Source organism: Nocardiopsis sp. iso_238 (assembly GCF_056173325.1).
Genome location: NZ_CM149668.1, coordinates 1,259,243 through 1,316,913, shown reverse-complemented (window position 1 = coordinate 1,316,913; position 57,671 = coordinate 1,259,243). Strand labels below are relative to the sequence as shown.

43 protein-coding genes (2 of these 43 running past the window's edge) are annotated in these 57,671 nt (G+C 71.3%); 20 read left to right on the top strand and 23 right to left on the bottom strand.

Translation table 11 applies throughout. The features are described 5' to 3' along the window. A protein-coding gene (locus tag AC0VYL_RS05850) for a proline--tRNA ligase (RefSeq protein WP_475483476.1) crosses the window boundary here: on the bottom strand, positions 1–1,634 show its 5' portion. It extends 100 nt beyond the left edge of the window; the window shows 1,634 of its 1,734 coding nt (coding positions 1–1,634); it begins with the start codon at positions 1,632–1,634; its stop codon lies off the left edge, out of view. Positions 1,635–1,800: 166 nt separating this feature from the next. On the opposite strand from AC0VYL_RS05850, the gene AC0VYL_RS05845 reads away from it, so the two are divergent. The 6 genes from AC0VYL_RS05845 (at position 1,801) to AC0VYL_RS05820 (ending at position 8,029) form a co-directional block, all read left to right on the top strand. Further along, a complete protein-coding gene (locus AC0VYL_RS05845) occupies positions 1,801–2,652 on the top strand; it encodes a spermidine synthase (protein ID WP_475482526.1) in 852 nt (283 codons plus the stop codon). A 92-nt stretch (positions 2,653–2,744) separates the two neighbouring features. Continuing rightward, positions 2,745–3,959 (top strand): sensor histidine kinase, encoded by a 1,215-nt coding sequence (locus AC0VYL_RS05840; protein ID WP_475460061.1) that lies wholly within the window; start codon positions 2,745–2,747, stop codon positions 3,957–3,959. Next, entirely contained in the window at positions 3,934–4,608 is a 675-nt protein-coding gene (locus tag AC0VYL_RS05835) for a response regulator (protein WP_475460058.1), read from the top strand. Before AC0VYL_RS05840 ends, AC0VYL_RS05835 begins: the two co-directional genes overlap by 26 nt. 199 nt (positions 4,609–4,807) lie before the next feature. After that, entirely contained in the window at positions 4,808–6,145 is a 1,338-nt protein-coding gene (locus AC0VYL_RS05830) for a cytochrome ubiquinol oxidase subunit I (RefSeq protein WP_475460056.1), read from the top strand. Between the two features lie 51 nt (positions 6,146–6,196). Next, entirely contained in the window at positions 6,197–7,120 is a 924-nt protein-coding gene (locus AC0VYL_RS05825) for a cytochrome d ubiquinol oxidase subunit II (protein WP_475482525.1), read from the top strand. Positions 7,121–7,687: 567 nt separating this feature from the next. Further along, a complete protein-coding gene (locus AC0VYL_RS05820) occupies positions 7,688–8,029 on the top strand; it encodes a hypothetical protein (RefSeq protein ID WP_475482524.1) in 342 nt (113 codons plus the stop codon). A 797-nt stretch (positions 8,030–8,826) separates the two neighbouring features. Here AC0VYL_RS05820 and AC0VYL_RS05815 read toward each other — a convergent pair. The 3 genes from AC0VYL_RS05815 to AC0VYL_RS05805 all read right to left on the bottom strand — a co-directional run bounded on the left by AC0VYL_RS05815 (position 8,827) and on the right by AC0VYL_RS05805 (position 12,331). Continuing rightward, positions 8,827–9,096 carry a DUF6406 domain-containing protein gene (locus tag AC0VYL_RS05815; protein ID WP_026128913.1) on the bottom strand — a complete coding sequence of 90 codons (270 nt, stop codon included), beginning with the start codon at positions 9,094–9,096 and terminating at the stop codon, positions 8,827–8,829. Positions 9,097–9,276: 180 nt separating this feature from the next. Beyond that, entirely contained in the window at positions 9,277–11,583 is a 2,307-nt protein-coding gene (secA2, locus tag AC0VYL_RS05810) for an accessory Sec system translocase SecA2 (RefSeq protein ID WP_475460047.1), read from the bottom strand. 130 nt (positions 11,584–11,713) lie between these two features. Next, the gene (locus tag AC0VYL_RS05805; RefSeq protein WP_475460045.1) at positions 11,714–12,331 is read right to left on the bottom strand and encodes a GTP-binding protein; all 618 of its coding nucleotides are present in this window, start codon (positions 12,329–12,331) and stop codon (positions 11,714–11,716) included. A 1,147-nt stretch (positions 12,332–13,478) separates the two neighbouring features. Here AC0VYL_RS05805 and hisS point away from each other — a divergent pair. The 4 genes from hisS to AC0VYL_RS05785 all read left to right on the top strand — a co-directional run bounded on the left by hisS (position 13,479) and on the right by AC0VYL_RS05785 (position 21,339). After that, complete coding sequence (hisS, locus tag AC0VYL_RS05800; RefSeq protein ID WP_475482523.1) at positions 13,479–14,792, top strand: histidine--tRNA ligase; 1,314 nt, start codon at positions 13,479–13,481, stop codon at positions 14,790–14,792. A gap of 150 nt (positions 14,793–14,942) precedes the next feature. Next, complete coding sequence (locus tag AC0VYL_RS05795) at positions 14,943–17,393, top strand: ATP-binding protein (RefSeq protein ID WP_475460040.1); 2,451 nt, start codon at positions 14,943–14,945, stop codon at positions 17,391–17,393. Between the two features lie 167 nt (positions 17,394–17,560). Then, positions 17,561–20,077, top strand: a complete 2,517-nt coding sequence (locus tag AC0VYL_RS05790; protein ID WP_475482522.1) for a LuxR C-terminal-related transcriptional regulator — start codon at positions 17,561–17,563, stop codon at positions 20,075–20,077. A gap of 413 nt (positions 20,078–20,490) precedes the next feature. Continuing rightward, positions 20,491–21,339, top strand: a complete 849-nt coding sequence (locus tag AC0VYL_RS05785; RefSeq protein WP_475460038.1) for an AMP-binding protein — start codon at positions 20,491–20,493, stop codon at positions 21,337–21,339. Positions 21,340–21,677: 338 nt separating this feature from the next. Here AC0VYL_RS05785 and AC0VYL_RS05780 read toward each other — a convergent pair whose 3' ends face one another. Next, entirely contained in the window at positions 21,678–22,214 is a 537-nt protein-coding gene (locus AC0VYL_RS05780) for an ATP-binding protein (protein ID WP_475460035.1), read from the bottom strand. Between the two features lie 718 nt (positions 22,215–22,932). On the opposite strand from AC0VYL_RS05780, the gene AC0VYL_RS05775 reads away from it, so the two are divergent. Genes AC0VYL_RS05775 through AC0VYL_RS05760 form a run of 4 tightly spaced genes read left to right on the top strand, consistent with a single transcriptional unit; the run spans position 22,933 to position 28,073 of the window. Beyond that, positions 22,933–24,537 carry an ABC transporter substrate-binding protein gene (locus AC0VYL_RS05775; RefSeq protein WP_475482521.1) on the top strand — a complete coding sequence of 535 codons (1,605 nt, stop codon included), beginning with the start codon at positions 22,933–22,935 and terminating at the stop codon, positions 24,535–24,537. A gap of 46 nt (positions 24,538–24,583) precedes the next feature. Then, positions 24,584–25,519: an ABC transporter permease gene (locus AC0VYL_RS05770; RefSeq protein ID WP_475460031.1), complete on the top strand. Its 936-nt coding sequence runs from the start codon at positions 24,584–24,586 to the stop codon at positions 25,517–25,519. Next, the gene (locus AC0VYL_RS05765) at positions 25,516–26,400 is read left to right on the top strand and encodes an ABC transporter permease (protein WP_475460028.1); all 885 of its coding nucleotides are present in this window, start codon (positions 25,516–25,518) and stop codon (positions 26,398–26,400) included. Before AC0VYL_RS05770 ends, AC0VYL_RS05765 begins: the two co-directional genes overlap by 4 nt. Further along, the gene (locus AC0VYL_RS05760; RefSeq protein ID WP_475460026.1) at positions 26,397–28,073 is read left to right on the top strand and encodes an ABC transporter ATP-binding protein; all 1,677 of its coding nucleotides are present in this window, start codon (positions 26,397–26,399) and stop codon (positions 28,071–28,073) included. The genes AC0VYL_RS05765 and AC0VYL_RS05760 overlap by 4 nt, the downstream gene beginning before the upstream one ends. A gap of 59 nt (positions 28,074–28,132) precedes the next feature. Here AC0VYL_RS05760 and AC0VYL_RS05755 read toward each other — a convergent pair whose 3' ends face one another. The 3 genes from AC0VYL_RS05755 to AC0VYL_RS05745 form a co-directional block, all read right to left on the bottom strand. Next, positions 28,133–29,362 (bottom strand): multidrug effflux MFS transporter, encoded by a 1,230-nt coding sequence (locus tag AC0VYL_RS05755; protein WP_475482520.1) that lies wholly within the window; start codon positions 29,360–29,362, stop codon positions 28,133–28,135. A 101-nt stretch (positions 29,363–29,463) separates the two neighbouring features. Next, entirely contained in the window at positions 29,464–30,303 is an 840-nt protein-coding gene (locus AC0VYL_RS05750) for a GNAT family N-acetyltransferase (RefSeq protein ID WP_475482519.1), read from the bottom strand. A 108-nt stretch (positions 30,304–30,411) separates the two neighbouring features. After that, positions 30,412–32,079, bottom strand: coding sequence for an alpha/beta hydrolase (locus AC0VYL_RS05745; RefSeq protein ID WP_475482518.1), 1,668 nt, complete (start codon positions 32,077–32,079; stop codon positions 30,412–30,414). Positions 32,080–32,184: 105 nt separating this feature from the next. On the opposite strand from AC0VYL_RS05745, the gene AC0VYL_RS05740 reads away from it, so the two are divergent. Continuing rightward, on the top strand, positions 32,185–32,670 hold the full coding sequence (locus tag AC0VYL_RS05740; protein ID WP_475460017.1) for an Lrp/AsnC family transcriptional regulator: 486 nt from the start codon (positions 32,185–32,187) through the stop codon (positions 32,668–32,670). A 56-nt stretch (positions 32,671–32,726) separates the two neighbouring features. Here the strand turns inward: AC0VYL_RS05740 and AC0VYL_RS05735 are convergent, their stop codons facing one another. The 6 genes from AC0VYL_RS05735 to dxr all read right to left on the bottom strand — a co-directional run bounded on the left by AC0VYL_RS05735 (position 32,727) and on the right by dxr (position 41,407). Continuing rightward, positions 32,727–34,451: a flavin monoamine oxidase family protein gene (locus tag AC0VYL_RS05735; protein ID WP_475482517.1), complete on the bottom strand. Its 1,725-nt coding sequence runs from the start codon at positions 34,449–34,451 to the stop codon at positions 32,727–32,729. A 62-nt stretch (positions 34,452–34,513) separates the two neighbouring features. Then, a complete protein-coding gene (locus AC0VYL_RS05730; protein ID WP_475482516.1) occupies positions 34,514–35,311 on the bottom strand; it encodes a carbon-nitrogen hydrolase family protein in 798 nt (265 codons plus the stop codon). Positions 35,312–35,549: 238 nt separating this feature from the next. After that, complete coding sequence (locus AC0VYL_RS05725; RefSeq protein ID WP_475482515.1) at positions 35,550–37,010, bottom strand: amino acid permease; 1,461 nt, start codon at positions 37,008–37,010, stop codon at positions 35,550–35,552. A 397-nt stretch (positions 37,011–37,407) separates the two neighbouring features. Beyond that, the gene (gene ispG, locus AC0VYL_RS05720) at positions 37,408–38,562 is read right to left on the bottom strand and encodes a flavodoxin-dependent (E)-4-hydroxy-3-methylbut-2-enyl-diphosphate synthase (protein ID WP_475460006.1); all 1,155 of its coding nucleotides are present in this window, start codon (positions 38,560–38,562) and stop codon (positions 37,408–37,410) included. Between the two features lie 258 nt (positions 38,563–38,820). Then, positions 38,821–40,176 (bottom strand): M50 family metallopeptidase, encoded by a 1,356-nt coding sequence (locus AC0VYL_RS05715; protein ID WP_475460004.1) that lies wholly within the window; start codon positions 40,174–40,176, stop codon positions 38,821–38,823. A 28-nt stretch (positions 40,177–40,204) separates the two neighbouring features. Next, positions 40,205–41,407, bottom strand: coding sequence for a 1-deoxy-D-xylulose-5-phosphate reductoisomerase (dxr, locus tag AC0VYL_RS05710; protein ID WP_475462954.1), 1,203 nt, complete (start codon positions 41,405–41,407; stop codon positions 40,205–40,207). 313 nt (positions 41,408–41,720) lie between these two features. Between dxr and AC0VYL_RS05705 the strand changes: the two genes are divergently transcribed. Together AC0VYL_RS05705 and AC0VYL_RS05700 are read left to right on the top strand one after the other, a co-directional pair. After that, complete coding sequence (locus AC0VYL_RS05705; protein WP_475483475.1) at positions 41,721–43,376, top strand: CocE/NonD family hydrolase; 1,656 nt, start codon at positions 41,721–41,723, stop codon at positions 43,374–43,376. A gap of 194 nt (positions 43,377–43,570) precedes the next feature. After that, entirely contained in the window at positions 43,571–44,647 is a 1,077-nt protein-coding gene (locus tag AC0VYL_RS05700) for a trypsin-like serine peptidase (protein WP_475459998.1), read from the top strand. Between the two features lie 109 nt (positions 44,648–44,756). Here the strand turns inward: AC0VYL_RS05700 and AC0VYL_RS05695 are convergent, their stop codons facing one another. Then, positions 44,757–46,181, bottom strand: a complete 1,425-nt coding sequence (locus AC0VYL_RS05695) for an aldehyde dehydrogenase family protein (RefSeq protein WP_475459996.1) — start codon at positions 46,179–46,181, stop codon at positions 44,757–44,759. 318 nt (positions 46,182–46,499) lie between these two features. On the opposite strand from AC0VYL_RS05695, the gene AC0VYL_RS05690 reads away from it, so the two are divergent. Beyond that, positions 46,500–48,287 carry a hypothetical protein gene (locus tag AC0VYL_RS05690; RefSeq protein WP_475482514.1) on the top strand — a complete coding sequence of 596 codons (1,788 nt, stop codon included), beginning with the start codon at positions 46,500–46,502 and terminating at the stop codon, positions 48,285–48,287. Between the two features lie 2 nt (positions 48,288–48,289). Here AC0VYL_RS05690 and AC0VYL_RS05685 read toward each other — a convergent pair whose 3' ends face one another. Next, the gene (locus tag AC0VYL_RS05685) at positions 48,290–48,886 is read right to left on the bottom strand and encodes an HD domain-containing protein (protein WP_475482513.1); all 597 of its coding nucleotides are present in this window, start codon (positions 48,884–48,886) and stop codon (positions 48,290–48,292) included. A gap of 45 nt (positions 48,887–48,931) precedes the next feature. On the opposite strand from AC0VYL_RS05685, the gene AC0VYL_RS05680 reads away from it, so the two are divergent. After that, complete coding sequence (locus AC0VYL_RS05680) at positions 48,932–49,813, top strand: 3-methyladenine DNA glycosylase (RefSeq protein ID WP_475482512.1); 882 nt, start codon at positions 48,932–48,934, stop codon at positions 49,811–49,813. 67 nt (positions 49,814–49,880) lie between these two features. On the opposite strand, the gene AC0VYL_RS05675 is transcribed toward AC0VYL_RS05680, so the two are convergent. The 6 genes from AC0VYL_RS05675 to AC0VYL_RS05650 form a co-directional block, all read right to left on the bottom strand. After that, entirely contained in the window at positions 49,881–50,294 is a 414-nt protein-coding gene (locus AC0VYL_RS05675; protein WP_475482511.1) for a thiol-disulfide oxidoreductase DCC family protein, read from the bottom strand. Between the two features lie 165 nt (positions 50,295–50,459). Beyond that, on the bottom strand, positions 50,460–51,569 hold the full coding sequence (locus tag AC0VYL_RS05670; protein WP_475459983.1) for an ABC transporter ATP-binding protein: 1,110 nt from the start codon (positions 51,567–51,569) through the stop codon (positions 50,460–50,462). Then, entirely contained in the window at positions 51,566–52,654 is a 1,089-nt protein-coding gene (locus AC0VYL_RS05665) for an ABC transporter ATP-binding protein (RefSeq protein ID WP_475459981.1), read from the bottom strand. The genes AC0VYL_RS05670 and AC0VYL_RS05665 overlap by 4 nt, the downstream gene beginning before the upstream one ends. Before the next feature lie 2 nt (positions 52,655–52,656). Beyond that, the gene (locus tag AC0VYL_RS05660) at positions 52,657–53,676 is read right to left on the bottom strand and encodes an ABC transporter permease (RefSeq protein WP_475482510.1); all 1,020 of its coding nucleotides are present in this window, start codon (positions 53,674–53,676) and stop codon (positions 52,657–52,659) included. After that, positions 53,676–54,680 carry an ABC transporter permease gene (locus tag AC0VYL_RS05655; RefSeq protein WP_475459975.1) on the bottom strand — a complete coding sequence of 335 codons (1,005 nt, stop codon included), beginning with the start codon at positions 54,678–54,680 and terminating at the stop codon, positions 53,676–53,678. Before AC0VYL_RS05655 ends, AC0VYL_RS05660 begins: the two co-directional genes overlap by 1 nt. Before the next feature lie 197 nt (positions 54,681–54,877). Then, the gene (locus AC0VYL_RS05650) at positions 54,878–56,545 is read right to left on the bottom strand and encodes an ABC transporter substrate-binding protein (RefSeq protein WP_475459972.1); all 1,668 of its coding nucleotides are present in this window, start codon (positions 56,543–56,545) and stop codon (positions 54,878–54,880) included. 358 nt (positions 56,546–56,903) lie between these two features. Here AC0VYL_RS05650 and AC0VYL_RS05645 point away from each other — a divergent pair, with 358 nt between their 5' ends. Next, on the top strand, positions 56,904–57,308 hold the full coding sequence (locus tag AC0VYL_RS05645) for a hypothetical protein (protein WP_475459969.1): 405 nt from the start codon (positions 56,904–56,906) through the stop codon (positions 57,306–57,308). 229 nt (positions 57,309–57,537) lie between these two features. Here AC0VYL_RS05645 and AC0VYL_RS05640 read toward each other — a convergent pair whose 3' ends face one another. Then, on the bottom strand, positions 57,538–57,671 hold the final stretch of the coding sequence (locus AC0VYL_RS05640; protein WP_475482509.1) for a hypothetical protein. 361 nt of this gene lie beyond the right edge of the window; 134 of the gene's 495 nt are visible here — the last part of the coding sequence; its start codon lies off the right edge, out of view — the gene reads right to left on this strand; its stop codon occupies positions 57,538–57,540.

The window sequence follows — 57,671 nt, the reverse complement described above, 5'->3', positions numbered from 1 at the left end:
TTGAGGCCGCGGCCGACGATGACCACGGTGGGGATCCCCAGCAGCTCGGCGTCGTTGAACTTCACGCCGGGGGCCGCCTTGCGGTCGTCGACCAGCACGCGCAGGCCGCGCGCCTCCAGCTCCCCGCCGATCCGCAGGGCCTCCTCGACCTCGCCGCCCTTGCCCGTGCCGACCACGTGCACGTCGGCGGGGGCCACCTCACGCGGCCAGACGATGCCCTTGTCGTCGTGCGACTGCTCGACGACGGAGGCGACGGCGCGGGAGACGCCGATGCCGTAGGAGCCCATCGTGACGCGGCGGGGCTTGCCGTCCGGGCCGAGGGCGTCCAGCTTGAAGGCGTCGGCGTACTTGCGGCCGAGCTGGAAGATGTGCCCGATCTCGATGCCGCGTGCCGTGTAGAGGGTGCCCCGGCCGTCGGGCGAGGCGTCGCCGTCGCGCACCTCCGCGACGTCGATGGTGCCGTCCGGGGTGAAGTCGCGTCCGGCCACGAGGTCGAGCACGTGGTGGTCGGTCCGGTCGGCCCCGGTCACCCAGGAGGTGCCGGTGGCCACACGCGGGTCGACGAGGTAGCGGACCTTGTTGTCCAGCAGGGCGCGCGGGCCGATGTAGCCCTTGGCCAGGAACGTGTTGGCGGCGAAGTCGGCGTCGTCCAGGAGCGCCACCTCGGCGGGCTCCAGGGCGGCCTCCAGGCGCTTGAAGTCGACCTCGCGGTCGCCGGGCAGGCCGATGCCCAGGAGCTCCCACTCCTTGCTGCCCGGGGCGCGGGTCTTGACCAGGACGTTCTTGAGGGTGTCGGCCTCGGTGAAGTCGCGGTCGAGGCCGGCGCCGTTGAGGAAGTCGACCAGGGTCTGGATGGTGGCGGTGCCGGGGGTGTGGTGGACCCGGGCCTCGGGCAGCCCCTCCACGGGACGCTCGGCGGGGGCCGGGGTCCGCACGGCCTCGACGTTGGCGGCGTAGTCGGACTCCGTGCTGCGCACGAAGGTGTCCTCGCCGGTGGGCGCGACCGCCAGGAACTCCTCGGACGCCGATCCGCCCATGGCGCCGGAGGTCGCGGAGACGATGACGTAGTCCAGGCCCAGCCGGTCGAAGATCCGGATGTAGGCGGCCCGGTGCCTGTCGTAGGACTCCTGGAGGCCCACGTCGTCGATGTCGAAGGAGTAGGAGTCCTTCATGTGGAACTCGCGGCCGCGCAGCACTCCGGCGCGGGGGCGGGCCTCGTCGCGGAACTTCTCCTGGATCTGGTAGAGCACCACCGGGAAGTCCTTGTAGGACGAGTACTCGCCCTTGACGAGGAGGGTGAAGAGCTCCTCGTGCGTGGGGCCGAGGAGGTAGTCGGCGCCCTTGCGGTCCTTGAGGCGGAAGAGGGTGTCGCCGTACTCCTCCCAGCGCCCGGTGGTCTCGTAGAACTCCTTGGGGAGCAGCGCGGGCAGCAGGACCTCCTGGCCGCCCATCGCGTTCATCTCCTCGCGCACGACGCGGGCGACGTTCTCCAGGACGATCTTGCCCAGGGGCAGCCAGGTGTAGATGCCGGGGGCGGCGCGGCGGACGTACCCGGCGCGGACGAGGAGCTTGTGGCTCGGCACCTCGGCGTCCGCCGGGTCCTCACGCAGGGTGCGCAGGAACAGGTTCGACATCCGCAGTAGCACGGCCACTCCTCGGTGATCGCGCCCCGGAGGGGCGCGGGTTGGGACTTCTGGGGAACCCCAGGCTAGCGCTCCTTCGACGGGGTTCGCGCGCTGGTTTCCGATGGCTCCCGGCTGCGCCTAACGTTGGGGGATCGTGAGGACTGGGGCGGGGGACATGGGCAGACGTGTACGTGACAGGGTCGAGGCCGAGGAGGAGGTCTCGGTGGTGCCCGGGGTCGACCTGCTCGCTGACGCGGACCGCGCCAACTCGTGGTTCCTGCTGGTGGAGGGCACCCCGCAGTCGCACGTGGACCTGTCCGACCCCGGTTACCTCGACTTCTCGTACGTGCGGCGGATCGCGCACGCGGTCGACCTGCTGGCCCCGGAGGGTGAGCCGGTCGAGGCGATGCACCTGGGCGCCGGGGCCCTGACGGTGGCGCGGTACGTGGCGCACAGCCGTCCGGGGTCGCGGCAGCGCGCGGTGGACGTGGACGCGGCGCTGGTGGAGCTGGTGCGGCGGCGTCTGCCGTGGGACCGGAAGGCGCAGCTGAGGGTGGGGATCGGTGACGCCCGGGACTGGATCGCCGCCAGACACGAGGACAGCGCGGACCTGATCGTGTCCGACGTCTTCTCCGGGGCGCGGACCCCGGCCCGCCTGACCTCGGTGGAGTTCTACGCCGAGGCGGCGCGGGTGCTGCGGCCGGGCGGGTTCCTGGTGGTCAACGTCGGGGACGGCTACGCGCTGAAGCACACGCGCGCCCAGGTGGCCACCGTGCGTTCGGTGCTGCCGCACGTGGTGATGACCGCCGAGCCGGGCATCCTGCGCGGGCGCCGGTTCGGCAACCTGGTGCTGGTGGCGGGCCACCGGCCGCTGCCGACGGAGGAGCTGGGGCGGCTGGCGCACCGGGATCCGGAGATGGCACGGCTCGTCGAGGGCGAGGACCTGGACCGGTTCCTCTCCGGCCACTCCCCCGTGCACGACGCGGACGCGAAGGACTCCCCCGCGCCGCCGACCGACCTCTTCTGAGGTCCGTCTACTCCGGAGGGAGTAGGCCCGCCCCCGAAGAGTCACCCTGAGGAGGACGGCGGCGTCGGTGCGGCGGCCGTACCGTCGGGGGCGTGGCAGCACTACTCTCACGCGTCCCGCGTCCCACCCGCACCGACGTCCGCCTGACGGCCGCCCTGCTGTTCCTGTCGATGGGCAGCACCCTGGTGGTCGTGGTGGTCGACCCGGTCCCCGAGGACCTGGACCCCTGGCCGTGGGGGTGCGTCCTGATCCTCACGGCCTGCCTGCCGGTCCTGTGGCGGACCGCCCTCCCCCGCACGGTCGCCGTGGTCTCGGTCCTCTCCGCCACCGTCTACTACCCGCTGGGCTTCCCCGACGGCATGGTGATGCTGTGCACCGCCGTGATGCTCTACACCGTGGTGCGCTGGGGGTACCGGGCCTTCGGGTGGACCCTGGGCGTCGGCCAGTTCGTGGCGGTCAACGCCTACGAGTTCCTGGCCACGGGCACCTACCGGCCCGAGGCGGTCGGGATCGTGGCGTGGGTCATGCTGCTGCTGTGCGCCGCCGAGGTGGTGCGCTGGCGCCAGGAGTACCTGAACGCGGACCGCGAGCGCGGGCTGGAGGCCGCCCGCACCCGCGAGGAGGAGCTGCTGCGCCGGGCCTCCGACGAACGGCTGCGGCTGGCGCGCGACGTGCACGACACCGTGGCCCACAACATCTCGCTGATCAACGTGCAGGCCGGTACGGCGCTCTACCTGATGGAGAGCCAGCCGGAACGGGCCGTCGAGGCGCTGTCCACCATCAAGCAGACCAGCAAGGACACGCTGAGCGAGCTCAGGGCCATGCTGGGGGTGCTGCGCGCGGTGGACGAGGACGCGGCCGCGCCCCGCTCGCCGGTCCCGGGCCTGGACCGGGTCGGGGACCTGGTGGAGGGCGCCCGGGGCGCGGGGCTGCCCACCGAGGTGGAGGTGACCGGGGAGGAGCGGCGGCTGTCCGTGGGCACCGAGGGAGTGGCCTACCGGGCCGTGCAGGAGGCGCTCACCAACGTGGTCCGCCACTCCGGGGCGGACGGCGCCCGGGTGCGGATCGACTACGGGCCCGCGCTGCTGACCATCGAGGTCACGGACGACGGGCACGGGACGGTGGGCCCGCCCGCCGTGGGCAACGGCATCACCGGGATGCGGGAGCGTGCCGCCCTCGTCGGCGGCTCGGTGGACGCCGGGCCCGTGGAGGGTGGAGGATTCCGGGTGCGGGTGCGGTTGCCGATCGACGGTGACCCCCGTGACGAACGGGGGGAACGGGTTGATCCGGGTACTGCTCGCGGATGACCAGGCTCTGGTGCGGGCCGGGTTCCGCGCGCTGTTGGACAGCGCGCCCGACATCCAGGTGGTCGCGGAGGCTGCCGACGGCGCGGAGGCGGTCCGGCTCGCGCTGTCCGAACGACCCGACGTGGTCCTGATGGACATCCGGATGCCGGGTGTGGACGGGCTGGACGCCACCGGCCGCATCCTGGCGGAACCCTCGCTGGAGCGGACCCGGGTCGTCATCCTCACCACGTTCGACCTGGACGAGTACATCTTCGACGCGCTGCGCGGGGGCGCCAGCGGCTTCCTGGTCAAGGACACCGAACCGCGCGACCTGCTCCAGGCGGTGCGGGTGGTGCACGAGGGCGAGGCGCTGCTCTCCCCCGGTATCACCCGGAGGCTGATCTCGGACTTCGCCCGCCGCCCCGCGGGCACGCCGGTCCCCTCGGTCCGGCTGAACGGGCTCACCGACCGCGAGCGGGAGGTCCTGGCCCTGGTCGGCCGCGGGATGTCCAACGAGGAGATCGCCCGGGAGCTGGTGCTCAGCCCGGCCACCGCCAAGACCCACGTCAGCCGCGCCATGGTGAAGCTGGGCGTGCGCGACCGGGCCCAGCTCGTGGTCCTCGCCTACGAGACGGCGCTGGTGACCCCCGGCTGGTCCCAGGACGGGTAGCGGGCGGGGTCGGCACCACCGCGGACCCCGGGCGACCCCGAGGGGCCCTCGGGGTCGTCCCGTACGCCCAGGAGAGTAGGCGCGGCGCCGGAGTACCCCTCCGGACGGCCCTCGGATGCCGCCCTGGGGCCGATGTGGGGCCCATGACCGTCGGCGGAGGCTGTGGAGCGTCCCCACCGACGACCGCAGAGGCCCTCCCATGTTCGACGACCCCCTCGTACTCGCCCGGCTCCAGTTCGCGCTGACGGCGGCCACGCACTACCTCTTCGTGGCGCTCACGCTGGGCCTGGCCCCGTACATCCTCGGCACGCAGCTCGTGGCGGCCCTGCGCGGAGACCGGTCGCGCATGGTGGCCGTGCGGTTCTGGGGCGGCCTGTACCTGGTCAACTACGGCATGGGTGTCCTGTCCGGACTGGTGATGGAGCTCCAGCTCGCGGTGAACTGGAGCGGGCTGCAGGAGACGTTCGGGTACACCTTCGCCGCTCCCCTGGCCGTGGAGACGATGACGGCGTTCTTCGTCGAGTCCACGTTCCTGGGGCTGTGGATCTTCGGCTGGGACCGCATGGGCCGGTGGGCGCACCTGTTCTGCTTCGCCGTGGTCACCGTGACGGCGTACTCGTCCGCGTGGTGGGTGCTGGTCTCCAACGGCTTCCTGCGCCGTCCGGTGGGCTTCGAGATCGTGGACGGGGTCGCACACCTGACCGACCCGGTGGCCATGGTGACCAACCCGGCGTCGGTCCTCGCCTTCCTGCACGTGGTCAGCGGTGCCCTGCTGGTGGGCGCACTGGTCGTGGCGGCCGCCAGCGCCCACCACCTGCTGCGGGGGAACGACCCGCACGGCCTCTTCCGACGCGGCATGGGCTTCGCCGCGGTGACCATGACGGTGATGCCGATGGTCGTGGTGGGCTTCGGCGGCGCGCAGTTCCCGCTCTTCGGACAGGACCCGCCCACCAGCGGTCTGACCTACACGGCCGAGCAGATCGAGGCGATCGAGGCCGCGGGACCGGGCGCCCTCGTGTCCGCCGCCAACACCGCCGGTGAGGCCGTGATGATGACCGCCTGGGTGGTCATGTTCCTCCTCGGCCCGGTCATGCTGCTCGCACGGTACGGAGGGCCGCTGAACCCCCGGCGGTGGTTCCGGCGGGGCGGCCCCGCCGTCCCCGGTGGCGCCGCCCGCCCCGGCCCGTCCCGACTGGTGCCGTCCTGGTTCCGGCCGGGCCGCTGGGGGCTGGCCCTGCTCCTGTTCTCCCCCTTCCTCCCCTACCTGGCGAGCGTGGGCGGCTGGGTGTACCGCGAGACCAACCGGCAGCCCTGGGTGGTGGTGCACCACCTGACCACCGCCGACGCCGTGACACCCCTGTCGCCCGGCGCGGCCGCGGTCTCGTTCACCCTGTTCACGGTCGCCTTCGCGGTCCTGGCCTGCGTGACGTACTGGCTGCTGTTCCGCTACGCCCGGCGCGGCCCCGAGGGCGGTCCGCTCGCCGAGCGCCGTGAGGAGGGGCGGCCGGAGGCCCCCGACCCGGTCCACACGTTCTGAGCCGCACGCGCACGTTCCGAGAGTCAACGGGAATCAGAGGAAGCAGCCATCATGGAACTCCTGTCCGCAGCGCTCCTGGCCCTGTTCGTCGTCGGCTACCTGGTGCTCGCCGGGTCCGACGTCGGCCTGGGCATGCTCATGCCCCACGTGGCCCGCACCCCGGACGAGCGCCGCCGCGTGGTCGCGGCCGTCGCCCCCTACTTCCTGGCCTCCGAGGTGTGGCTGGTCGCCGCGCTCGGCGTGCTGGCCGGGCTCTTCCCCGTCCTGGAACACCGGCTGGTGGGCGGTCTGTGGCCGGTGCTCGTGGTCCTGGCGCTCGGGTGGCTGGTCCGGGACGCGGGGCTGTGGTTCCGCTCCCGGGTGGACGACCGGCGCTGGTGGTCCGCGTGCGACACCGCGGTCGTGGCGGGCAGCTGGACACTGGCCGTCGCGTGGGGGCTGGCCCTGACCGGCCTGGTCGGCGGCGGCCTGGCGGCGGACCCGTTCACCGTCCTGGGGACCGTGGCGGTCGTCGCGCTGTTCGCGCTGCGCGGCGCGGCCTTCGGCGCCGAGCGCCTGGTGGGGGCCTCGGAGGCGGAGAGCGCGGACGCGGCCGCCCGGGCGACCCGCCCCCTGGCTCGGGCCGCGTTGGCCGCCGTGGTGTCGGCCGCTCTGGTCGGGGTGGGCTTCGGAGATCCGGCCCTGGCGCGTCCCGAGGTCGCGGCGCTCCTGGTCGTCACCCTCGTGGCGGCGCTGGCCGCGACCAGCGGACTGACCGGCCCGATGCTGTCCCGGCACACGTCGGCGCTGGCGATCGCGGTGCCCGGGCTGCTGGTGGCGCTCGCCGTCGAGCTGCCTCCGTCGGACCTGCCCGGGATGACCGGTGTGTTCGTGTGGTCGATGCTCCTGCCCGTGGTTCCGGTCATGCTCCTGGGCCAGGTTTGGCTGTACCGAATGACGCGCCGCCCGGCGACGGCCCCGACCTTCTTCGCCTGACCCCCGGTGTGGAAGGCACTGGTCAGGGTGGCCACCCCCGCAAAGGGCGGGTCCGACCCCGCCGGGTCATGGGAGGGCAAGGTTCCCGTCTTCGATTGGAAAAGCCGCTCAGCGGGCACTTCCTGGGGCGGGAAACTCGCCCGTGGCGCCGTGTCCGGTCCCGGACCAGGCGTGATCACGCACGGGTGACGGCGTCGAGCCCTTGAGGAGGGACTGTGACCGACCCCCTGACCAGACCACCGGGCCTGAGCGGATGCGGCTGCGGATCGAGCTGCGGCTGCGGCTGCCAGAACGGCGGTTCCTGCGGCTGTGGCGGCGGCTGCGGCTGACCGGTTCCCCAGGCGGGGCCCCCGCGCTCGTGCGACGGGTTCCCTCCCCCGACCTGCGGGCTGTCCCTCCCCTTGGGGACAGCCCGCGCCCCCACTCCCACCGGGCCGACGGCCGTGTGTCCAGGACGGACCACACCCCCAAGTCGCGACAATACGCGACGAGATGTGTACTCTATGTCACAGTGCTTTTCCTTGGGGGATGAGCCGCTGCGTATCCACCCGTTGGGGGCGATCAGCGATGCCGCCGTTCACGAGACCAGCGACACGGAGGGTCCACGACTCCGAACACGCCCGGCTGCTCCAGTGCGTGCAGGGGATACTGGAGCGCTCCGACCGCGCCGTGCCCTGGGAACCGGACACGGTCGGACTCCCCGACGCCCGCTCCGACAGCGCCCTCGCGCGGATCAACGACGTCGCCTTCTACGCCAACGCGCGCAACGAGGTCTCCGCCCTGGCCGGACTCTGCCTGGACCTGCTCGGCCTGCACAGCCCCGACGACCGGGACGAGCCGCACTGCCAGGGGTGCCGCCTGCCCTGGCCCTGCCCGACCTTCGGTGAGATCGCCCGGCTCCTCGGCTGACCCTCCGCCCCGCCCCCTCGGAACATCCCGGAACGGACGACGCCCGCCGAGGTCGGGGCGCGATCCGACATCGACGGGCGACGGTTCCACCTGCCGCCGACGGCGCCCACGACCGAACAGTCGGGCACCCCCGCCGAGCGAGGCACACCCCGAGGCTAATACTGGAACACGTTCTACCACAAGACCCGAACATCGCTCGGTTTCCCCGGAAGGTCCTGCTTGCAAGGGGCAGTCAGGCACCGTCGGACGCGTCGCGACCCTGCAACCTGATCCATTCCGCGCCCGTGACAGGGCCTTCCCCTGGGATGAACACACGCCCGGGGAACGCCTCGGGGAGAAGGGGCGGCGCCGAGCGGTACGCACCGGCGGCCGGAGGAGTGGGCCAGGCCCAGGGGCGGGGGACAGCCCCTGGGACCGACGATGATCGGCGCGACCACCCGTACCCCTCGTGGACGATGGACCCTCCCACACGCTCCGGGGCGCGCCTGCACCACAGACGTTAACGAGACACCGGTAACGCGAACACCCCCCTTCGGGTAACCGGAATGTCTCGATTACCCCCAGGGGTTTCCCGCCAACCGGCGCCGACCTGCGATAACTCACCGCGACCGGGACGTCGCACACGTGCGTGAACGCCGCAGGGCAGGAGAAATCGCTGCGGGGACAAACAGAGAAGCCCTCGTCGGGAAACCCGGAACAGGAAACGTTCCACCGCGACCAAGAGAACGGTCGCGGGAGGAGGGGATTCCGACGAGGGCCAGAAATAAGCCTCCCCGGGTCTCACCCGGGGAGTGACCTCAGCTAATCCGTGTGGCCAGCAGATACGCACTGGGCGAATCGGCGTCGACGATTTCCGTCACCCGCCAGGCCTGGCCACCGACACTGAACACGTCATTGACGCGCACGTCGATCATGGGCGTGGGCCGCCACTCCTTCGGGCCGCCGATCTTGGCGACCGGCTGACCGTCGTCGTCGGTCCAGAAGCTCCCTCCGCCGACGGGACCGCCGGCGAAGCGGTCGTTGCGCCCGTAACTGATCTTCTCCTGCGCGCCGATCTCGTGGACCACCGTGGATTCAGTCCCAACCGTCTCGAATAACCTGGAAAACGCATCCATATTAACCCGCGTGCACCAATTAAACAGGGAACCAACGGGTAAGATTAGCGCTTCAGCAGACTAGCCGACAAAAGTAATGCGCGGGCCAGGACTTTAGTCCCGACCCGCGCGAGTGGCGGTACAGAGAATTAATCAGTCACCGTTCGACGTGCCCCGACCGCCCTTGAGCCTGCCCACGAGCGTCTCCAGCGCCGAGCTGAACGGGTGGTCGTGCACCATGTAGGTCCAGGTCATCGACGGCCGCTTGACGCCGACCGAACTCACGTCCAGTTCGCCGTCCACCACCTCGAGCTCCTCGAAGCTCTCGGCGGCACGCGCCCGGGCGCCGTCCAGGAAGCCCTTGAAGACCGGGACCGCCTCGCGGTTGAACTCGTCGAGCGGGTCGCGGCGGCCCAGGTACCGCAGGTGGATGCCCTCCCGCAGTTCCGACAGGAACGCGTTGTGGTCGGTCCAGCCCCGGTCCAGGTGGTACAGCGTGATGAGCTTGGCGGCCTGGGCGACCTCGTCCGGGTCCAGCTCCTCCACCAGCTCCTCGTGGCGCTCCTTGCGGTCCGCCGCGACGTGCCGGTCGCCCTGCCCCGAGGACAGGACCAGCTCGCGGTGCTCCAGGACCACCTCACGCTGCACGTCGATGAGCTTGTTGTAACGCCAGGTGTTGCGGTGGACCTCCAGCAGCTGGCCCTCGGAGACCCGCTGGGCGTGGTCGACCATGGCCAGCCAGCCCTCGTCGGTGATCTCACCGTCGGCCGTGGTCTTGTAGCCGGTGGTCTCGGGGGCGTGGTTCACCAGCAGGTCGTCGTCCATGCTGACGAAGAAGATGGAGTCGCCGGGGTCGCCCTGGCGCCCGGCCCGCCCGCGCAGCTGGCCGTCCAGACGGCTGCTGGGGTAACGGCCGAAGCCCATGACGAACAGACCGCCGGTCTCGACCACCCGGTCGCGGTCGGCCATGTCGCTGCCGCCCAGCCGGATGTCGGTACCGCGCCCCGCCATCTGGGTGGAGACGGTGATCGCGCCGTAGGTACCGGCCTCCGCGATGATGGAGGCCTCGTCCGCGTCGTTCTTGGCGTTGAGGACCACGCTCTCCAGTCCGGCACCGCGCAGCCGTTCGGCCAGCAGCTCGGACTCCGCGACGTCCTGCGTGCCGATGAGGATCGGACGCCCGGTCTTGTGGATCTCCTCCACCTTGGCGACCAGGGCGTCCTCCTTCTCCTCACGCGTGGCGTAGAGGAGCGTGCCGTGGTCCTCGCGGACGTTCGGCTTGTTGGAGGGTACGACCGCCACCTCGAGTTCGTAGAACTCGCGCAGCTGTTCCGCGACGCTCATGGCGGTACCGGTCATCCCCGCCAGGGTGGGGTACCGCAGCACCAGCGACTGGACCGTGATCGAGTCCAACACCTCGCCGGTCTGGCTGACCGCGACCTTCTCCTTGGCCTCGACCGCCGCCTGGAGGCCGTCCGGCCAGCGCTGGAGGAGGGCGATCCGCCCGCGCGACTCGTTGATCAGCCGCACCTCGCCGTCGCGCACCACGTAGTGCACGTCGCGCTGGAGCAGCACGTGCGCGTGCAGGGCCAGGTTGACCTGGGGCAGCACCGAGGTGTCGTCCTCGGAGTACAGGTCCACCCCGCCCAGGGCCTTCTCCACCGCGTCGATACCGGCGTCGGTGAGCTGGACGTTGCGCCCCTCACCGTCGACCTCGTAGTGCATGCGCGGCTTGAGGCCCCGCACGACGTCGGCCATCTCGACGTCGGCGGCCACGGCCTCGGCCGCACCGGCCAGGACGAGCGGGACGCGGGCCTCGTCGACGAGCACGGAGTCCGCCTCGTCGATGATGGCGACATGGGGCTCGGGCACCACCCGGTCGTCGACGTCGGTGACCATGCGGTCGCGCAGCACGTCGAAGCCGAGCTCGCTGACGGCCGCGTAGGTGACGTCGCAGCCGTACGCGTCCTTGCGCTCGTCGACGGTGGACTCCTCGCTGACGGAGCCGACCGTGACCCCGAGCATCGCGTAGAGGGGGCCCATCCACTCGGCGTCGCGCCGGGCGAGGTAGTCGTTGACGCTGAGGACGTGGACCCGCTTGCCGCGCAGGGCGAACCCGGCGGCGGCGAGGCTTCCGGCGAGGGTCTTGCCCTCACCGGTGGCCATCTCCGCGACGTGGCCGTCGAGGAGGGCCATCACACCGAGCAACTGCACGTCGAAGGGGCGCTCGTCGAGGGTGCGCCGGGCGGCCTCACGGCCGACCGCGCACAGACTGACGAGGTCGTTCTGGGAGTAGGGAAGCTCGGCGTAGCCGAGGTCGATGGCCTTCTCCGTCAGCTCGCCATCGCTGAGTTCTCGCAGACCCTCCTCTTCGGCCTCGATCGCCGGCAGGAGCTTGGTATAGGGCCGCAGGTCCACCGCACCGGGCTTGCCCAGTAGGCGGCGGACGCTTTCCGCCATTCGTCCGAACACCACGCCAGAGTAACGCCGGACACAAGCGAATGGTTCCTCTCGGGTACCCGCTTGTCGGCTCCAACGGGGACAGAACACCCTGGACCAGGGACTCGGCGGGAACCCCGGCGCGGCCCGGTCAGTTCACGAGCTGGCGCTGGTTGCGCTGACGCGCCTCCAACGCCATGCCGTGCTTGACGAGGGTGACCAGAACCTTCACCACGGACCTGCGGTCGCGCGCGTCGCAGTAGACCACCGGCACGTCCGGGGTCAGGTCCAGGGCGTCACGCAGCTCGTCGGCGCTGTAGGCGGCCTCGGGGTCGAACTCGTTGACCGCCACCACGAAGGGCAGCCGGTACTGCCGCTCGAAGTAGTCGAGGGCCTGGAAGGTGTCCTCCAGGCGCCGCGTGTCCGCGAGGATCACCGCGCCCAGGGCGCCGCGGACGAGGTCGTCCCACATGAACCAGAAGCGCTGCTGGCCGGGGGTACCGAACAGGAACAGGGTGAGGTCGGTGTCCAGGGAGATACGGCCGAAGTCCATGGCCACCGTGGTGCTCGTCTTGTCCGGGGTGTGCGAGAGGTCGTCCACACCCGCGCTGGCCGCGGTCACGGCGGCCTCGGTGCGGACCGGGGGGATCTCCGAGACAGCCCCGACGAACGTGGTCTTGCCGACACCGAAGCCACCGGCGATGATGATCTTGGTGGACAGCTCGGTGGGGGCCTGGACGTTGTTCGTACTGTTAGCTGAGTGGATCACTGTTAGTCCTAGCGAGAATGCCGGGCCTGCGCGGACGGACGGGCGCACACGACCCGGGCTGGAGGGGCGCGGCGCTCCCGGTTCCGAACCTTCACGGGAACCACCGCAACTGGAACCTAACACCGGACGACACTGGAATCCGGGGTTTCGACACAGTGGGGGAAGACGTCACATCCCCGACCAGTGGGTCCAGACGGGTCGAAACACTCCAGAAGAGCCCCCAAGGCCCGATGTCCACCTCGTGGCGTGGAGTCCGTCCTGTCCGACGGACCGTAGTCAGACAAGCACACTCCTGTACCCTCGCACGTCGACTTTACGACATTGAGAGCGGCCATTTTCGGCCGCTTTCGGCCGCGCCAATCCCTGTCCGGCGTCCGCCCCGCCATCTACGGTGGAAAGCAGGGCACCCGCCTGAGCGCGGTCACAACGGACTCCTGGCACGAGGACGCGACCACCACGGGAGCCTGGCGGCGCCCCGGGGCGCACGACCACCACCGACGCCTCGCTCTTCGACGTCGGACCGGCCGTACACCCCACCGAAGGGCGCCCCACAGCCCCACCGGCCCACAACCGTCCACGTGGGCCGGTGGGTCGTGTTTCTTTGGGGGCTGTACCACTTTGGGCCTCCGCTTCTGTGTTTTCTTTGGGCCTCCGCTTCGCTTCGGCCCCGGGGTCCGGCGCCTTTGCAGAGGGATTCTTCATCCTCGTCCACGCCTGGCTCGTTCCTCGCTGGCGGCTTGACTCCTCTTGCAGAACCCTCTCCGGCCCCGAACGGGCACCCCCTCGTGGCTTGGGCGAACAGGCGGGACTCACACCCGTGGCTGAGGTGAGCGCACGCCTCTTGCTATGGCTGAGATCACCGGGGCGCAGGGCTCGTCATCGTGGCTGGGGTGGATGGGTCGCTTGGCCTCTGGGGCCGGGGCGCAGGGCTCGCAGCCGTGGCCGAGGCGGCCGGTCGGCACTCCGGCGGTGGCCGAGGGGAACATCCCGATCTCGACCTGTGGCTGGGTTTCGGGGTGGGCCCTGGGGTGCGGCTCGGGTGCGTAGGATGGACCGGCACCCTCCCCGAGCGGCGTCGGCCGTGGTCCGGGTCGAGGGGCACCTTCCCGAACAGGCCGAACACTCCCAAGGGAGCCGAGAACCCCACATGTCCGATCAGCGCGTCGTCCGCCCCACTCCCATCAGCGGTTTCCCCGAGTGGACCCCACAGGTCCGGGCCGTGGAGCAGCGTTGGCTGGACCATATCCGCGCCGGGTTCGAGTCCTTCGGCTTCGCGTCCATCGAGACTCCGTCCGTGGAGAACCTGGACGTGCTGATGGCCAAGGGCGAGACCTCCCAGGAGGTCTACACCCTGCACCGGTTGCAGGCCGACGCCAAGGACGACTCCGACGCCAAGCTCGGCCTGCACTTCGACCTGACCGTGCCCTTCGCGCGGTACGTCGCCCAGCACTTCAACGAGCTGACCTTCCCGTTCAAGCGCTACCAGACGCAGCGCGTGTGGCGCGGTGAACGCCCGCAGGAGGGCCGCTACCGCGAGTTCACCCAGTGCGACATCGACGTCATCAACGTGGACTCGGTGCCGCTGCACTTCGACGCCGAACTGCCCCGCATCGTGCACCGGGTGCTCAGCGGGCTGGACATCCCGGCGTGGACGCTCAACGTGAACAACCGCAAGGTGCTCCAGGGCTTCTACGAGGGGCTCGGCGTCAAGGACCCGATCGCGGTGATCCGCGCCGTCGACAAGCTCCACAAGATCGGTGACGAGGGCGTCCGCGAGATCCTGGAGGGCGAGGGGCTCACCGCCGAGCAGATCGACCCCTGCCTGGCGCTGGCGCGCATCAAGGGCTCCGGTGTCATCGAGGAGGTCCGGGCGCTCGGGGTGGTCTCCGAACTGCTGGAGGAGGGGCTGGAGGAGCTCGCCTTCGTCCTGGACGACCTGGCCGACCTGCCCGAGGGCAGCGTCGTGGCGGACCTGTCCATCGCGCGCGGCCTGGACTACTACACGGGCACCGTGTACGAGGCCTCCTTCGACGACGACCCCGGTTACGGCAGCATCTGCGCCGGCGGCCGGTACGAGAACCTCGCCGGGCAGTTCATCCGCAAGCGGCTGCCGGGCGTGGGCATCTCCATCGGCCTGACCCGCATCTTCGCCAAGCTGGTGGCGGAGGGCCGGATCGAGGGCGGCCGGGTCTGCCCCACCGACGTGATGGTCGTGGTGCCGAGCGCCGAGCGGCGGGCCGACGCGCTGCGCACCGGTGAGCTGCTGCGGGAGCGCGGGTTCAACACCGAGGTGTTCCACTCGACCGCCAAGGTCGGCAAGCAGATCCAGTACGCCTCGAAGAAGGGCATCCCCTTCGTGTGGTTCCCGCCCTTCGAGGAGGGCGGCGAGCACGAGGTGAAGGACATGGCCAAGGGTGAGCAGGGTGCGGCCGACCCGACCGTGTGGTCCCCCGCCACTTAGCAGGTTCTGGTCCGGCACGGGCGGTTTTCGACCTCCCGTGCCGGAACCGGCCATTCGCGAGACAGCCTCGGGGCCCTGGTGCCAGACTGGGACAGGCTGTTCTCCGTGCCGTACCTCAGGCACGGGCCGATTGTCCTAGTAATCGAGGCCATGTCTCCTCCTCGCCACAACCTGCCCCTGTCCGCCGGGGAGTTCATCCAGTTCGTCGGACGTGAACGCGACATCGTCGACCTGAGCCGCCTCATGGGCACGGCCAGGATGATCACGCTCACCGGCACCGGCGGCATCGGCAAGACGCGACTCGCGCTCCACCTCGCCGAGCGTGTCCTGCGCCGGTTCCCGGACGGTGTGCGGTTCATCGACCTGAGCGAGGCCACCACCCGCGAGCAGGCGCTGCGCGCGGTCGCCGCGGGCCTCCAGGCGGTCACCGCCGACTCGACGACGCTCATGGACAGCGTCATCACCGCGTTGCGCACCCAGCACCTGTTGTTGCTGCTGGACACCTGCGAGCACGCCGTGGAGCCGATGGCGGAGCTCTGCGAGGCCGTGCTGCGCGACTGTCCCCGGGTCCGCGTCCTGGTGACCAGCCGCCAGCCGCTGCACGTTCCCGAGGAGAACATCTGGCGGGTGCCGCCGCTCTCGCTGCCCGCGCGGCCCACCCCCACCGACCCCTACGCGGCGGTCCCGGCGCCGATCCCCCGTCGGGACGCGCAACGGTACGAGTCGGTGCGCCTCTTCCTCACCCGGGCGCACGCGGCGCGCTCCGGATTCGAGATGACCCGGGAGAACTCGGGCTACGTGGCGGAGATCTGCCGCATGCTCGACGGCATGCCGCTGGCGATCGAGCTGGCGGCCGCCCGGGTCCGGGTGCTGTCGGTCCAGCAGATCCTGCGCCGTCTGGACGACCGCTTCCAGCTCCTGACCAGTGACGGCACCGGCCACCTCCCGGCACGCCAGCGGACCCTGCGGGCCGTGCTGGAGTGGAGCCACGACATGCTCAGCGACACCGAGCGGCTCCTGCTGCACCGGTTGTCGCTGTTCTCCACCTGGTACCTGGAGGTCGCGGAGGACGTCTGCTCGGGCGAGGGCGTGGACTCCACGGACGTGCTCTCCCTGCACTTCTCCCTGCTGGACAAGTCCCTGGTGGTGATGGACTCCGAGATCGACGGGACCGCCCACTACCGGCTGACCGAGACGGTGCGGGCCTACGCCGCCGAGCACCTGGGCGCCGACGGGGACCTGCGCTGGGGCCGGTACCTGCGGTTCACCGTGGACCGGCTGGAGGAGGCGGCCAAGAGCTCCGCCACCTCGCAGACCTGGGAGGAGTGGCTCGGGCGGCTGCGCATGTACGACCACCACCGGGAGAACCACGCCCGCGTGGTGGAGTGGGCGCTGTCCCGGGGACGCGTGGACGAGGCCCTGCGGGTGTGCGTGGCGCTGCGGGCCTACTGGCTGATGCGGGACCTGTCCGCGGAGGGCAGCAGGCTCCTGGAGCGGGTGCTGGCGCACCAGCCCGACGACCAGGAGCCCGCGCTGCGCGCCCGTGCCCTGGCCCTGCACGCGGAGCTGCGCCTGGACGTGGACCCCGCGCCCAGGGTGGACACCCTGGCCTCCTGTGCGCTGGAGTCCGCCCGGGCCTGCCGCGAGCCGATCGCGGCCGCCTCGGCCCTGGCCACCCTGGCGACGCTCTCCCTGCACGCGGGCGCCCTGGAGGACGGTGAGCGGCAGGCCGCGCGGGCACTCGACTGGGCGGGCCAGTCCGGGGACCCGATGACCGAGGCCAGCACCCGGGGCGTCCTGGCCGAGCTGGCCCAGCGCCGGGGCGCCACCGAGGAGGCCGTCGCACACCTGGAGGTGAGCGCCGCCGCCTCGCGGGAACTGGGCGACCGCTGGCGCGAGGCACGCGCCCTGTACGGGCTGGGCACCATCGCGGCCGAGGCCGGTGACCACGAGCGGGCGCGCGAGCTGTTCTCCGAGGCCCTGGAGGTCTTCGTCGAGCTTCCCTCCGCGCCCTTCGCGGTGCGGTGCGCGGCCGACCTGGGCCGCCTGCACCTGGCGGCACGGGACACCCTCGCCGCGCGGGAGCCGCTGAGCCGGTGCCTGCGGGTGAGTTTCACCTCCGGTCGCAGGATCGCGGTGGCCCAGGCCCTGGAGGCCCTGGCCGAACTGGCGCTGGCCGAGGAGGAGCCCACGCGGGCGGCGGCCCTGGCGGGGGTGGCGGCCGACCTGAGGACCGCCCTGGACCGCCCGTCCGCCGAGACCGTCCGGCTCCGGTCCGCGGTGGAACGGCGGGTGGGCGCGGGCCGGGCCTCCGAGGCCTGGAACGCCTGGCGTTCCCTCCCCCTGGAGCAGGTGCGGGACCGGGCCCTGGCCTTTCCCCGTCCGCCCACGTCCCGGCTGACCGGCCCGGACTCGCTCACGCCCCGGGAGCGGGAGATCGCCACACTGGCCGAGAGGGGACTGTCCAACCGGGAGATCGCGACCCGGCTCACCATCAGCCAGGCGACCGCGGCACGCCATATCGCGAACATCTTCAGAAAACTTTCGATTTCCTCAAGGACGCAGTTGACCGGCTGGGCCTCACCGAGGGAGACCGGCTGAACCAGGGGTGTTCGTGCCGAAGCACTTGCACAGTGCGCGTGCACCCGCTAAACCAGAAAGCCCAAGCCCCTTCGCCCACCTCGATGACGTCCGCGCCCATCCCCCCTCGTATCCTCCGTGGTGAGAACAACCCCCAACAGCCCCTACTTGTGAAGGCCATGGCACCTTTGACCGCGCCAGCGCGGCACAATCTCCCCCTGCCGGGCACCAGCTTCGTGGGCCGGGAGCGAGATCTGAGCGATCTGCTCCGCCTGCTCGGCTCCAGCAGATCCGTCACGCTCTGCGGCGCCGACGGCATCGGCAAGACACGGCTGGCCCTGCGTGTGGCCGAGCAGTCCACCGTGTCGTTCCCGGACGGGGTGTGGATCGCCGATCTCACCGACGTACGCACCCCCTTGGAGGTGCACGCCCGCATCGCCCAGGCGGTGGGGGTGGTCGAGGAACCCGGCCTGCCCCTCGGGGTGACCGTGACCGAGGCGCTGCGGGACCGCAGACTCCTGCTGGTGCTGGACTCCTGTGAGCACATCGCGGACGAGGTGACCGAGGTCGGGGAGACCCTGCTCGCGGAGTGCCCCGCCGTGTCGGTCCTGCTCACCAGCGAGGTGCCGGTGCGGCTGGCCGGGGGGACGGTGTGGCGGGTGCCCGCCATGGCCCTGCCGGTGGCCCCGCGCAACGCCCCTCCCCCGGACCCCGCCGACGCGGAGTCGGTGCGGCTGTTCATGGACCGCGCCCGTGCGCGCGACCCCCGTTTCACCGCCTCGGGCCCCGAACTGGATGCCGTGGCGACCCTGTGCGACCTGAGCGGCGGGGTGCCGCTGGGGATCGAGGTGCTGGGCGCCCGGGCCCCCGAGGAGGGCATCGCCGCGCTCACCGCGGGGCTCCGCGCCCACCTGGCCTCCCCGGTGTTCCAACCGGGCCCCGGGCAGGCCGTCTCGCGCAGCGAGGTGCTGCCGCTGGTGCTGGACTTCGTCTACCGGGGGCTGCCCGAGCCCGAACGCGTGCTGCTGCGCCGCCTCTCGGTGTTCCGGGGCTGGGACCTGGAACTGGCCGAGCAGGTGTGCGCGGACGAGTCCGTGCCCGAGCCGACCATCCTCGATCTGCTCACGTCGTTGCTCGACCGCTCCCTGATCACGGTGACCGGTGAGTTCGAGGGCCGCGTGCGCTACCGGCTGCCCGAGGCGGTGCGCCGGTTCGCGCAGGAGCGGCTGGTGGCCTCGGGCGAGTCCGAGGTGTTCCAGGAACGCCTGCTCGCGCGCATGCTGCGCCTGGCGGAGGACCTGGGTCGGCGGCTGGAGTCGAGCCGGTCCATGCCGTGGTCCGAGCGGGATGCCGGTCGCCAACGGGTGATCGCCGAGTACGACACGCTCCGGTCCCTGCTGCGCTGGTCCCTCCAGAAGGGCGCGGCCGAACCGGGGCTGCGGCTCTGCGTGAGCCTGGTGGCCCACTGGGTGAGCCACAACAACTACTCCGAGGGCGCGCACTGGATGGACCGCCTGCTGGCGCTGGAGGAGACCGCCAAGGCGCCCTCACGGGCGCGGGCGCTGGTCGGCCGGGCCCAGTTGGCACGTGTGCGCAGGGACCACGCGCTGGCCCTGGAGGCGGGTGAGGAGGGGCTTCGGCTGTGCCGCGAGGCCGGTGACGACGTGTTCGTCCGCACCTGCCTGAGCCTGCTCGCCCTGGTGGAGGTGCGGGAGCGCAACCTCGACCGCGCCTCGGTCCGGGTCGAGGAGGCCCTGCGCCTGTGCCGGGAGGCCGGGGACCTGTGGGGCGAGGCGATCGCCCTCGGGTGCCGGGCGGCCCTGGTCGCCCAGCAGGGCGACTACCCCACCGCCGACCAGCACTACAACGCCGCGCTCACCCTGCTGCGGGGGATCGACCACCGCTGGGGGGTGGGGGTGACCCTGATCAACCAGGCCCGCGCGGCGGAGTTCAACGACGACCTGATCACCGCCGACCGCTGTTACCGGGAGGCCCTGGACACCCAGCGGCTGATCGGCGCGGTCTCCGAGGAGGCGCGCTGCCTGGCCGGGATCGGCCGGGTCGCGCACGCCCAGGGCCACACCAGCCAGGCCTACGACTACCTGAGCGAGGGGCTGCTGCTCAGCCACGCCAGCGGTCAACGGGCCGAGGCGGCCCGGAGTCTGGTGGCGCTGGCCAGGGTGGCCTTCGGCTCCGGACTGCGCGAGCCCGCCTGCCGTCTGGCCGGGGCTGCCACGGCGCTGCGCTCCCGGGTCGGGCTGCCCGTGCGGGAGGCCCCGTGGCCGTTCGAGGACGAGGAGCGGGGGCGCCGACGCCGTCGCCAGATGGTGGTCTGGTGGGAGCAGGGGCACGCCCTGGGCCAGTCCGAGGCGGTGCGTGAGGCGGAGCGGCTGGCGGAGGAGGGCCGTTACCCGGCCCCCCGGCCCGCGCGCCGGAAACGTCCGGGGGACGCGGCGGCGTCCGCTCCGAAGCCCGTGCCGGTCCCGCCCTCACCGGAGACGGCCAGCCCCGGGAAGCTGCTGACCCGGCGGGAGCTGGAGATCGCCCAGTTGGTGAGCACCGGCAAGAGCAACCCCGAGATCGCCCGGACCCTGTTCATCACGTCCTCGACGGCGGCCCGGCACGTGGCCAACATCAATCGGAAGATGGGCTTCAACTCGCGCACGCAGATCAGCGCGTGGATCAAGCGGCACCGTACGGGCTGACCGGGCCGCGAGCACCCCGCGCGGACGGGTCGGCCGGTTCCCGCGCGGGTTGTGTAGTTCTCGCCCGACCACGAATCTACATATGCATCTGCATGGCCAGATGCATGTGCATATTGCCATGAACGCGCTAGGCTCAAAGCCATGGGACTTCGGGCTCCCGGCACCGTGCGAACGGTGTTCGGCCAGTCCCAGAAACGGCCGTCGGACCCCGGGCCGAACCCCCGGGGATCGTCGCGCCGTCGGTACCGGGAGGGTTCCCGGGACCGGTGGGCAACCGTGCTGGCGCGAGGGGAAACCTGGGGAGGTCCCTCGCGGCGAACGTCCGGCGCGGCGCTTCCGGGCTCGCCACGTGGAGGGGGCGTGACGAGCCCGGGCAGCGGGCCCACACGGAGACCGTTCGAGTGGGGGAACGCATGGGGGTAGGGCTGACTTCAGGAACCGGACGACCCGGCCGTCATCTGCCGCGTAGGGACGACCCGATCGGATCGCTCACCGGTGGGCTGTGTGAGCGGCTGCGTCTGCGGACCGCGCGCGGCGGGACGATTCGCGGCGCCTCCGGACGGATGGACGCGCTGACCTTCGCGGCCACCGTCGAGCAGGCGGCCGCGGGGCTGAGCCGTCGCGGCATGTGTCTCGGGGACGTGGTCGGTGTGCTGGCCCCCGTCTCACCCGACCGCTTCCTCGCCTCCTACACGGTCATGGCCGTGGGGGGCCGGGCACTGACGGTCACACCCGAATCCGACCTGCGCACCCAGTGCCGGGCACTGGCCGAGACCGACGCCCGGCTGCTGATGGTGAGCGAGGACCTGGCCGAGCGGGGGCTGGAACTGGCCGAGCGCTCCCGGGTCCGGCAGGTCATCACCTTCGGCAGCGCGCTGGGCACCACCCCGTTCCGGGAGCTGCTGCTGCCGAGCCCGGACGGGAACGTGTACAGCCCGGCACGGGGCCTCTTCGACAACGGCCACCTGGGTTACGAGCCCGCCGGGGACGACATCCTCACCACGCTGCACACCCACCACGACCTGCTGGCCCGCTTCGCGGAGCTGCGGGGCGAGCTGGCGCTGACCGCCGACGACGTCGTCGCGGTGGGCGAGGCCGGGGACGAGGCGACCAGGCTGGCCCTGGTGGCGCTGGCCCTGTGGACCGGGTCGTGCGTGGTCGCGGGTGAGGACTGCCCGCCTCCGGAGGGGCGGCGGATGACGGTCACCTGCGACCCCGTCCCCACGCGCATCGCCTACCCGCAGTCCGACGTCGCCAGCTAGGCCGGGTCGGTCGGCGCGGCCGGGCCCGCGTCGTGCGGCTCCGCTGACGGCGTCGGCACCGTCGGGACCGCGGGGCGGGCCCGCTCGCGGCCGCGCCGTGCCTTCGTGGGTCACGCGGGGGCGGTCTCGCCCGTCGTCTTCGGGGGGTCGGTGTCAGCGCCGGAGGCGCCCGCCGGGGCTCCGTCCGCCGAGGGGTGGGAACGCCGCGCCAGTGCCGTCCGACCCACGCCTGGGGAGACGTACGTCCCTGAGCGCGCCCCGGGCGGGCGTGGAGCGCGTACTGAAGGGTGGGGCGGCCCGGAGGCTCCGAGGCCCGTATCCGCCCCCTGAGGGGTCTCTCAGGCGGTCTCGACGACCGCGTTCCCGTCCGCCTCGTCGTCGATCTCGAACCAGGTCACGTGGGTGGCCTCGCTCCAGTACTCTCCGCTGCGCGTGGCGCAGCTGTCGACGATGAACTTGCCGCGTCCGAAGTCGTCGCCGTCCTCGCGGGTGTGTCCGCTGTCGGTGTCCACCGGGTCGCGCTCACCCTGGTCCGCCACGGCCACCCGGAGCCTGTTCGCGTCGGAGCGGATGAACAGCGTCATCACGCCCCCGCTCTGACCCGAGCGCGAGTGCAGCAGGGCGTTGGTCGCCAGCTCGCTCACGGCCAGTTCCGCGTCGTCCAGGGCCCCGTCGCCGTGCCCGTTCCTGGTGAGGAACTCACGGACCCGCGCGCGGATGGACCGCACCGCGGTCAGGTTTCCCGCGCAGCTCCACACGGTGTGGTCGGTGACCCCACCCGTGAGGTCCCCGACGTCGATCCTCGGTGCGGTCGACGTCACGGCGTCTGGGGCCTCCGCGGGCACGTAGTCCCGGAGTTGCCTCGCCTCAGCCATCCGGTCACTCCAATCACCCGCGACGGGCGCGCGGGTTGCGCCGCCTGCACTCACCTTAGACAAGGGTGTGCCGGGTCCAGAACAGCACACCTGGGTTCCTCTCGCCGGGGATTGGTCACAAAACCTCGTCCCGTGTCCTCCCCGATGTGGACAAAGGAAACAGCTCGGCCCCCAGGACCGGCCATGTGACGTGCAACACCCGGGCAATGCCTGGCCGCATCCGGCCGCGCCCGGCGCGCGCACTCCCCCGCATCGGTGGGCGCGACGCCCCCGGGATCCCGTTCACGCCACTCCAAGAGAGTCACCCTATGTGATCGAGCGCCTGGCAAAGACGGAAAACAAGCGACTAAACGCCACGTTTTCACTACTCACAGGCAACGATGAGGACACAACAGGGGACGCCGAAAACGCGCTCGGGGCATCTACCACGGCGCGGACGGTGCTCGCGAACGGACACGCCGGGCGCCCTCCGGTCCGGCCTGAAACCCCCAGGCCACAGCAGGTGTCACCAATCCCTCAATCACCATCCCGGACACGCCGTAAGAAATCCCAGAGGTGCGCCCGGCACCGCCCCGACCTCGTTTGACGCTTCCTGTAGTGCGAACAAGTATCGATTGGGGCCGATCCCGACAATCCCTACCGGGGGCACCCCCAAGCCACCGTCTGTCACCAGGGTCCCGGCCTCTCCGAAGTTCCCGTCCCCACACGAGGTGTCCCCGTGCCAGCCCAGTCCGAAGACCCCACCACCGCCCTGAACCACCTCACCTCCCGCCGCAGCCTCCTCAAGGTCGGCGCCGCGGGTGCGGCCGTCGCCCCGGTCCTGGCCGCGTGCGGCGGCGGAGGCTCCGGCTCCGGTGGTTCCGGCGACGGCGAGCCCCAGTCCGGCGGCCGCCTGAAGGTGGGTGTCGCCGGTGGCGGCGCCAGCGACACCCTGGACGCGCACGACCCCACCGACAACGTCGACATCGCGCGCAACCACGCCCTGTACGCCGCGCTGATGCGCTTCGGCAACGACGGCACCATCGAGCCCTACCTGGCGGAGTCGCTGGAGCCCAACGAGGACGGCACCGAGTGGACGCTGGTCCTCAAGGAGGGCCTGACCTTCCACGACGGCACCCCGGTCACGACCGAGGCGGTCGTGTACTCCCTCCAGCGCATCCTCGACCCCGACAACCCCATGCGCGGCGCGGGTGACATGCCCGGCGTCGACCCGGAGAAGCTCGAGGTCGTCAGCGACCTGGAGATGACGATCCCGGTCGACGAGCCGCTGGTCACCCTCCCCGAGGCGCTGGCCGAGTACTACAACTGCGTCGTCCCGGTGGACTACGACCCGGAGAACCCGGTCGGCGCCGGGCCCTTCAAGTTCTCCGAGTTCAAGGTCGGGGAGTACAGCGTCTTCGAGCGCCACGAGGGCTTCCACATCGACGGCCTGCCCTACGTGGACGAGCTGGAGATCGTGAACTTCCCCGAGGACGACGCCCGCGTCAACGCGCTCAACAGCGGCAACGTCCAGGTCATCAGCCAGGTCCCGCACGTCCAGGTCGCCATCATGGAGGGCGACCCCGACGTGAACATCCTGGAGTCCGAGACCGGCATGTGGCTGCCCTTCACGATGAACGTGGAGGAGGCCCCCTTCGACGACGTCCGCGTCCGCCAGGCCTTCCGCCTCATCGTCGACCGCCAGGAGATGATCGACCAGGCGCTGGCCGGGTACGGACAGCTCGGGAACGACATGTACGCGCGGATGGACCCGTCCTACCCCGAGGACGTCCCCCAGCGCGAGCAGGACATCGCGGAGGCGAAGCGCCTGCTCGCGGAGGCCGGTCACGAGGACGGCCTGGAGGTCGAGCTGGTCACCTCCGACATCAGCGCCGGTGTGGTCGCCGCCGCCGAGGTCTTCCAGGAGCAGGCCCGTGAGGCCGGGGTCACCGTGAACCTGCGCCGGGTCAACCCCAGCGACTACTGGAACCCGGAGGAGGGCTTCCCGTACGCCTTCGGCCAGGACTTCTGGAGCGCCCGGAACTACATCACCCAGACCGCCCAGGGCTCGGTCGTGGGCGCCCCCTACAACGAGACCATGTGGGGCGAGCACGAGGAGTGGCTGGAGCACCTGGAGGAGGCGCGTCAGACCGCCGACGAGGACGCGCGCCACGAGCTCATCCGCAAGGCCCAGGAGATCGAGCACGAGGAGGGCGGCTACATCGTGTGGGGCTTCGTGAACCTGCTCGACGCCTACCACTCCTCGGTGCACGGTCTGGAGCCGGCGGTCTCCGGTCACCCGCTGGGTTCCTACGCCTTCCACACGATGTGGCTGGAGCAGTAGCGGACATCCGGTTCCCGCACCTCCAGACCGCTACCGAAAGCTCACCATGACTCGACTCATCGTCGTCCGCCTCTTCTTCGGAGCGCTGACGCTCTGGGCGGTGTCCCTCGTGGTCTTCGCGGCCACGCAGGCGCTGCCGGGCGACGCGGCCCAGCTCATCCTGGGCCGCGACGCCACCCCGGAGCGGTTGGAAGCGCTCCGCGACCAGCTGAACCTGCACGAGCCCGTGGCCGTGCAGTACATGCAGTGGCTCCAGGGACTGCTCCAGGGCGACCTGGGCACGTCGTTCTCCAACCGGCTGCCCGTCGCCGACTACCTCACCGACCCGGTGCGGAGCTCGATGACCCTGATGGGCCTGTCGGCCCTGGTCGCGACCCCGGTCGCCCTGTTCGTCGGGGCCTTCAGCGCCCTGCGCCGCGACCGCGCCTTCGACCACACGTCCTCCATGGGCACCCTCGTCCTGGCGTCCGTCCCCGAGTTCGTGGTCGGCATCCTGCTGATCCTGCTGCTCGGACCGGGCGGCCTCGGCGTGTTCCCGTCCGTGTACGCCCGTGACGGGGGCCCCGAACAGTGGGTCCTGCCGGTGCTCACGCTGGCACTGGCCGTGGCGCCGCCGATCGTGCGCATGATGCGGGCGACGATGATCGAGGTCCTGGAGAGCGAGTACGTGCAACAGGCGCGGCTCAAGGGCATGAGCGAGCGCACGGTGCTGTGGCGCCACGCCGCGCCCAACGCGATCGGCCCGGTCGCCCAGGTGGTCGCCCTCCAGCTGGCCTGGCTGGCCGGCGGTGTGGTGGCCATCGAGTTCCTGTTCAACTTCCCCGGTGTCGGCAAGGTCCTCATGGACGCCATCGGCAACCGTGACGTGCCGCTGATCCAGGCCGTGGTCCTGCTCATCGCGGGGATCTACATCCTCGTCAACCTGGTCGCGGACGTGATCGGGCTGGCGGCCAACCCGAAGGTGAGGGTCGCGAACCGATGACTGGACCTTCGACGAGCACACCCGCCACGGAGTCGCCGCGGCGGCGTCCGGGGCTGTTCCGGACCGCGTGGCGGTTCGGCCGCACCAGGGTCGGTGTCGCCCTGACCGGGCTCATCGTCCTGATCGCGGTGCTGGGACCGTTCGTGGCGCCCTACACGGCCACCGAGTTCGTGTCCAAGCCGTTCGAGACGGGTGTCGACGGCACCTTGTTCGGCGGTGACAACCGGGGCCGCGACGTCCTCACCCGCTTCCTGTGGGGCGGATGGACCCTGCTGCTGCTGGCCGCCGCGTCCGCCGGTATCGGTGTGGCCGCGGGAACGGTGATCGGCGTGATCGCCGGTTACCGCCGCGGCTGGGTGGACGACGTCCTCATGCGCACCAACGACGTGCTGCTGGCCTTCCCCCAGCTGATCGCCGCGCTGCTGGTGATGTCGATCCTCGGTCCGAAGGTGTGGCTGATCGTCGCCGTCATCGCGATCTCGCACATGCCCCGCGTGGCCCGTGTGATCCGCGAGGCCACCCGCAAGGTGATCGAACAGGACTACGTGAAGGCGGCCGAGGCGATCGGCCTGCCCCGCTGGCGGATCATGGCGGTGGAGATCCTGCCGAACGTGACCAGTCCGCTCCTGGTGGAGCTGGGCCTGCGCCTGACCTACTCCATCGGCGTCGTGGCGGTGCTCGGGTTCCTCGGCATGGGGCTCCAGCCGCCCACGGCGGACTGGGGCCTGATGATCAACGAGAACCGCCAGGGCATGGCCATCCAGCCGTGGGCGGTCGCGCTGCCCGTCACGGCGATCGCGGTGCTCACCGTCGGCGCCAACCTCATCACCGACGGGCTCTCCCGCGCGGCGATCGGCATCGACAGGGGGGTCGAGAAGTGACCTTGGACGAGAAGACGGAACGCGCGGACCGCCGCGACGGCGAGACCGTGCTGGTGGTCGACGGGCTGACCGTGATCGGCCGCCCCTCGGACGTCGAGATCATCAGCGGCGTCTCGATCACCGTGAAGCGCGGCGAGATCCTCGGGCTGGTGGGCGAGTCCGGTTCGGGCAAGACCACCCTGGGCCTGTCCCTGCTGGCGCACTGCAAGCGCGCCACGGAGATCGTCGGCGGTCAGGTGATGGTCGGTGACCGGGACCTGGCCACGCTCGGCGAACGCGAGGTCCGCGAGCTGCGGGGCCGCGCGGTCGCCTACATCCCGCAGTCGCCCGCCTCCGCGCTCAACCCGGCCCTGCGGCTGGGCGTGCAGCTGACCGAGGCCCTGCACGACGGCGCGCTGACGGCCCAGGAGGCCCGGGACCGGGTCCGCGAGGTCATGCGCGAGGTGGCCCTGCCCGACGACGACGCCTTCCTGCGCCGCTACCCGCACCAGCTCTCCGGGGGGCAGCAGCAGCGGGTGGCGATCGCGATGGCGTTCGTGGGCCGCCCGGAGGTGATCGTGCTCGACGAGCCGACCACCGGCCTGGACGTGACCACGCAGGCGCACGTGCTGGAGACCATCCGGTCGATGACCCGCGACTACGGCACCGCCGGCGTGTACATCAGCCACGACATGGCCGTGGTGGCCGACCTGGCCGACGACATCGCGGTGATGTACCGGGGCGAGGTCGTGGAGCACGGTCGGGCCGGGGCGGTGCTGTCCGACCCCCGGCACGCGTACACGCGCCAGTTGCTGATGGCGGTGCCGCTGCTGAAGACCTCCGGGCACGAGGAGCCCGAGCCGGAGGAGGAGCCGCTGCTGCGGGTCTCCGGGCTGGCCGCCGGGTACGGGCGCACGCAGGTGCTGGAGGGGATCGACGTGTCGGTCTCCCGGGGTGAGTGCGTGGCGCTGCTGGGCGAGTCCGGTTCGGGCAAGACCACCCTGTCGCGTTCGGTCGCGGGCCTGCACCACCAGTTCACCGGCGAGATCCTCTTCGACGGTGAGCCGCTGGCCACCAGCAGCTACCGCCGGACGGCGGAGCAGCGCCGCCGGGTGCAGTACGTGTTCCAGAACCCGTACGAGGCGCTGAACCCGCGCAAGCGGGTGCGCGAGCAGATCCTGGGCCCCTACCGGCACCTGGTGGGCCGCCCCGACGACCCGGACGCCGTGGTGGCCCGGGCCCTGGAGCGGGCCTCGCTGCCCGCCTCCTACGCGGACCGCTTCCCCGAGCAGCTCAGCGGCGGTGAGCGCCAGCGCGTGTGCATCGCGCGCGCGGTGGCCACCGGCCCGGACCTGCTGGTGTGCGACGAGATCACGTCGGCGCTGGACGTTTCGGTGCAGGCGGAGATCGTGAAGCTGCTGCGCGAGCTCCAGGACCAGGGCATGGCGCTGCTGTTCGTCACGCACAACATCGCCCTGGTGTCCAACATCGCCGAGCGGGTCGCCATCCTCAACAAGGGCGAGATCGTCGAGTACGGCCCGGTGGGCGAGGTGATGTCGTCGCCTCGGCACGAGTACACGCGCGCGCTGATCGCGGACACCCCGGACTTCGAGCTGTCCTTCCCGGGCGCCCCCGAGCGCCTGGGCATGGACGCCGAGCGGAAGGGCTCGACGGACCGCGTCTCCGAGGGCTGACCCGGACCTCGAAGGCGACGGGGGGCTGGGCGCGTGGTGCGCCCGCCCCCCGTCCACGTTCAGGGCAGGGGGTCGACCTCACGGGCGGCGGAGTGTTCGGCGGGGCGGGCCAGGGTGACCAGGACCAGCAGGCCCAGGGCGGAGCTGCCGAACAGGAGCAGGCCCATGGGCACCGCCGTGGTCTCGTAGAGGCCGACCATGGGCGCGACCACGGCGCCGATGATCATCGGCAGGGCCCCCAGGAGCGAACTGGCGCTCCCGGCCCGGTTCTCCTGGCCCTCCATGGCCAGCGCGAACGAACCGGTGAGGATCATGCCCATGCAGGTCATGTAGACGAAGATCGGCACGACGAGCAGGACCAGCGGGCCCTGGAGGAACGCGGTGGCGAGCACCACGGCGGTGGCCGACACCGCCCCGACCACGGCCACCGCGAGCAGGGAGCGCTCGCCGTGGCGGTCGCTGAGGCGGCCCACGGCGGTGCTCCCGAGGATGATCGCGATGCCGTTCACGCCGAAGAGGAACCCGAAGACCTGCGGGGACACCCCGTGGATCTCCTGGTAGACGAAGGGGGTCCCGGCGACGTAGGCGAAGCTGCCGCCGTGCAGCAGGCCGACGATGAGCGTGTACCCCAGGTAGCGGCGGTCCCGGAACAGCTCGCCCAGAGCGCGCAGACTGCCGCCCGGTGTGCCCGGGATACGCCGTTCCTCGGGCAGGGACTCCGGCAGGCGCACCGCCGTGACCAGGAGGATCACGGCGCCGAGCAGGGCCAGCGCCCAGAAGACGCTGCGCCAGGTGGCCGAGGGCAGGAGCAGGACCCCGCCGCCGACGACCGGGGCGACCATCGGGGCGACCGCGACCACCACCATGATCAGGGCGAAGAACCGGGTGAGCGCGGTGCCGTCGAAGACGTCGCGCACCACGGCGCGGGAGAGCACCACCCCGGCGCTGGCGGTGAAGCCCTGGAGGAAGCGTCCCAGCACCAGGACCCCGGTGTTGGGGGCGAGCGCGCACAGGGCCGAGGAGAGGACGAACAGGGCCACGCAGACCAGGAGCGGCCCGCGCCTGCCCCGGGCGTCGCTGATCGGGCCGATCACCACCTGACCGACGGCCAGGCCCACCAGGCAGGTGGTGAGGCTCAGCTGTACCTGGGAGGCGCTGGCGCCCAGGTCGTCGGAGATCTCCGGGAAGGCCGGGAGGTACATGTCGATGTTGAGCGGGCCCAGCACCGTCAGCAGGGCGAGGAGGAGGGCCAGCCCCAGCCGTGCGCGGCCGGTCGGGTTGCGGAGCATGGGGCCTCTCTGCGGCGGGGGTGAGGGAGCCCGTCCACGGTACCGAGCGGCGTCGGCGCCGGTCCCGGGTCGGTCCGCAACCTGGCGGGGATGCGTCAGGCTCAGAAGAGCACCGACATGACCTCCCCGACCTGCCGGAAGCCGACGCGCTGGTAGGTGGCCCTGGCGGGGGCGTTGAAGTCGTTGACGTACAGGGTCACCCGGGGCGCGATCTCGGCTCGGGCGTAGTTGACCACGGCCGCCATGCCCGCGCTGGCGTACCCCTGGCCGCGCAGGTCCGGGTGGACCCACACGCCCTGGACCTGGCAGGCCTGGGGGGTGACGGCGCCGATCTCGGCCTTGAACACCACGCGGCCGTCCTCGATCCGGGCGAAGGCGCGGCCGGTGCGGACCAGCTCCTCGACGCGGGCGCGGTAGAGCGCGCCGCCGTCGCCGGAGTCCGGCGGGACCCCCACCTCCTCGGTGAACATGGCCACGCAGGCGGGGACGAGGGTGTTGATCTCGTGGACGCGGACCCGGCGCACCAGGGGGTCGGGGGCGACGACGGGCGGGCCGTTGATCTCCAGGACCGGCTGGCTGGCGCGGATGGCGCGGGCCGGCCCCCAGGCGGGGGTGATCTGTTCCCAGAAGTCGCTGACCGCCTCGACGGGGCCGACGATCGAGGAGCAGCGTCTGCCGCGCCAACGCGCGTGGTCCGCGAACCCGCGCACGGCGGCGGGCCCGGCGTTGACCGGGACGAGGTTGGCTCCCGAGTAACACAGGGCCGTGAGTCTGCCGCGTTCGGTGTGGCCCCAGACCTCGGCCCCGGCACCGCCGGTCATGCCCGTGGTCATCAGTCGTGAGGCGACGAAGACGTTGCCCACGGGGTCCTCGTCCAGGAGCGCGCGGACGGCCTCCCGGTCGCGTTCTCCCAGAATCCGTACCGCCGAGGTCCGCAGCATCGCATCTCCCCCATCTTCCCGGTCACCGTCTCCGGCGGTCACCGGATCGGTTCGTGGGCCCACGACGAATTCGCGCCGATTCCAGCCTATTAGACCGTCTGTCCGGACTCACCTGGATGTTTCGAGTCCGATCGGTCCGAGGCGGTCCACCTGCGCGGCCTCGGCGCCCTGCGCGTCGCGCGGGCTGGGCTCGGGCCGGGCGTCGCAGGTGACGTCGGGGCCCTCCTCGCCGCGTTCGGGCAGGGTCCCGTCCCGGAGGTAGGCGACGACGGTCTCGTCCACGCAGGCGTTCCCGGTGAGGGCGACGCCGTGGGTGATGCCGCCGTCCTCGATCACCAGCGAGGAGCCGGGCAGGCGCTCGCGCAGGGAGTAGGCGCCCGCGATCGGGGTGGCGCCGTCCTCGGTGGCGTGCACGACGAGCACGTCGCCGTCGTAGGCGGGGTGCTCCTCCGGGCCGGTACCGACCTTGAACCAGGGGGCGGACTCACCGGACCACGAGGCGCACGGAGCGTTGTACCAGATGTTGTGCCAGCCCAGGAAGGGCGCCTCCTCGTGGATCCGCCGGGCGTCGCTGTTCCAGGTGTCCCAGTCGCGCGGCCACGGGGCGTCGGTGCACTGGACCGCGAGGTACCCGCCGAAGCCGGGGTCGCTGTCGGCGTCGTCGCCGTAGTTCTCGTGGAGTTCCAGGAGCGGGGCCGGGTCGGAGTCGTTGACCTGCGCGGCCAGGGCGGCGGCGACCGTCGGCCAGGAGTTGCCGCTGTACGCGACGACGGAGGCGGCGCCGTCCAGTTCGGTGGGGCCGACCGTGTCCTCCAGCGGGGCCTCGCGGAGCCGTGCGCGCAGGTCGTAGAAGGCGGCGGCGACCGTCTCGCCGTCGGCGCCCAGACCGTAGGTGGCGTCGTGGCGGGCGATCCAGTCGAAGAAGTTCGCGGCCGCGTGGTCCAGGGACCGGCTCTGGAGGAGGTTGCTCTCGTACCAGGGCAGGCTCGGGTCGACGACGCTGTCCAGGACCACGGCGCGCACGCTGTCCGGGTAGAGCGAGGCGTAGACGGTGCCCAGGTAGCTGCCGTAGGAGTAGCCGAGGTAGTCGATCTGGTCGAGTCCGAGGGCGACGCGGATGGCGTCCATGTCGTGCGCGGTGTCCTCGGTGCGCATGTGGTCCAGGAGCGGCCCGGTGTTCTCGGCGCAGGCGGCGGCGTAGGCCTCGGCGTCCTCGCGCAGCGCCCGCTCCTCGGCGGCGTCGGCCGGGACGGAGTCCTTGCGGACGGGGGCGAAGTAGCCGGGGTCGCAGGTGACGTTGGGTGTGGAGGCGCCCATGCCGCGCGGGTCGAAGGCGACCACGTCGTAGGTCTGGCGCAGTTCCTCGGGCATGCGGTTGTGGGTGTGGGCGGCCCACTTGCGTCCGGCGCTGCCCGGGCCGCCGGGGTTGACCAGCATGGTGTGTTCGGCGGTGCCGGTGGCGGGGACCCGGGAGAGGGCGATCTGGAGGGGCTCCAGGAGGTCGCCGACGCGCTGACCGCCGGTGGTCCTGGCCATGGGGACGGTGAGGGTGGCGCACTCCATCTCGGTACCGCTGACCGGTTCGAGGTCCTCGCAGGGGCGCCAGTCGAGCGCCGTCTGGTCGATCCGGGTGGTCGGCGGCGCGACCGCCTCAGCCGGGGCCGCCGGTACGGCGACCAGTGAGGCCAGGAGCACCCCGGCGGAGACGGCTGCCCACTGTGTGCAGGTTGAACGCACTCGCTTACCCCCGATACCGGCCAGGATGTCCTCATGCATTCTCACCGCTACTGAGCGTGACAACAGGAAGCGACACGGACCCCGTCCGAGCACTCCCCCGGTAACATGTGGCCTGGTCAGATCAGAAATGGACAAAGGGGCAGAATGCGGCTTGATCGTGTCGACGAGCGGATCATCGCGATGCTCGGCGCGGACGCGCGGACGAGTTTCGCGGAGATCGGCGGCGGGGTCGGTCTCAGCCCGTCCGCGGTCAAGCGCCGCGTGGACCGTCTGATCGAGTCCGGCGCCGTGCGCGGCTTCACGGTGGTGGTGGAGCCCCAGGCGATCGGCTGGACCACCGAGGCCTTCATCGAGCTGTACTGCCGCGCCCGCACGTCCCCCGGGGAGATCCGGATCGGCCTGTCCGGCTACGCGGAGGTCACCTCCGCCTGCACCGTCACCGGGGAGGCCGACGCCATCGTGCAGGTCCGCGCCCGCGACACCCAGCACCTCGAAGAGGTGATCGAGCGGATCGGCGCGGAGCCCTTCGTGGTCCGCACGAAGAGCACCCTGGTGCTCTCCCGCCTGGTCGACCAGCCCATCCTCGCCGGTACCGCCGACACGGACCCGCCGGACGAGAACACCCCCTGACCCTCGGCGCCTCGGCGCTGGGAATCAGGGGGTCGCGGGAGCTCCGCCGGATCCGGTCAGTCCTCGGGGAGGGCGACCGGGGCCAGCTCGTCGAACAGGTCGCCCGGGCCGGGGTTGGTCGGGTCGGTCTCCCCGCCGAAGTGGTGCATGACCCCCCACACCGCGTTCAGTGCGGTCTGCACGGCGCCCTCGGCCCACCCGGCGGTCCAGGACACGTCGTCGCCCGCGAGGAACAGTCCCCGGTGCCGCTCGGCCAGGTCCGCCTGGCGGAAGTGCGTGAACAGGCGGCGCTGGTACCGGTAGTGCCCGGGCAGGTTGGCCTTGAACGCGCCCATGAAGTACGGCTCGTCCTCCCAGGAGACCGTGACCGGGTCACCCGTGATGTGCGAGCGCACGTCCACGTCCGGGTAGATCTTGCCGAGCGAGGCGAGCATGACCTCCAGGCGCTCGTTGGCGGACAGCGGCAGCCACTTGAGCGAGTCGTCGCACCAGGTGTAGGAGAGGCAGATGGCCGCCGGGCCGTCCGGGTCCTCGCCCTCCAGCAGGTAGGTGCCCCGGGTCATGCGGTCGGTGAGCGTCATGCTCATGACGTCCCGACCGGTCTCCGGGTCCCGGTCCCGCCAGAACGCGCGGTCCACCGGCACGAACAGCTTCGAGGACTCCATGTAGTGGGTCCGCTCGATCGCGGTCCAGTGGTCGATCGGCAGCAGGTCGTCGTCGCAGTCGATCTTGGACAGCATCATCCAGGACTGCGCCGTGAACACGGCCGCCGGGTAGGTGCGGGTGGATCCGGAGGAGTCGGTGACGGTGAGGTTGCCCGCCGGGGACCCCTTCGCCGCCGTACGGCGCAGCGCGGTCACGGCCGGACGCGGCTCACCGCCGTGCAGCGAGGCCAACGACGTGCCCTGCGCCCAGTGCACGAGCTTGTCCGGGGCGTCCTCCCACAGACGGAGCGGGAGCTGGTCCACTCCCCCGACGATGCCCATGTGGTCGTCGTCGGCGCCCGTGTAGGTGACCCGCAGGATCTCCAGGATGGAGTTGGGGAAGTCGGTGTCCCAGCCGCCGGTCCCGAAGCCCACCTGGCCGAAGACCTCCCGGTCGCGGAAGGACGCGAAGCCCGGGGAGTCGCACAGGAAACCGTAGAAGGTCTGGTTGTCCAACCGCTCGACCAGCCGGTTCCAGATCTCCTTCTGCGTGGCCACGTCGCGGTCGCGGATGGCCCGCTGCATGCGGGCGTGCTCCACGCTCTCCAGGGTGCGGTCCCAGGCGCGCGCCACGTCGCGGTAGAGCTCGGGCAGGTCGTCGAGGTGCGTCGCGTAGTGCGACTCGCCCTTGAGGTCGACGACGGTGCTCGGGGTCGCGGGCGAGAGCGGGTTGGGGAAGGGGCTGGTGCGCAGACCCATGCGGTCGGCGTAGTGCCAGAAGGACGTGGAGGTCGGGGGGAAGCGCATCGCGCCCATCTCCGCGACCACGTCGTCGGGGGCGCCGGGCAGGCGTTCGGTGCGCAGGCGTCCGCCGATCCGGTCGGCCTCGTACACGACCGGCCGCAGGCCCATCTTCATGAGCTCGTAGGCGGTGACGATGCCGGACAGCCCACCGCCGATGACCGCGACCTCGGTGCCGTGGTGTTCGGCGGGCACCTGGCCCAGCCCGGCCGGGTGGGCCAGGAACGCGTCGTAGGCGAACGGGAAGTCGGGCCCGGACATGGTCAGCGGACGGTCGTCGGTCCGGGGGTCGGACACGGGTGCGGTACCGGCGGACGTGGGCACGGCGGACGTCATGGGGCCCTCCTTCGCTGGGGCAGGGTGTGGACCGCCGCGGACGCGGCGGGGTGGGGCGGGTGTCAGGCGGTGGGGTACAGGTCCGGGCGGCGGTCGCCCAGGTAGGAGAGCTCCGCGCGGGAGGCCTCGGTGACGGCCGGGTCGACGTCACCGACCAACAGGGCCTCGGTGGCCCCGCCCCGCAGCAGCTCGGCGCCGTCGGGGCCCACGAGCGTGCTCAGCCCGACGTAGTCGAGCTCGCCCTCGGTGTCGCAGCGGTTCACGTAGGCCAGGTGGAGCTGGTTCTCCATGGCCCGAGCCGGGACGAGGAGGGTGGCGACCGACGTGTTCGGGGCCATCAGCGCGGTGGGCACGGCGAGGAGGGTGGTCCCGGCCCGCGCGTGCGCCCGCACGGCCTCGGGGAACTCCACGTCGTAGCAGACGAGGAGGCCGATCCGGTGGCCGTCGAGGTCGGCCTGGACGACCAGTTCGTCACCGGCGCGGAAGTGGTCCCGGTCCAGTCCGCCGAACAGGTGGGTCTTGCGGTAGAGCGCGCGGGGGGCGCCCGTGGCGTCCACGAGCCGCACCGCGTTGTACACGTCCCCGTCGGCCAGTTCGGGGAAGCCGTAGACGATCGCCACGCCGGTGTCGGCGGCGATCCGGGAGACCTCCGCGAGGAGGGGGCCGTCCGCGGGTTCGGCCAGGTCCCGGACCCGGCTCCCGAGGTTGTAGCCGGTCAGCGACATCTCGGGGGTGACCAGCAGGGTCGCGCCCGAGGCCGCGGCCGCGCCGGCCCGCTCACGGAGCCGGTGGAGGGAGGAGGCGGGGTCGCCGCTGCGTCCCGTGCCCTGGTCGAGGGCCACGCGCAGTGGTGCGGGCATCGCTGCGTACCTCCTGGTGTCGCCGCTGGTCGGCCGCGTCCACTCTAGGTGGCGGGGGGCGTGGGAACCGTGTGTGGGGCGTGCACTCCGTTGCGAGTTCGCACTGATCCGACCTGGTTCGTTGCGCCTGATCCCGGTCTCACGCTCCGTTCCCGCGTGCTCTCGGCAGCAGGGTGAACGCGGGGCGGGGCCGGGGGATTCCCCCGGCCCCGCCCCGTGCCCACGTGGTCGGCTCCGGTCAGGACCCGACCTCCACGGTGGGCTCGTCCTCCAGCGCGGAGCGGCGCATGCCGTAGCCGAAGTAGACGGCCACGCCCACCACGAGCCAGGCGCCGAAGGCGACCCACACGCTGACCGGCATGCTGACCATCAGGTAGGCGCAGGCCAGGACGCCCAGGACCGGGGTCACCGGCGCGCCGGGCATCCGGAACGCGCGCTTGAGGTCGGGGCGGCTCCTGCGCAGCACGAGTACGGCCACGTTGACCAGGGCGAAGGCGAAGAGGGTGCCGATCGCGGTGGCGTCCGCGAGCGGGCCGAGCGGGATGAACGCGGCCAGCAGGGCGATGAACACCGAGGTGATGATCGTGTTGGCGCGCGGGGTGCCCCGGTCGTCCACCTTGGAGAAGGCGGCCGGGATGAGCCCGTCGCGCGACATCGCGAAGAGGATGCGGGTCTGGCTGTAGAGGACGACCAGGACGACGCTGGCCAGGGCCAGGACGGCGCCCGCGGCGAAGATGACCGCCCAGATCGGGGTGCCGGTGACCGCGGTGAGGATCCCCGCCAGGGAGGTCCGACCCTCGGCGAACTCGGTCCAGTTGAGGGCGCCGACCGCGCTGAAGGCCACCAGGCAGTAGATCGCGGTGACCACGATCATGGAGAACATGATGGCGCGCGGCAGGTCGCGCTGCGGGTTCCGGGCCTCCTCACTGGCGGTGGAGGCGGAGTCGAAGCCGATGTAGGAGAAGAACAGGGTGGCGCCGGCGGCGGAGACTCCGGCCATGCCCATCGGCATGAACGGGGCGAAGTTCCCCCGCTGGACGGCGGTGACCGCGATGGCCACGAACATCACCAGCACGGCGATCTTGATGGTGACCATGACGGCGTTGGCGCGGGTGCTCTCCCGCACCCCGGCGAGCAGGGCGAACATCGACAGCAGGACCACGACGGCGGCGGGCACGTTGACCAGGCCGCCCTCCATGGGTCCGGCCAGCAGCGCGCCGGGCAGCGACAGACCCGTGGTCAGCTGGAGGAGCTCGTTGATGTACTGGCCCCAGCCGACGCCGACCGCCGCCACGGAGACCCCGTAGGTGAGCATCAGACACCAGCCGCACACCCAGGCCATGAACTCGCCCATGGTGGCGTAGCTGTAGGAGTAGGCCGAGCCGGAGGCGGGGATCATCCCGGCCATCTCGGCGTAGGCGAGGGCGGAGAAGAGCGCGGTCACTCCGGCCAGGACGAACGCGAGGATGACGGCGGGACCGGCGATCGGGACCGCCTCGCCCAGGACCACGAAGATGCCGGTGCCCAGGGTCGCGCCGATGCCGATCATGGACAGCTGCCAGAACCCCATGGTGCGGCGCAGGCCGTTGTCGCCCTCGGTCTCGGCCACGAGCTTCTCGACCGGCTTGCGTCGGCTCAGACGCCGCCCCAGCGTGGGTGCGGAAGCGTCCGCCCGCGCGGGGCTCTTCTGGTCCACCACGAAATGACTCCTCGACGTTCTGCGGGTGGGCACACCGGATCGGCGCCGCCGTGAACCAACGGGACTCCAAATGTGCCTTGGGCAACGTTAATGGTGTTGCGTGAGTAACATGACCCACATTCATTGCCCATGTCCGCTTTCCATGCCCGAATCATGCGTACTGACGCAAGAAAACGCACACGATGGTGACTCATGTCATATGAGATGACTCACGGTGATCAGGCTCACGTGACCTGCGACGACGCGGGTCCCGCCCGTAGGTGTAAGCGTCCGACCGCCCCGTGTGTTCCTGCCCCGGACCGGCGGGCCCGCGGAAACACGACACCACGGCACGACAAAGGGGAGCACGGCCGTCGCCGTACTCCCCTCGAAGCGTGGTTCCCCTGACGGGGACGCGTCAGCTCGCCACGGACACGCTGGGCTCGCCCTCGACCCCGGCCTCGCCCATCTCCTCGGCGATGCGCATGGCCTCCTCGATCAGCGTCTCCACGATCTTGGACTCGGGGACGGTCTTGATGACCTCGCCCTTGACGAAGATCTGGCCCTTGCCGTTGCCCGAGGCCACACCCAGGTCGGCCTCGCGCGCCTCACCGGGACCGTTCACGACACAGCCCATGACGGCCACGCGCAGCGGCACCTCCAGCCCCTCCAGACCGGCGGTGACCTCCTCGGCGAGCGTGTACACGTCCACCTGGGCGCGGCCGCAGCTCGGGCAGGAGACGATCTCCAGGCCGCGCTCGCGCAGCCCCAGGGACTCCAGGATCTGGGAGCCGACCTTGACCTCCTCCGCGGGCGGGGCGGACAGGGACACCCGGATGGTGTCACCGATCCCCTCCGACAGCAGGGCGCCGAAGGCGACGGAGGACTTGATGGTGCCCTGGAAGGCCGGACCGGCCTCGGTGACGCCCAGGTGCAGCGGGTAGTCGCAGGCCTGCGACAGCAGCCGGTAGGCGTTGACCATCACGACCGGGTCGTTGTGCTTGACGGAGATCTTGATGTCCTGGAAGCCGTGCTCCTCGAACAGCGAGCACTCCCAGAGCGCCGACTCCACCAGCGCCTCCGGGGTGGCCTTCCCGTACTTGGCGAGCAGGCGCTTGTCGAGCGAACCGGCGTTGACGCCGATGCGGATCGGGGTCCCGGCCGCGGAGGCGGCCCTGGCGATCTCCGCGACCTTGTCGTCGAACTTCTTGATGTTGCCCGGGTTGACGCGTACGGCCGCGCAACCGGCGTCGATCGCCGCGAACACGTACTTGGGCTGGAAGTGGATGTCGGCGATCACCGGGATCTGCGACTTCTTGGCGATGATCGGCAGCGCGTCGGCGTCCTCGTTGGTCGGGACCGCCACGCGGACGATCTGACAGCCGGAGGCGGTCAGCTCCGCGATCTGCTGGAGGGTCGCGTTGATGTCGGAGGTGCGGGTGGTCGTCATGGACTGCACGGACACCGGCGCGTCCCCGCCCACGGGCACGTTTCCGACCATGATCTGCCGGGTCTTGCGCCGGGTCGCCAGCGGGCGCGGCGGGGTGGCGGGAATACCGAGATCAATGGTCACGCTTGGTTCACCTCGTCTGCCGCCGGAGGGAGGGCGGCACTTGATGTCGTCCGGTTCGTGGAGAAAGGGCGCGCGCGGCGGCGCCCGGAGGCGTGTCCGGGTGCTCCGTCTCGGTGGCCTCCGCCACGGCGGCGATCCCGGTACGCGACCCCCAGGTTACCCGCCCTTGGGGCGACACACGGCCCTTCGTGGCCGCGCTCACACCAGTTCAACCGGTGTTCATCCCTCGGGGGCGGCGCGAAGGCCGCCCCCGAGGGGTCATCCGAACAGCCGTACGGGGTTGATGAGGTCGGCCACGAGGAGGATGACGCTGAAGACGAGGAAGCAGCCCACGATCACGTAGGCCACCGGTGTCAGCAGCGCCACGTCCACCGGCCCCGGGTCCGGTCTCCTGAACAGCCGGGCCGTCCACTTCTTGATGGACTCCCAGATCGCCCCGGCCATGTGCCCGCCGTCCAGCGGCAGGATCGGCAGCATGTTGAAGGCGAAGAGGAACAGGTTGACGCTGGCGAGGATGCTGATCATGATCGCCACGGTGTCGATCACCGGCAGGCCCTGGGACATGATCTCGCCGCCGATGCGGGAGATGCCGACGATGCCCACCGGGGAGTCCTCGGTGCGCTGTTCGCCCAGGAAGGCGGCGCCGAACACCTCGGGGACCCGGCTGGGCAGGGCGATGATCGCCTCGCCCACGCCGACCAGCATGGTGCCGACCTCGGAGACGGACTCCCCCACGGTCAGCGGCTGGCGCTCCTGGACGAACACCACGCCCAGGAATCCGACGACCTCGGTGGCGGCGACCCTGCGGCCCTGGTCGTCGTAGACGAGGTCGCCCCGCTCGTCGGTGTCGTAGACGATGTTGCCCTCGGCGTCCCGGGCGGGCAGCTCGTTCTCGACGATGTCGACGTCGGCGGTGAAGCGCTCGCCGTCGCGTTCGATCTCGAACTCGGTGCTGCCGAGGGACTGGCGGATCTGACCGTTGACGGTGTCGCCGGTCACCGGTTCGCCGTCGATCGAGAGGATGACGTCGCCCGGCTCCAGCCCCGCCTCGTGGGAGGGGGTGGGCGCGAACTCGTCGGTGCACTCGGTGGCGGTCACCCCGGCCGGGACGACGCACTCGCGGACCGACCCGATCTGCGGGGTCTCCTGGTGCACGCCGATGCCCATGAAGAGCACGCCGAGCAGGATGACCGCGAGCACGAGGTTCATGCCCGGACCGGCGAACATGACGATCAGCCGCTTCCAGGGGGCGCGCTGGTAGAACTGCCGGTCCTGGTCCTCGGGAGACAGTTCCATGTAGGAGGCCTCGCGGGCGTCCTCGGCCATCGCCCGCCAGCGGGACATCTTCCGGGCGCCGGTGTCCTCCCGCTCCCGGGCGGGCGGCAGCATGCCGACCATGCGCACGAAGCCGCCCAGCGGGACGGCCTTGATCCCGTACTCGGTCTCACCCCTGCGCACCGACCACAGCGTCTTGCCGAAGCCCACCATGAACTCGGTGCACTTGATCCCGAACATCTTGGCCGTGGACATGTGGCCGAGCTCGTGCCAGGCGATCGAGAACAGCAGCCCCACGACGAACAGGACGATCCCGACCACGGTCAGCAGAACGACCATGCATCACTCCTCAAGCCGATGTCGGTCCTCAGCCGCGGGTGAGCAGCTCGCGCGCGCGGGTTCGGGCCCAGGTGTCAGCGGCGTACACGTCGTCCAGGGTCAGGGTCGAGGTACCCGGATGGTCCGCCCGCTGGTGTTCAGAGACTACCTGGGAGACAGTGTCCATGATGGCCGGGAACGCGAGGTTTCCCTTGAGGAAGGCGTCCACCGCCTCCTCGTTGGCCGCGTTGTAGACCGCCGGAGCCGTGCCGCCCGCCGCGCCGACCTCGGCGGCCAGCCGCACGGCGGGGAAGGCCTCGTGGTCCAGCGGCTCGAAGGTCCAGCTCTGGGCGCGGGTCCAGTCCATTCCGGGGGCGGCGTCGGGGACGCGCTCGGGCGCGCCGATCCCGTACGCGATCGGGATCATCATGCTGGGCGGGCTGGCCTTGGCCAGGGTGGTGCCGTCCACGTACTCGACCATGGAGTGCACGATCGACTGCGGGTGCACGACGACGTCGATCCGGTCGAAGGGCACGTCGAACAGCAGGTTGGCCTCGATCACCTCCAGGCCCTTGTTGACCAGGGTGGCGGAGTTGACGGTGATGACCGGGCCCATGCTCCAGGTGGGATGGGCCAGCGCCTCGGCGGGGGTGACGTCGGTCAGCTCCTCGGCGCGTCGGCCCCGGAAGGGACCGCCGCTGGCGGTGACGACCAGGCGGCGCACGTCGGAGCGGGCGGCGTGGACCAGGCCCTGGGCCGGGCTGGTGAGCTCGCCCTCGGGGAGGTGGGGGAAGCACTGGGCGATCGCGTAGTGCTCGGAGTCGACCGGGATGATCTGGCCGGGCGCGGCGAGGTCGCGCACCAGCGGCCCACCGATGATCAGGGACTCCTTGTTGGCCAGGGCGAGGGTGGTCCCGGCGCGCAGCGTGGCCAGGGTGGACTCCAGCCCCAGGGCGCCGGTGATCCCGTTCAGGACGACGTCGCAGGGGTGGGCGGCCAGCGCGGCCACGCCCTCCGCGCCGACCAGGACCTCGGCGTCACTGCCCTGCTCGCGCAGGAGGCGGGTGAGGTCGGCGGCGCGGGCGGGGTCCGCCACGGCCACGTGCCCGACCCCGAGCTCCACGGCCTGCTTGGCGAGCAGGTCGGCGCGGCCGCCCCCGGCGGCCAGGCCCACGACCCGGAAGCGCGCGGGGTTGCGCTGGACGATGTCGACGGCCTGGGTCCCGATCGAGCCGGTGGAACCGAGGATCACTACTGTTCGCTGCTGTTCTTCTCGCACCCCTCCATTGTCGCGCACCCGGGGGCCCTCCGCCGGGGGCTGTGGACAACCCCGGGGAACGGCGGGGCGAACCCTCGGGACCGGGGCCCGCGAGGGGCACGCGGGGGGAGGGTCCGTGTCACCGGGTCTTTACAAAGGGCACGGGATCACCTAACTTGACTGGCGAGTAAGTTACCTCACAGTACAGTGCGACGCCGATCACCGCCGGTACGTCCGGCTCCCCCCGATGGTGCTGGCGCGAGCGACCATCGGAGCCTCCCCCGCCCCCACCTCCGAGGTTCCCGCCATGCCCCCAGTCAGCACGCCTCCCCCGTCCCGAGAGCGCACCCCGTCCGGTAGGCGCCTCCACGCCCTCTCCGCCACCGCCGTGGCGGCCGCCGTCGCCGTGGCCGCCCTGTCACCGGCCCCCGCCTCGGCGGTCGCCCTCTCCTCGACCATCAGCTACGAGACGATCGTCAGCCACGACGGCACGGAGCTGAAGGCCAAGGTCATCACCCCCACCGACGCCGAGGGCCCGCGCCCGCTGCTCGTCATGCCCTCCGCCTGGGCGACCCCGCACATCCTGTACGTCGGCGCGGCCAAGAAACTGGCCGAGGAGTCCGGCTACCAGGTCGTCGCCTACTCCTCGCGCGGCTTCTGGGACTCCGGAGGCGGCGTCGAGGTGGCCGGTCCCGAGGACCGGGCCGACGCCAGCGCCGTCATCGACTGGGCCCTGGAGAACACCGAGGCCGACGCCGACCGGATCGGCATGGCGGGCATCTCCTACGGCGGCGGGATCAGCCTGCTCACCGCGGCCGAGGACGAACGGGTGAGGGCGGTCGGCTCCATGAGCGGTTGGGCCGACCTGGAGGCCTCGCTCTACCCCGGGCGGACCATCGACGTGCAGTCCGCCGAGCTGCTGCTCCTGGCCGGGAACCTGCTCGGCACCCCAGGGGACTCGCTCCGTGAGATGGAGCGCGAGTACCGGCGCGGCAACGTCGACCCCATCCTGGAGATGGCCCCGGACCGCTCCGCCGCCACCAAGGTGGACCGGATCAACGCCAACGGGACCGCCGTCATGATGGCGCACGGCTGGAACGACGGCATGTTCCCCGCCGGGCACATCGCGGACTTCTACGAGGAGCTGTCCGGCCCCAAACGGCTCATGCTCACCCCCGGCGACCACGCCACCCCCGAGGCGTTCGGCGCGGTGGGGCTGCCCAACGAGGTGTGGGAGGACCTGGCCCGCTGGTTCGACCACCACCTCAAGGGCGAGGACAACGGCATCGGCGCCGAGGACCCGGTGCGCGTCAAGCCGAACAACGGGAACGGCGCGTGGACCTCGCACGCCGACTGGCCCTCGGTGACGGCGGCGACCGACGAGTACCACCTCGACGAGCCCAGCTCCACCTGGGGCCGCTGGCAGAGCGACGGCGCGATGGTCGGCGAGCCCGCCACGGGCTGGGACTACGGCTTCCGCACCGGGATCGGCACGACCGCCCACAGCGGCACGGTCATCCTGTCGGGGGCGCTCCAGCAGTTCTTCGACGTGCCCACCGGGGTCCTGCTGCCCACCGTGGACCGCTACCGGGCCGCGGTGTGGACCAGCCCCGCCTACCCCGAGGGCGCCCGCGTGGCGGGAACCCCCGAGGTGACGTTCACGGTCACCCCGACCGCCACCGACCAGTCGGTCTTCGTGTACCTGTACGCGATCAACGAGCGGGGCACCGGTTCCCTGCTGAGCCACGCGCCGCACACCCTGCGCGACGCCGTCCCGGGCGAGCCGGTGACGGTCGCGACCGAGCTGTCGTCGGTGGTGTGGGACGTCCCGGCCGGGCACCGCCTGGCCGTGGTGGTCGACAGCAAGGACCCCCGCTACGTCAGTGAGAGCCGGATCGGCGACCGGGTCACCGTGACCTCCCCGGAGGAGGAGCCGACCCGGGTGACCATCCCGCTCGGGTAGGTGCCGGTGCGCACCGGCCCGGATTTCTGCCCCTGATCAGCGCCGAAACCCCGTGTTCCGGTCAACCGGACACCACGGACCGGGCGACCGGTCGACCCGCCTCGCGCGAGGTCGGCCGGTCGCATGCCCGACCAGGCCGCGACACAAACCCAAAGTAGTCATCGAATTACTCCAAGTGTGCGAAGATCGTGGTCATGACCTCGCCCACCGCACGCAGGATCCTCGCCCCGCTGGCCGCAGCCGCGGTCGCCTTCGGGGGCCTCGCCCTCATCGACCACCTGCCCGCCCCGGCCTCGGCCGTCTCCCAGGCCATCCACTCCTCCGCCGTCCTCCCGGACGCGCTCGCCCCCGAACGGCCCGCTCCCGAGAGCCGGACGCCCCTCTCCCGGACCGACGGGATCCACCACCAGTCGGGGGCCGTGACCGGCGAACAGCGCACCGCCGTCCTCGACTACTGGACCAGCGACCGCATGGCCGCCGCACAGCCCATCACCAGCCTCGTGGAGTCCACCCTCGGGCTGGCCGAACCGCTCCAGCGACCCGCCGACGTCGAACCGCAGGCCTCCAGCCCCAACAGCGACGGCGCGCGCTGGAACGACGGCGGCAAGGTCACTCAGACCACCGGCAAGGTGTACCTGACCATGGACGGCCGCGACTTCACCTGTTCGGCCTCGGTCGTGGACTCCGCCAACAGGAGCACCCTGGTGACCGCCGGGCACTGCGCCAAGGACGGCAAGGGCGCCTGGGCCCAGAACTGGACCTTCGTCCCCGGCTACTCCTCCGGCGACAGCCCCCACGGCAAATTCACCGCCCGCGACCTCATGGTCGCCCCCGAGTGGTCCAACCGGGCCGACGACAGCTACGACTTCGCGATGGTCGTGCTGAACAAGGACGGCGGCACGCCGGTGCAGGACCGGGTCGGCGCCCAGAAGCTGTCCTTCTCCACGTGGACCCAGCAGAACGTGGACAAGGGCGTGCAGGTGTACACCTTCGGCTACCCGGCCGCCTCCCCCTACGACGGCCGCGAACTGCACTACTGCTCCGGCCGGACGGTCCCGGACACCGGTGGCACCACCGCGAACGGGGTGCGCTGCACCATGACCCAGGGCTCCAGCGGCGGCCCCTGGTTCACCGACTTCGACACGGCCACCGGCCAGGGCACCATCTCCTCGGTGGTGAGCTTCAAGTACGCCGACGACCGCAGCACCCAGTACGGCCCGCGCCTGGGCGCCGAGGCCAAGCGCCTCTACGACCACGCGGCGCAGCTCTAGGACGCGCCACGGATCCTTCCGTGCCCGGCACCCCGGGGTCACGACGGGGGGCGGCGGCGGCCGAACACCGGCCGCCACCGCCCCCCGTACGCGCGTACGCCCCGCGCCCCTACAGGTCGATCCCGGTGAGGACGAGGACCCGCTCGTGGGTGAGGTCCGTCATCGCCGCCCGCAGGCCCTCCTTGCCCACGCCCGAGCCCTTGACCCCGCCGTAGGGCATCTGGTCGGCACGGAAGGTGGGGACGTCACCGACGACCACGCCGCCGACCTCCAGCTCCCGGTGGGCACGGAAGGCGGTGGGCAGGTCCCGCGTGAACACACCGGCCTGGAGGCCGAAGTCGCTGTCGTTCACCGCCGCGAAGGCGGCGTCGGTGTCCGCGACCCGCTGGACGACCAGCACCGGGCCGAACACCTCCTCGCGCACCACCCGCGAGTCGGCGGGCGCGTCGGCCAGGACGGTCGGCGCCACCGTGACGCCGTCGCGCGTGCCGCCGGTCAGGAGGCGGGCCCCCGCGGCGACCGCCTCGTCGACCCAGGACGTCACGCGCTCCGCGGCCGCCGCGTCGACCAGCGGCCCGACGTCGGTCTTGGGGTCGGTCGGGTCGCCGGTGCCCAGCGTCTCGACCTCGGAGACCAGGCGCCGCACGAACTCGTCGTGCACGGCCTCGGTGACCACGACCCGCTGCACGCCGATGCAGACCTGACCGGCCTGGTTGTTGCCGAACAGGGCCACCCGCCGGGCCGCCCAGTCGAGGTCGGCGTCGTCCAGCACCACGGCGGCCGCGTTGCCGCCGAGTTCCAGGGTCACGTGCTTGTGCGGAGCCCGCCGCTGGAGCTCCCAGCCGAACGGACCGCCCGTGAAGGAGATGACCGGCAGCCGCTCGTCGGTGATCAGCGGAGCGGCCAGCTCGTTGGGCATGGGCAGGATCGACACCATGCCCGCGGGCAGGTCGGTCTCGGCCAGGATCTCCCCGAGGATCAGGGCGGTCATCGGGGTGGCCGGGGCGGGCTTGAGCACCACCGGCGCGCCCACGGCGATGGCCGGGGCCACCTTGTGGGCGACCAGGTTGAGCGGGAAGTTGAACGGCGAGATGCCCAGGACGGGGCCCTTGGGGACCCGGCGGACCAGCGCCATCCGCCCGGTGCCGCCGGGGTCGGTGTCCAGGCGCTGGAGCTCGCCGCTGTCCCTGCGGGCCTCCTCGGCGGCCCAGCGGAACACCGACACGGCGCGTCCGGCCTCGGCGCGGGCCCACTTGATCGGCTTGCCGCTCTCGGCGGTGATGACCTGGGCGATCTCCTCCGCGCGCTCTCCGATGCGCCGGGAGACGTGGTCCAGGGCCCCGGCGCGGACGTGCGCGGGCAGGGCGGCGGCCTCGGCGGCCACCGCGTGCGCGGCGGAGACGGCGGCCTCCACCTGCGCCTCGGTGGGCACGGAGACGACGCCCGCCGTCCCGCCGGTGTAGGGGTTGCGGACGGTCAGCTCGGTGTCGCCGGTCGCGGCGGTACCGGCCAGCCAGAACGGGTGCGTGGTCATGTGGGTGACGCTAACCCCCACCCTGAGACGCCCGCTTTGTCCACCATCACCAATCCGGAGCCCCGGCTTGGCCACTGTGGCGTACGCGGCCGACGAATCCCGGGGCGCACCGGCGCTGGGGAATCGATGACTCGGCCGTTCCGTGGGTAGACGGAGAGTACGACCCGAGGCGGTGGGGCACCGACCCGCCGAAGGGAACTTGGTCAACCGGCTGGCGCGGGGGCGGTCCTTCGTCCACAGTGGTGAGGGAGGGCCCTGCCAGCGGGTTCGGCCGGACCCTCGGGTCCACCGCCCTCGACGGGAACCCGGGAGTGCCCATTGCCGCTCGTCTACCGCACGTTGGTCGCCGTCCACGACGACGACGGGGACCTGGTCCCGGTCGCCTCCTCGGTCCTCTCCCGCTGGCTGAGCAAGCGCGGCAACTCGGGGGCGCGCGTGGACTTCACCGGCTCGGGCCGGTTCGAGCTGAGCAACCGTTCACGGGCGCTGGTGGCACGGCACCACAACGCCGACGAGGGCCTGACCTTCCTGCGGCTGACCACCGAGTCCGAGAAACCGGAGGGCGTGTGGCGCACCCTGGCCACGGTGGTGGTGGACCCCGAGCTCTCCCCGTGGAACTACGTGTGGATCGACATGACCGTCGACCCCGCCGCTCCCACCGACTCCCCCCGCGCCGAGGTGATGCCGCCCGAGGCGGCGCGCATGCTGCTGGGATCGGTGGGCGCGCACGACGGCGCCCACCCGCTTCCGTCCTCGCCCCGCATCGTGCGCGGACGTGACGACGACGACGTGGCCGCCCTCCTCTCGACCATCCGCGACCCCCTGCGACGCCTGGCGATCGTCGCCACCGGGGCGCCCCGCGACGTGACCGTGGCCAACTGGCGCACCTCCATGGCGGGAACCCTGTCCCGCTGCACCGGCATGTGCGCCGGGTACGTACTCGACGGGGCCGCCCTGGAACGGGTCTCCGAGCTCCTCCCCCGCGGTCTGGACGTACCCGCGGGCGGGGTGCGCACCTTCTTACCGGGTGTGGACCCCGCCGACGAGGCGGACGCCCAGCGCCACCCCCGGATGAGTCCGGGCACCCTCGACACGGCCCGCGACGGCGAACGCGTGCGCAACTGGGTGGGCGCCGCCCTGTCCCGGAGGGTGCGCGACAACGCGCTCGGACTGCGCCTGCCCGAGGCGCTCCGGGCGATCGACGCGCTCCTGACCGAGGAGACCGAGGACCTGCGCCGGGGTCCGAACACCCGTGCCCCCGTTCCCCCACGGGCACCCTCCGGATCGGGGAACGTCATCGCACACCAGTCAGACCACGACTCCGTCTCCTCCGTGGAACTCGCCGCCGCCCAGGCACAGGAACAGCAGGTGCGGCGGCTCAGAGAGGAGGTGCGCAGACTCAACGCGCGGATCGGGGAGCTGTCCGAGGAACACCAGGCCGTGCTCGCGGAGACCGCCGACCTCGCGGACGAGCTGGCCGCCGCCCGGGAGGAGCGGCGCGTCGCCCGGTTCGAGGCCGGGTGGCTGCGCGACCAGGCACGGGAGGCGGGACTGTTCCGGCTGGCCGCCACCCCCGCCCCCCGCGACCCCGAGCAGCGGCCGCCGTCCAGCGTGGCCGAGCTCCTGGAACGGATCACGGACGGCACGGCCCTGCCGCACCTGTTCTTCACCATCGAGGACCAGACCGTGTACGAGCTCTCCGACAGCCGCAAGGAGGGGCTGTGGGTGACCCGGGCCTGGGAGGCGCTGCTGGCCCTGAACGACTACGCCCGCTACCAGTTCGACAACCCCGGCAGCGGGCTGGGCTTCCACTCCTACCTGCGCGAACCCCCGGACGGGTACCGGGTGATCCCGGTCAAGCGGCTGGCCTCACAGGAGTCCGACTACGTCCGCAACCGGGGCAAGCTCAACGAGAAGCGGGTGTTCCGCGTGCCGACCGAGGTGGAGCCGGACGGCCGGGTCCCGATGTACGCGCACATCAAACTGGACATCGAGTACGGCATCTGCCCCCGGCTGTACTTCTTCCCGCACCTGGGCCCCGACACCACCAACCGGGTGTACGTGGGCTACCTGGGACGGCACCTGCCCGTCCAGCAGTCCAACTGAGCTCAGACGAGGACGTGCCCGAAGGAACGGGACAGCGCGGCCAGGTCCGGCTCGCCGTACCGGTCCACCAGCTCCCTGAACCGCAGCTCCTTGTCCGGGCCGAAGCGGCGCACCTTCGCGGCGTAGGTGTCGACGGTGAGGAAGACCGGCGGCTCGCTCTTGCTGTGGAACTTGTCCGCGTACATGACCAGCTCCTCCTCCGGAGACTCCGCGAGGTAGTCCGCGACCGGGATGGGCAGCCCCTGGTCGCGCACGTCGTCGCGGGTCACGCCCACGCCCGTGTGGTGCGAGCAGAACCGGCACAGGATCTCCGGCAGCCCCTCCCCCGCCAGCAGTTCGTGGCCGAGCACCCCGTGGCTCACGTAGCGGGGGCCGTCGATCCGCCCCCGCTCGTCCATCAGCCGGTAGACGCCGACGTCGTGGAGCAGACACCCGGCGCGGACGAGGTCGGCGTCCACCCCGGCGGGCGCCGCGGCCAGCAGCAGTTCGGCCACCTCGCACACGGCCCGGCAGTGCGTGTACACGAGCTCGAAGGCCTCGGGGGTGGGCGCGTGACGCTCGTGGAGGGCCCGGATCTCTTCGTCGGTGGGGATCTGCATCCCAGCAGACTAGGGCAGGTCCGGGCCCGGACTACCCTGGGTTCCGTGACGGGAACGAGGACCGAGGCCGTGGCCGGCCTGGCGGAGACGGAGTGGCGCGAACGCGCCGAGCGGCACGGGCGTCGGGTGGACGCCCTGGTGGGCGAGCACGTACGGCGCAGGAGCGCGGGCGAGCGGCACCCCGTCGAGGACTTCCTGTTCACCTACTACAACCTCAAGCCCGCGCAGCTGCGGCGCTGGCACCCCGGCGTCGGGACGGTGCTGCTGGGCGAGGGCGCCCGCGCACGGCTCTCCGAGCGCTTCTACACGGAAGTCCCCGGCGGCGTGGGGCTGGACGTGCCCGCGTTCCTGGCCGCCCGCACGGTGCTGGACTTCGTGGAGCGTCTGCTGTCCTCCGTGGCCGAGCGCCCCGCGCACCTGGGCTGCTTCGGGCTGCACGAGTGGGCGATGGTGTACCGGACCGAGGAGGTACGGCACGGCCAGGTCCCCCTGCGGCTCGGACACGAGGGGACCGACCGCGTCGTGGAGTCGCACCGGATCCAGTGCTCGCACTTCGACGCGTTCCGGTTCTTCACCGAACCCGCCCGCCCGCTGAACACCCTCCAGCCCGCACGGGAACGCCAGGCGGAGCTGGACCAGCCGGGGTGCCTGCACGCCAACATGGACCTGTACAAGTGGGCCTACAAGCTCACTCCGGCGGTCCCCTCCGAGCTGGTCGCGGACTGCTTCGCGCTGTCGAAGGAGATCCGCGTGCTGGACATGCGCGCCTCCCCCTACGACCTCCGGGAGTGGGGGTACTCACCGGTGCGGATCGAGACCGCCGAGGGCAAGGCCGCCTACATGGAGTACCAGCGGGACTTCTCCGAGCGCGGCGCGGTGCTGCGCGAGCGGGTCCTGGACGTGTGCCGGGCCCTGCGCGCGGCCTGAGTCAGAGCGGGTCGGCGCGGCCCGCCTCCCGGGGGCCGCATCGGGTCCGAGGACGCGGCCAGGGGGTTCACGGGGGTGTGGACCGTCCGTTCGAGGGCGGGAGGGCGCAGGCGGCGGTTCCGCCGGGGAGCCGGTACCGGTTGGCGGCCACAAGCCGGTAGGCGGCGCGGTTGAGCGCGCGCACCCCGGGCAGCAGCAGGAACCTGCCGAGGGCCCGCGCGGGCGGCCCCGCGCCCAGGAGCACCCCGGCGACGGCGTCGCCCCCCGCGAGCCGCCGCCCGTCCGGGTAGACGATCCAGGCCTGTTCGTCGGCCTGCTCGGGGGTGAGACCGAGGGCGGGGAGGTCGGAGTCCTGAGAGGCCGCGAAGGCGGTCCGGGTGCGCAGGCGGTCCCGCGCGAAGGCGACCGCACGCTGGCAGAAGCCGCAGTCCCGGTCGTACAGGAACAGCCCGGGGCCGCGCGCGTGAGCGGTATCCGCCATGATCCGGTTCCTCCTGGTTCGGTAACCCCTTGTACCCTCCTACCTCCCCGCTCCACCCGCCCAGCAGTCAGGAAACCCGAGTCGCGTCGGACATTCCCGGGTCATGAGGCCCGGACGCAGGAGTGCGCGGGCGCCCTCGACGGGCACCCGCGCGCTCGGTCCGGATCAGCTCGCGCCGTGCACGATCCGCTCCGCCAGTTCCTCGCGGGGCTGGATCTCGCCGGAGAGGATCCGCTCGGCGTAGTGGCAGGCCACCCGGTGGGTGCCGCTCGCGTCCACGCCGTCCAGCGGGCGCAGCTCCGGGCGCTCGGTGTCGCACCGCTCCTCCTGCCGCCACGGGCAGCGGGTGTGGAACCGGCAGCCCGCGGGCGGGTTCGCGGGCGAGGGCAGGTCACCAGCGAGCAGGATGCGCTCCCGGGTGTCCTCCACCGTCGGGTCCGGCACCGGCACCGCCGACATCAGCGACCTCGTGTAGGGGTGCAGCGGGGTCTCGTACAGCTCGTCGCTGGTGGCCTCCTCGACCAGCGAACCCAGGTACATCACCCCCACCACGTCGCTCACGTGCCGCACCACCGCGAGGTCGTGCGCGATCACCAGGTACGTCAGGCCCAGCTCCTCCTGGAGCTCCTCCAGCAGGTTGAGCACCTGCGCCTGGATGGACACGTCCAGCGCCGAGACCGGCTCGTCGCAGATGATGAGGTCCGGTTCCAGGACCAGCGCCCGGGCGATCCCGATGCGCTGGCGCTGACCGCCCGAGAACTCGTGCGGGTACCGCTGGAGCGCCTTGGCGGACAACCCCACCCGCTCCAGCGCGTCCACCACCCGGCGGCGCTGGTCCTCACCGGTCCGCCGCCGCAGCTCCGCCCGGCTCAGCCCTCGGGCCTCCTCGCCCTCGGGACCGCCGATGCCGTGCGTCTGGAGACCCTCCAGGAGGATGGACCCGATGTTCTGGCGCGGGTTCAGGCTGCCCAACGGGTCCTGGAAGACCATCTGGAGGTTGGCGCGCTCCCGGCGCATCGACTCCGAGTCGAGCCCGGCCAGGTCGCGCTCACCGAACCACACCTCGCCCTCGGTGATCTCGTTCAGCCGCAGCACCGCCCGGCCCAGGGTGGTCTTGCCGCACCCGGACTCCCCCACCAGGCCGTAGGTCTGGCCCTTCTCGATGGTCAGCGACACCCCGTCCACGGCGCGTACGTGCCCCACGGTGCGGTCGACGATCACGCCCCGCTTGATGGGGAAGTGGACCTTGAGGTCCCTGATCTCCAGCAGGCTCATCCCCGCTCCTCCTCGTCGTCGCCCACCACGGCCGGGCTCTCCAGCACGGCCCGGTCCACCACGTCGGCGTGGCTAATGGGGTTCACACAGCGGTGGACGTGTCCGGGGTCCCCGTCGCCCATCCGGACGAGCCGGGGCGGCCCCTGGAGGCACTCCATGGTGTAGTGGTCGCACCGGGGCGCGAACGCGCACCCGTCCGCCCAGGCGATGTTGTCGTTGACCGAACCGCGCACCGGGGTGAGCGGTTCGCCGCGCGGCGCGTCCAGGCGCGGGATGGAACCCAGCAGGCCCACCGTGTACGGGTGGGTGGGGTCGCTGAAGAGCGGCGCGCGCTCGGCGGTCTCCACCGCCCGGCCCGCGTACAGGACGTTGATGTCGTCGCACAGACCCGCCACCACGCCCAGGTCGTGGGTGATCATCAGCAGGCCGGTGCCCTCCTGGATGACCAGGTCCTTGAGCAGCTCCAGGATCTGCGCCTGGATGGTGACGTCCAGGGCCGTGGTGGGCTCGTCCGCGATCATCAGGCGCGGCTTGCAGGCCACCGCCATCGCGATCAGCGCGCGCTGGCGCATACCGCCGGACAGCTGGTGCGGGTACTCGTTCAGACGCCTGGTGGGGTCGGGGATGCCCACCCGGTACAGGAGGTCGGCCGCCTCCTTCCTCGCCGCGGCGCCGCGCATCCCCCGGTGCCGCTTGAGGATCTCCGTGACCTGGACACCGATGGGGACCACCGGGTTGAGCGAGCTGAGCGGGTCCTGGAAGATCATCGCCAGCTGCGATCCGCGCAGGTCGCGCATCCGGCGCTGGGAGACCCTGAGCAGGTCCGCCTCCTGCGGCTCCTCGCCCCGGTCGGACAGGCGCATGACAGCGCTGCCGCCGACCTTCACGCCCCGGTCCGGCAGCAGGCCCATGAGGGCCAGCGAGGTCACGCTCTTGCCGCACCCGGACTCACCGACCAGCCCCGTGACCTTGCCCTCCTCCAGGGTGAAGGAGACCCCGTCGACGGCGCGGGTCGGGTTCTGGCCCTTGCGGTGGAACACCACGGACAGCTCGTCCACCGCCAACAGCGGCGTGCTGGAACTCATGGTCACTTCCTCAACTTCGGGTCGAGCGCTTCCCGCAGCGCCTCACCCAGCAGGGTGAAGCCGAGCGCGGTGATGATGATGCCCAGGGCCGGGTAGACGGCCAGGGACGGTGCGCTGGACAGGAACCGCTGGGCCTCGGACAGCATCGTGCCCCACTCCGGGTAGGACGCGTCCGGGTTGCCCAGGCCCAGGTAGGACAGGGCCGCCGCGTCGATGATGGCGGTCGCCAGGGTGAGTGTGGACTGCACGATCACCGGGCCCATGGAGTTGGGCAGGATGTGCGACACGGCGATCTTCCGCTTGCGCACACCCAGGGCCTGCGCGGCCAGCACGTACTCGCGGTTGCCCTGGGAGATCATCGCGCCGCGCAGCAGGCGGGCGAAGATCGGGACCTGGGCGATGCCGACCGCGATCATGACCGTGGTGAGGCTGGGTCCGACCAGGGCGGCGACGGTGACGGCCAGCAGCAGGGTCGGCATGGCCAGCATCATGTCGATGACGCGCATGATGACGTTGTCGACCTGGCGTCCCCAGTGACCGCCCAGAACCGAGCAGGCACCGGCCAGGCCGCCCAAGAGCGCGCCGAACAGGAATCCCACCAGGGTGGCGACCACACCGACCAGGAGGGTCTGGCGGGCCCCGATCACCATGCGGGAGAACATGTCCCGGCCGAGGTGGTCCAGGCCCAGCCAGTTCTCCGCGCGCGGCCCCACGAACTCGTTGCGGTTCGGGAAGACCTCGCCGCCCCAGGCCTGGGAGGTGGGGCTGTACGTGGCGATGAGCGGCGAGAACAGCGCGATGACGAGGAACACCGCGACGATGACCGCGCCGGTGATCGCCATGGGGCTGCGCCGCATCCGCTGGAAGGCCTCGCGCCAGACCCCGGCGCCGTGGCCGCCGGCGTCCCGGTCGCCCATGAGCTCGGCGAGCCGGTCCACCTTGTCGGCCTTGCGCCTGTGGAACGGGACCTTGTCGTCGGCCCCGGCGGTGTCCGGGGCCTCGGGGTTCGGTGTCGTAGGCATCACTGGGCCCGCACTCTCGGGTCGAGGAGGCTGTACGAGATGTCGACCAGGAGGTTGATGAACACGTACATGGTGGCGATGAGGAGGATGAAGCCGGTGAGCACCGGATAGTCGCGGGTCTGTGTCGCCGCGTAGACGAACGACCCGATCCCCGGGAAGGCGAAGACGCTCTCCGTGAGGACCGCCCCGGCGAAGAGGCTGCCCGCCAGCAGACCGACCGCGGTGACCACCGGCAGCAGGGCGTTGCGCAGCACGTGGCGGGTGCGCACCGTGGTGCGGTGCAGGCCCTTGGCGTTGGCCGTGCGGACGTAGTCCTCGCCCATGACCTCCAGGACGCTGGCGCGGGTCATGCGGGTGATGACGGCCAACGGGATGGACGCCAGGGCCAGCCCCGGCAGGACCAGGTGGGCGAGGGCGTCCATGACGACGTCCCACTCCCTGGTCATGAGGCCGTCCAGGACCACGAACCCGGTGATGTCGGTGCGGCTCAGCCCCGGGGAGAGCCGGAACGCCGACGGGAACACGCCCAGGTTCTCCGCGAAGACCACCTTGAGGATGAACGCCAGGAAGAAGACCGGGGTGCAGATGCCCAGGAGCGAGCCGCCCACGGCGGCGAAGTCCAGCACGGTGCCGCGCTTGCGGGCGGCGAGGTAACCGAGGGGCAGACCGGCGGCGACGGCGAAGATCATCGCGGTCACGGCCAGTTCGAAGGTCGCGGGGAAGCGGAGGAAGAACTCGTCCAGGACCGGTCGGCTGGTCTGGAGGGAGGTCCCCAGGTCGCCCTGCACGATGTTGCGCAGGAAGGTGAGGTACTGAACCGCGAGGGGTTCGTCCAGGCCCAGGGACCGGCGCAGAGCGGCACGCTGCTCCGCGGTCGCGTCGTCGGGGAGGAGGGCGTACTCGGGTCCGCCCGGCAGTCGTTGGAGCCAGACGAACAGCAGGATCGACAGACCGCCGAGAGTCGGGATCAGCTGTAGGAGTCGCCTGACGATGAATCGCAGCACCTGCGCCGCCTTTCGCCAGTGGAACGATGGACGCGAAGCGTCCCCCGCCGGGGTGTGGCGGGTTGGACGGATGGATGTCGGGGGTACCCGGGGGGGTGCGGCGGAACCGCCGGGGTGGCCGTGCGGCGGGCCCGACCGGTCAGGAACCGGCCGGGCCCGGCGGAGTCCCCTCCCGGGTCAGGGAGAGGGGACGGCGCCTACTTCCAGGAGGCCTCGGCGAAGTTCTCCTGGGTCAGCGGACTGACGTTCGGCGGGTTGACGTCCCCGGAGAACGCGATGGAGGGCGGGGAGCTGGAGATGGGCAGCCCGGGCAGGACGTCCATCACCATCTCGTTGAGCTCCTGGTAGCCGGCGACGCGCTCGTCGGCGTCGGGGTTGGTGCTCACTTCCTCCATCTTGTCGAAGAGCTCCTGGTCGTCCATGCCCCAGGCGTTGTTGGGGGTGGAGAACCAGGTGCCGATGAAGTTGTAGGCGTCGTTGTAGTCGCCGGTCCAGCCCAGCAGGTACAGCGGGCAGTTGCCGCTGTCGGTCTGGTTGATGTACTCGGCCCACTCGTAGCTCTTGGCCTCCACCGTCACGCCGGCCTCCTGGAGGTCCTCCGAGATGACGTCGAAGATGTCCTTGGGGGCGGGCATGTAGGGGCGGGTGACCTCGGTCGGGTAGCAGAACTCGAGTTCGAGGTCCTCCTGGCCCGCGTCGGCCAGCTTCTCGGCGGCCAGCTCCGGGTCGTACTCGAACTCGCGCACGTCCGGGGACCAGCCGTCGAGGGTGTCCGGGTGGAACTGCGTGGCGACCTCGCCGCCCTCGGGGAGGATGGTGTCGACGATGCGCTGGCGGTTCACCGCGTGCGAGAGGGCCTCACGGACCTCAAGGTCGGCCAGGGCCTCGTTCTCCTGGTGGTAGGCCAGGTAGAGGACGTTGAACACGTCACGGGTGGGGACCTCGAACCCGGCCTCCTGGAGCGGGCCGACGTCGGCCGGGGCCACCAGGTCGTAGCCGTGGATGTCGCCCGCCTCCAGGGCCTGGCGGCGCGCGTTCTCGTCCGGGATGGCCCGGATGATCATGTTCTCGAAGCCCGCCGGGTCGCCCCAGTAGTCGTCGAACCGCTTGAGGGTGATCTCCCCCTGGTCCTGGTTCCACTCCTCCACGGTGAACGGGCCGGTACCGGCGACCGTCCCCGGGACCTGGGTGTACTCGGGCAGGTTGGGGTTGCCCTCCTCACCGGTGATCTCCTGGCCCTCCATGGCCTCCAGGCTGGTGGGGCTCATGATGCCGAAGGCCGCGAGGCTGAAGCCGCCGGGGTACAGGGAGGAGAACTCGCTGACCTCGATGACGGCGGTGAACTCGTCCTCGGCCTCGCAGGAGACGAAACGCGGGTCAGGAGCCGCGTACGTCTCGTCGTTCTCCGCGAATCCGCCGAAGATCTTCTGCCAGTAGTACGAGTTGTTCGAGCTCTGGTAGGCACCGGTGAGGTTGTACCAGCGGTCGAAATTGGCGCACACCGCCTCGGCGTTCAGGTCGTCGCCGTCGTGGAACTTCACGCCCTCGTGAAGGTTGAAGGTCCAGACCGTGCCGTCCTCGGACTGGTCCCAGGATTCGGCCAGTCCGCCGACGATTTCAGAACCGCCGGATTCGTGTTCGAGAAGGGTCTGGAAGACCTGTCGGCTGTACCGGAAGGTCTCACCGTCGCTGGCGAGGAAGGGGTCGAGCGCGGTGATGTCACCGGCGGAGGCGAAGACGAACGGCTGCGAGTCGTCGCCGCCTCCTCCAGCGCGGTCACTCTCCGCGCAGGCTGTCGCCACAAGCGTGAGCGACGCCGCGACGGCCACCAGGCCGAGCGGCTTACGGGAAGACTTCGTGAACATGGTCCACCTCAGTGATGGGGGACGGGGGTTTGGGGGCCCGTAACGATGAGTCGGACCCTAAACCGCGCCACGACCACCTGGGAAGGTAGACGGCTGGGTATTAATACAACCGTTTCAGATCTGTGCCGTGATCCATAGATCGGATTTTGGCCCGCATGTGTTTAACTGAGCGTCATCTTCACCAGAACCCCTGACGCCCCTACCCCGTGACAATGGGTATTCACCCGAGCACAATTCCTTTTTCTTTATCCGATCATGGGATGAATTAACTTTCGTTGCCGAATGTCCGTTTTTCGATTCCCCTCCCGGAGCCGGACCCGAGGCGCCGGAGGTGTGCGGTTCGTCCTATGATCTGCGGATGGACACTCCCCTTGACGACGCGGAACTCACCGCGTTCCTCGAAGGCCAGGACACCTCCTGGCTGGCCGAGCAGCTGATGCTCGTCGCCGACGAGGACCCCATCACCCGCATCCGCCTGAGCGCGGCGGCCGGAGCGGAGAGCGCGGTGGAGGAGGCCCGAGGCGTCGTACTGACACGGGTCACCGAGCACTCGCCCCAGGAGGCCGCGACCGACCCCGACGACGGGGACCCGCTGCACCGGTCGCTCGACCTGCTGGACGACCTCCTCGACTACGGCTTCGAGGACGAGGTGGGAGACATCGCGGACGAGGCCCGCGAGATCTACGTCAACCGTCACGGGGAGGACGGCAGCGAGCACCTGGCCCGCCTCCACGTCCTGGCGGACGGCGAGGAGGAGGACTGAGCGGCGGCGCCTGAGACAGGACCCACGGAACGACAGGGGCCCGGCGGTGTGTGACCACACGGTGCACACACCCCGGGCCCACGGTGTTCCGAGCACACGGGTCCGAAGGACACGGGGCCACCCTCGGGGCTTTACGGCGTAGATCTCTCTCGTGGCCGGAGAGTGGCGACGTGCCCTGGTCGGACGGCCAGGGCACGCGCCTCACGAACGGGGTGGCAGGAGCGGGGTACTAGGAGGCGCACCAGCGGCGGACGCCGGTGCTCCACAGGGCGATGTTGGTGACGATGACGAAGAGGGCCACCACCAGTGCGACCAGCAGCATGGGGGTGTCCGCGAGCCGGGCCGCCGTGTTGAGCGCGGAGA

What these genes read in the sequence shown, in the direction of transcription:
- AC0VYL_RS05845 (WP_475482526.1), top strand. Translation starts at nt 1,801, where the DNA reads ATGGGCAGACGTGTACGTGACAGGGTCGAGGCCGAGGAGGAGGTCTCG.
- AC0VYL_RS05830 (WP_475460056.1), top strand. Translation starts at nt 4,808, where the DNA reads ATGTTCGACGACCCCCTCGTACTCGCCCGGCTCCAGTTCGCGCTGACG.
- AC0VYL_RS05825 (WP_475482525.1), top strand. Translation starts at nt 6,197, where the DNA reads ATGGAACTCCTGTCCGCAGCGCTCCTGGCCCTGTTCGTCGTCGGCTAC.
- AC0VYL_RS05820 (WP_475482524.1), top strand. Translation starts at nt 7,688, where the DNA reads ATGCCGCCGTTCACGAGACCAGCGACACGGAGGGTCCACGACTCCGAA.
- secA2 (WP_475460047.1), bottom strand. Translation starts at nt 11,583, where the DNA reads ATGGCGGAAAGCGTCCGCCGCCTACTGGGCAAGCCCGGTGCGGTGGAC.
- hisS (WP_475482523.1), top strand. Translation starts at nt 13,479, where the DNA reads ATGTCCGATCAGCGCGTCGTCCGCCCCACTCCCATCAGCGGTTTCCCC.
- AC0VYL_RS05795 (WP_475460040.1), top strand. Translation starts at nt 14,943, where the DNA reads ATGTCTCCTCCTCGCCACAACCTGCCCCTGTCCGCCGGGGAGTTCATC.
- AC0VYL_RS05785 (WP_475460038.1), top strand. Translation starts at nt 20,491, where the DNA reads ATGGGGGTAGGGCTGACTTCAGGAACCGGACGACCCGGCCGTCATCTG.
- AC0VYL_RS05780 (WP_475460035.1), bottom strand. Translation starts at nt 22,214, where the DNA reads ATGGCTGAGGCGAGGCAACTCCGGGACTACGTGCCCGCGGAGGCCCCA.
- AC0VYL_RS05770 (WP_475460031.1), top strand. Translation starts at nt 24,584, where the DNA reads ATGACTCGACTCATCGTCGTCCGCCTCTTCTTCGGAGCGCTGACGCTC.
- AC0VYL_RS05765 (WP_475460028.1), top strand. Translation starts at nt 25,516, where the DNA reads ATGACTGGACCTTCGACGAGCACACCCGCCACGGAGTCGCCGCGGCGG.
- AC0VYL_RS05755 (WP_475482520.1), bottom strand. Translation starts at nt 29,362, where the DNA reads ATGCTCCGCAACCCGACCGGCCGCGCACGGCTGGGGCTGGCCCTCCTC.
- AC0VYL_RS05750 (WP_475482519.1), bottom strand. Translation starts at nt 30,303, where the DNA reads ATGCTGCGGACCTCGGCGGTACGGATTCTGGGAGAACGCGACCGGGAG.
- AC0VYL_RS05745 (WP_475482518.1), bottom strand. Translation starts at nt 32,079, where the DNA reads ATGCATGAGGACATCCTGGCCGGTATCGGGGGTAAGCGAGTGCGTTCA.
- AC0VYL_RS05740 (WP_475460017.1), top strand. Translation starts at nt 32,185, where the DNA reads ATGCGGCTTGATCGTGTCGACGAGCGGATCATCGCGATGCTCGGCGCG.
- AC0VYL_RS05735 (WP_475482517.1), bottom strand. Translation starts at nt 34,451, where the DNA reads ATGACGTCCGCCGTGCCCACGTCCGCCGGTACCGCACCCGTGTCCGAC.
- AC0VYL_RS05730 (WP_475482516.1), bottom strand. Translation starts at nt 35,311, where the DNA reads ATGCCCGCACCACTGCGCGTGGCCCTCGACCAGGGCACGGGACGCAGC.
- AC0VYL_RS05715 (WP_475460004.1), bottom strand. Translation starts at nt 40,176, where the DNA reads ATGGTCGTTCTGCTGACCGTGGTCGGGATCGTCCTGTTCGTCGTGGGG.
- AC0VYL_RS05705 (WP_475483475.1), top strand. Translation starts at nt 41,721, where the DNA reads ATGCCCCCAGTCAGCACGCCTCCCCCGTCCCGAGAGCGCACCCCGTCC.
- AC0VYL_RS05700 (WP_475459998.1), top strand. Translation starts at nt 43,571, where the DNA reads ATGACCTCGCCCACCGCACGCAGGATCCTCGCCCCGCTGGCCGCAGCC.
- AC0VYL_RS05695 (WP_475459996.1), bottom strand. Translation starts at nt 46,181, where the DNA reads ATGACCACGCACCCGTTCTGGCTGGCCGGTACCGCCGCGACCGGCGAC.
- AC0VYL_RS05685 (WP_475482513.1), bottom strand. Translation starts at nt 48,886, where the DNA reads ATGCAGATCCCCACCGACGAAGAGATCCGGGCCCTCCACGAGCGTCAC.
- AC0VYL_RS05675 (WP_475482511.1), bottom strand. Translation starts at nt 50,294, where the DNA reads ATGGCGGATACCGCTCACGCGCGCGGCCCCGGGCTGTTCCTGTACGAC.
- AC0VYL_RS05670 (WP_475459983.1), bottom strand. Translation starts at nt 51,569, where the DNA reads ATGAGCCTGCTGGAGATCAGGGACCTCAAGGTCCACTTCCCCATCAAG.
- AC0VYL_RS05665 (WP_475459981.1), bottom strand. Translation starts at nt 52,654, where the DNA reads ATGAGTTCCAGCACGCCGCTGTTGGCGGTGGACGAGCTGTCCGTGGTG.
- AC0VYL_RS05660 (WP_475482510.1), bottom strand. Translation starts at nt 53,676, where the DNA reads ATGCCTACGACACCGAACCCCGAGGCCCCGGACACCGCCGGGGCCGAC.
- AC0VYL_RS05650 (WP_475459972.1), bottom strand. Translation starts at nt 56,545, where the DNA reads ATGTTCACGAAGTCTTCCCGTAAGCCGCTCGGCCTGGTGGCCGTCGCG.
- AC0VYL_RS05645 (WP_475459969.1), top strand. Translation starts at nt 56,904, where the DNA reads ATGGACACTCCCCTTGACGACGCGGAACTCACCGCGTTCCTCGAAGGC.